56 protein-coding genes and 3 pseudogenes (1 of these 59 cut by a window edge) are annotated in these 54,793 nt (G+C 70.5%); 33 read left to right on the forward strand and 26 right to left on the reverse strand.

The features are described 5' to 3' along the window. A partial coding sequence (locus C2L59_RS30495; protein WP_103352988.1) for a hypothetical protein occupies positions 1–2,431 on the reverse strand: 2,431 nt, incomplete at its 3' end. A gap of 223 nt (positions 2,432–2,654) precedes the next feature. On the opposite strand from C2L59_RS30495, the gene C2L59_RS30500 reads away from it, so the two are divergent. Both C2L59_RS30500 and C2L59_RS30505 read left to right on the forward strand, forming a co-directional pair. Next, positions 2,655–3,512, forward strand: a complete 858-nt coding sequence (locus C2L59_RS30500; RefSeq protein WP_103353146.1) for a bifunctional methylenetetrahydrofolate dehydrogenase/methenyltetrahydrofolate cyclohydrolase — start codon at positions 2,655–2,657, stop codon at positions 3,510–3,512. After that, entirely contained in the window at positions 3,509–3,826 is a 318-nt protein-coding gene (locus C2L59_RS30505) for a DUF3017 domain-containing protein (RefSeq protein WP_103352989.1), read from the forward strand. Before C2L59_RS30500 ends, C2L59_RS30505 begins: the two co-directional genes overlap by 4 nt. 51 nt (positions 3,827–3,877) lie before the next feature. Here C2L59_RS30505 and C2L59_RS30510 read toward each other — a convergent pair whose 3' ends face one another. Both C2L59_RS30510 and C2L59_RS30515 read right to left on the reverse strand, forming a co-directional pair. Then, positions 3,878–5,062: an MFS transporter gene (locus C2L59_RS30510; protein ID WP_103352990.1), complete on the reverse strand. Its 1,185-nt coding sequence runs from the start codon at positions 5,060–5,062 to the stop codon at positions 3,878–3,880. Between the two features lie 185 nt (positions 5,063–5,247). Beyond that, a complete protein-coding gene (locus tag C2L59_RS30515) occupies positions 5,248–5,571 on the reverse strand; it encodes a helix-turn-helix transcriptional regulator (protein WP_103352991.1) in 324 nt (107 codons plus the stop codon). 108 nt (positions 5,572–5,679) lie between these two features. Here C2L59_RS30515 and C2L59_RS30520 point away from each other — a divergent pair, with 108 nt between their 5' ends. Further along, positions 5,680–6,855, forward strand: coding sequence for an MFS transporter (locus C2L59_RS30520; RefSeq protein ID WP_103352992.1), 1,176 nt, complete (start codon positions 5,680–5,682; stop codon positions 6,853–6,855). Here the strand turns inward: C2L59_RS30520 and C2L59_RS30525 are convergent. After that, the gene (locus C2L59_RS30525) at positions 6,852–7,040 is read right to left on the reverse strand and encodes a DUF1918 domain-containing protein (protein ID WP_033261422.1); all 189 of its coding nucleotides are present in this window, start codon (positions 7,038–7,040) and stop codon (positions 6,852–6,854) included. The genes C2L59_RS30520 and C2L59_RS30525 overlap by 4 nt on opposite strands. Positions 7,041–7,521: 481 nt before the next feature. Between C2L59_RS30525 and C2L59_RS49375 the strand changes: the two genes are divergently transcribed. Further along, positions 7,522–7,671 (forward strand): TrmH family RNA methyltransferase, encoded by a 150-nt coding sequence (locus C2L59_RS49375; RefSeq protein ID WP_233223779.1) that lies wholly within the window; start codon positions 7,522–7,524, stop codon positions 7,669–7,671. Beyond that, positions 7,671–8,228: a hypothetical protein gene (locus C2L59_RS30535; protein ID WP_103352993.1), complete on the forward strand. Its 558-nt coding sequence runs from the start codon at positions 7,671–7,673 to the stop codon at positions 8,226–8,228. The genes C2L59_RS49375 and C2L59_RS30535 overlap by 1 nt, the downstream gene beginning before the upstream one ends. Here the strand turns inward: C2L59_RS30535 and C2L59_RS30540 are convergent. Next, complete coding sequence (locus tag C2L59_RS30540) at positions 8,225–8,806, reverse strand: HhH-GPD-type base excision DNA repair protein (RefSeq protein WP_103352994.1); 582 nt, start codon at positions 8,804–8,806, stop codon at positions 8,225–8,227. The genes C2L59_RS30535 and C2L59_RS30540 overlap by 4 nt on opposite strands. A gap of 224 nt (positions 8,807–9,030) precedes the next feature. Then, positions 9,031–9,807 carry an AraC family transcriptional regulator gene (locus tag C2L59_RS30545; RefSeq protein WP_103352995.1) on the reverse strand — a complete coding sequence of 259 codons (777 nt, stop codon included), beginning with the start codon at positions 9,805–9,807 and terminating at the stop codon, positions 9,031–9,033. A gap of 50 nt (positions 9,808–9,857) precedes the next feature. Between C2L59_RS30545 and C2L59_RS30550 the strand changes: the two genes are divergently transcribed. After that, positions 9,858–10,271: a DUF2000 domain-containing protein gene (locus C2L59_RS30550; protein WP_103353147.1), complete on the forward strand. Its 414-nt coding sequence runs from the start codon at positions 9,858–9,860 to the stop codon at positions 10,269–10,271. Between the two features lie 143 nt (positions 10,272–10,414). Here the strand turns inward: C2L59_RS30550 and C2L59_RS30555 are convergent, their stop codons facing one another. The 3 genes from C2L59_RS30555 to C2L59_RS30565 are packed head-to-tail and all read right to left on the reverse strand — an operon-like array spanning position 10,415 to position 11,963. Then, entirely contained in the window at positions 10,415–11,026 is a 612-nt protein-coding gene (locus tag C2L59_RS30555) for a class I SAM-dependent methyltransferase (protein ID WP_103352996.1), read from the reverse strand. 9 nt (positions 11,027–11,035) lie between these two features. Then, complete coding sequence (locus C2L59_RS30560; protein ID WP_103352997.1) at positions 11,036–11,416, reverse strand: DUF2203 domain-containing protein; 381 nt, start codon at positions 11,414–11,416, stop codon at positions 11,036–11,038. Positions 11,417–11,441: 25 nt separating this feature from the next. Further along, the gene (locus tag C2L59_RS30565) at positions 11,442–11,963 is read right to left on the reverse strand and encodes a hypothetical protein (RefSeq protein WP_103353148.1); all 522 of its coding nucleotides are present in this window, start codon (positions 11,961–11,963) and stop codon (positions 11,442–11,444) included. A gap of 255 nt (positions 11,964–12,218) precedes the next feature. Between C2L59_RS30565 and C2L59_RS30570 the strand changes: the two genes are divergently transcribed. Together C2L59_RS30570 and C2L59_RS30575 are read left to right on the forward strand one after the other, a co-directional pair. Further along, on the forward strand, positions 12,219–13,442 hold the full coding sequence (locus C2L59_RS30570) for an NADP-dependent isocitrate dehydrogenase (RefSeq protein ID WP_103352998.1): 1,224 nt from the start codon (positions 12,219–12,221) through the stop codon (positions 13,440–13,442). Positions 13,443–13,625: 183 nt separating this feature from the next. Then, positions 13,626–13,922, forward strand: a complete 297-nt coding sequence (locus C2L59_RS30575) for a hypothetical protein (RefSeq protein ID WP_103352999.1) — start codon at positions 13,626–13,628, stop codon at positions 13,920–13,922. A gap of 5 nt (positions 13,923–13,927) precedes the next feature. On the opposite strand, the gene C2L59_RS30580 is transcribed toward C2L59_RS30575, so the two are convergent. From C2L59_RS30580 to C2L59_RS30590, 3 genes are all read right to left on the reverse strand, one after another. After that, positions 13,928–14,476 (reverse strand): permease, encoded by a 549-nt coding sequence (locus C2L59_RS30580; protein ID WP_103353000.1) that lies wholly within the window; start codon positions 14,474–14,476, stop codon positions 13,928–13,930. Between the two features lie 79 nt (positions 14,477–14,555). Then, entirely contained in the window at positions 14,556–15,131 is a 576-nt protein-coding gene (locus tag C2L59_RS30585; protein WP_103353001.1) for a TetR/AcrR family transcriptional regulator, read from the reverse strand. Between the two features lie 479 nt (positions 15,132–15,610). Further along, a complete protein-coding gene (locus C2L59_RS30590) occupies positions 15,611–16,369 on the reverse strand; it encodes an MBL fold metallo-hydrolase (RefSeq protein ID WP_103353002.1) in 759 nt (252 codons plus the stop codon). A gap of 80 nt (positions 16,370–16,449) precedes the next feature. Here C2L59_RS30590 and C2L59_RS30595 point away from each other — a divergent pair, with 80 nt between their 5' ends. The 6 genes from C2L59_RS30595 to C2L59_RS30620 all read left to right on the forward strand — a co-directional run bounded on the left by C2L59_RS30595 (position 16,450) and on the right by C2L59_RS30620 (position 21,701). After that, entirely contained in the window at positions 16,450–17,250 is an 801-nt protein-coding gene (locus C2L59_RS30595; protein WP_370444797.1) for an exodeoxyribonuclease III, read from the forward strand. 342 nt (positions 17,251–17,592) lie between these two features. Then, on the forward strand, positions 17,593–17,946 hold the full coding sequence (locus C2L59_RS30600) for a hypothetical protein (protein WP_199199326.1): 354 nt from the start codon (positions 17,593–17,595) through the stop codon (positions 17,944–17,946). A gap of 46 nt (positions 17,947–17,992) precedes the next feature. Beyond that, a complete protein-coding gene (gene trpS / locus C2L59_RS30605) occupies positions 17,993–19,027 on the forward strand; it encodes a tryptophan--tRNA ligase (protein WP_103353005.1) in 1,035 nt (344 codons plus the stop codon). A 62-nt stretch (positions 19,028–19,089) separates the two neighbouring features. Continuing rightward, positions 19,090–20,100 (forward strand): inner membrane protein YhjD, encoded by a 1,011-nt coding sequence (gene yhjD, locus C2L59_RS30610; protein ID WP_103353006.1) that lies wholly within the window; start codon positions 19,090–19,092, stop codon positions 20,098–20,100. A 57-nt stretch (positions 20,101–20,157) separates the two neighbouring features. Next, positions 20,158–21,267: an acyl-CoA dehydrogenase family protein gene (locus C2L59_RS30615; protein WP_103353007.1), complete on the forward strand. Its 1,110-nt coding sequence runs from the start codon at positions 20,158–20,160 to the stop codon at positions 21,265–21,267. Further along, positions 21,264–21,701 carry a helix-turn-helix domain-containing protein gene (locus C2L59_RS30620; RefSeq protein ID WP_103353008.1) on the forward strand — a complete coding sequence of 146 codons (438 nt, stop codon included), beginning with the start codon at positions 21,264–21,266 and terminating at the stop codon, positions 21,699–21,701. Before C2L59_RS30615 ends, C2L59_RS30620 begins: the two co-directional genes overlap by 4 nt. Here the strand turns inward: C2L59_RS30620 and C2L59_RS30625 are convergent. Beyond that, positions 21,698–22,942, reverse strand: coding sequence for a D-alanyl-D-alanine carboxypeptidase family protein (locus C2L59_RS30625; protein ID WP_103353009.1), 1,245 nt, complete (start codon positions 22,940–22,942; stop codon positions 21,698–21,700). The two genes, C2L59_RS30620 and C2L59_RS30625, sit on opposite strands and share 4 nt — an antisense overlap. Before the next feature lie 43 nt (positions 22,943–22,985). Here C2L59_RS30625 and C2L59_RS30630 point away from each other — a divergent pair, with 43 nt between their 5' ends. After that, entirely contained in the window at positions 22,986–23,225 is a 240-nt protein-coding gene (locus tag C2L59_RS30630) for an SCO4848 family membrane protein (protein ID WP_103353010.1), read from the forward strand. 63 nt (positions 23,226–23,288) lie between these two features. After that, entirely contained in the window at positions 23,289–24,686 is a 1,398-nt protein-coding gene (locus C2L59_RS30635) for a S8 family serine peptidase (protein WP_199199327.1), read from the forward strand. Between the two features lie 285 nt (positions 24,687–24,971). Here C2L59_RS30635 and C2L59_RS30640 read toward each other — a convergent pair whose 3' ends face one another. From C2L59_RS30640 to sdhC, 4 genes are read right to left on the reverse strand one after another with little or no spacing between them, the layout of a single operon-like run. Beyond that, positions 24,972–25,742 carry a succinate dehydrogenase iron-sulfur subunit gene (locus tag C2L59_RS30640; protein ID WP_103353012.1) on the reverse strand — a complete coding sequence of 257 codons (771 nt, stop codon included), beginning with the start codon at positions 25,740–25,742 and terminating at the stop codon, positions 24,972–24,974. Further along, positions 25,742–27,496 (reverse strand): succinate dehydrogenase flavoprotein subunit, encoded by a 1,755-nt coding sequence (gene sdhA / locus C2L59_RS30645; protein WP_103353013.1) that lies wholly within the window; start codon positions 27,494–27,496, stop codon positions 25,742–25,744. The genes C2L59_RS30640 and sdhA overlap by 1 nt, the downstream gene beginning before the upstream one ends. Positions 27,497–27,515: 19 nt before the next feature. Next, complete coding sequence (locus C2L59_RS30650; RefSeq protein WP_103353014.1) at positions 27,516–27,932, reverse strand: succinate dehydrogenase hydrophobic membrane anchor subunit; 417 nt, start codon at positions 27,930–27,932, stop codon at positions 27,516–27,518. 1 nt (position 27,933) lies between these two features. After that, positions 27,934–28,377, reverse strand: coding sequence for a succinate dehydrogenase, cytochrome b556 subunit (sdhC, locus tag C2L59_RS30655; RefSeq protein ID WP_103353015.1), 444 nt, complete (start codon positions 28,375–28,377; stop codon positions 27,934–27,936). Between the two features lie 395 nt (positions 28,378–28,772). Here sdhC and C2L59_RS30660 point away from each other — a divergent pair, with 395 nt between their 5' ends. From C2L59_RS30660 to C2L59_RS30690, 7 genes are all read left to right on the forward strand, one after another. Beyond that, positions 28,773–30,764: an NPCBM/NEW2 domain-containing protein gene (locus C2L59_RS30660; RefSeq protein ID WP_103353016.1), complete on the forward strand. Its 1,992-nt coding sequence runs from the start codon at positions 28,773–28,775 to the stop codon at positions 30,762–30,764. A gap of 322 nt (positions 30,765–31,086) precedes the next feature. After that, positions 31,087–32,229 carry a BMP family protein gene (locus C2L59_RS30665; protein WP_103353017.1) on the forward strand — a complete coding sequence of 381 codons (1,143 nt, stop codon included), beginning with the start codon at positions 31,087–31,089 and terminating at the stop codon, positions 32,227–32,229. Between the two features lie 80 nt (positions 32,230–32,309). Beyond that, the gene (locus tag C2L59_RS30670) at positions 32,310–33,881 is read left to right on the forward strand and encodes an ABC transporter ATP-binding protein (protein ID WP_103353018.1); all 1,572 of its coding nucleotides are present in this window, start codon (positions 32,310–32,312) and stop codon (positions 33,879–33,881) included. Beyond that, on the forward strand, positions 33,878–34,969 hold the full coding sequence (locus tag C2L59_RS30675; protein WP_103353019.1) for an ABC transporter permease: 1,092 nt from the start codon (positions 33,878–33,880) through the stop codon (positions 34,967–34,969). The genes C2L59_RS30670 and C2L59_RS30675 overlap by 4 nt, the downstream gene beginning before the upstream one ends. 32 nt (positions 34,970–35,001) lie before the next feature. Then, a complete protein-coding gene (locus C2L59_RS30680) occupies positions 35,002–36,231 on the forward strand; it encodes an ABC transporter permease (protein ID WP_103353149.1) in 1,230 nt (409 codons plus the stop codon). Continuing rightward, entirely contained in the window at positions 36,232–36,621 is a 390-nt protein-coding gene (locus C2L59_RS30685) for a cytidine deaminase (protein WP_103353020.1), read from the forward strand. A gap of 20 nt (positions 36,622–36,641) precedes the next feature. Next, a complete protein-coding gene (locus C2L59_RS30690) occupies positions 36,642–37,925 on the forward strand; it encodes a thymidine phosphorylase (protein ID WP_103353021.1) in 1,284 nt (427 codons plus the stop codon). Here the strand turns inward: C2L59_RS30690 and C2L59_RS30695 are convergent. Beyond that, positions 37,922–38,437 carry a hypothetical protein gene (locus C2L59_RS30695; protein WP_103353022.1) on the reverse strand — a complete coding sequence of 172 codons (516 nt, stop codon included), beginning with the start codon at positions 38,435–38,437 and terminating at the stop codon, positions 37,922–37,924. The genes C2L59_RS30690 and C2L59_RS30695 overlap by 4 nt on opposite strands. Before the next feature lie 276 nt (positions 38,438–38,713). Further along, a complete protein-coding gene (locus tag C2L59_RS30700) occupies positions 38,714–39,835 on the reverse strand; it encodes a PA containing protein (RefSeq protein WP_103353023.1) in 1,122 nt (373 codons plus the stop codon). A gap of 213 nt (positions 39,836–40,048) precedes the next feature. On the opposite strand from C2L59_RS30700, the gene C2L59_RS30705 reads away from it, so the two are divergent. Together C2L59_RS30705 and C2L59_RS30710 are read left to right on the forward strand one after the other, a co-directional pair. Then, positions 40,049–41,143 carry an adenosine deaminase gene (locus C2L59_RS30705; protein WP_103353024.1) on the forward strand — a complete coding sequence of 365 codons (1,095 nt, stop codon included), beginning with the start codon at positions 40,049–40,051 and terminating at the stop codon, positions 41,141–41,143. Positions 41,144–41,244: 101 nt separating this feature from the next. Then, the gene (locus C2L59_RS30710) at positions 41,245–42,444 is read left to right on the forward strand and encodes an MFS transporter (RefSeq protein WP_103353150.1); all 1,200 of its coding nucleotides are present in this window, start codon (positions 41,245–41,247) and stop codon (positions 42,442–42,444) included. A gap of 87 nt (positions 42,445–42,531) precedes the next feature. On the opposite strand, the gene C2L59_RS30715 is transcribed toward C2L59_RS30710, so the two are convergent. Next, on the reverse strand, positions 42,532–43,800 hold the full coding sequence (locus C2L59_RS30715) for a primosomal protein (protein WP_103353025.1): 1,269 nt from the start codon (positions 43,798–43,800) through the stop codon (positions 42,532–42,534). A 151-nt stretch (positions 43,801–43,951) separates the two neighbouring features. Here C2L59_RS30715 and C2L59_RS30720 point away from each other — a divergent pair, with 151 nt between their 5' ends. Continuing rightward, on the forward strand, positions 43,952–46,456 hold the full coding sequence (locus C2L59_RS30720; RefSeq protein ID WP_103353026.1) for an RNA helicase: 2,505 nt from the start codon (positions 43,952–43,954) through the stop codon (positions 46,454–46,456). Positions 46,457–46,494: 38 nt separating this feature from the next. Continuing rightward, on the forward strand, positions 46,495–47,532 hold the full coding sequence (locus tag C2L59_RS30725) for a C45 family peptidase (RefSeq protein WP_103353027.1): 1,038 nt from the start codon (positions 46,495–46,497) through the stop codon (positions 47,530–47,532). Positions 47,533–47,555: 23 nt separating this feature from the next. Here the strand turns inward: C2L59_RS30725 and C2L59_RS30730 are convergent. Then, a pseudogene (locus C2L59_RS30730) lies at positions 47,556–48,135 on the reverse strand (NADPH-dependent F420 reductase). Positions 48,136–48,203: 68 nt separating this feature from the next. On the opposite strand from C2L59_RS30730, the gene C2L59_RS30735 reads away from it, so the two are divergent. Next, positions 48,204–48,530, forward strand: a complete 327-nt coding sequence (locus C2L59_RS30735; RefSeq protein ID WP_103353028.1) for a helix-turn-helix domain-containing protein — start codon at positions 48,204–48,206, stop codon at positions 48,528–48,530. Here C2L59_RS30735 and C2L59_RS30740 read toward each other — a convergent pair. Beyond that, positions 48,418–49,071 (reverse strand): hypothetical protein, encoded by a 654-nt coding sequence (locus tag C2L59_RS30740; protein WP_233223780.1) that lies wholly within the window; start codon positions 49,069–49,071, stop codon positions 48,418–48,420. The two genes, C2L59_RS30735 and C2L59_RS30740, sit on opposite strands and share 113 nt — an antisense overlap. On the opposite strand from C2L59_RS30740, the gene C2L59_RS49905 reads away from it, so the two are divergent. Continuing rightward, positions 49,070–49,201: a hypothetical protein gene (locus C2L59_RS49905; RefSeq protein ID WP_255410315.1), complete on the forward strand. Its 132-nt coding sequence runs from the start codon at positions 49,070–49,072 to the stop codon at positions 49,199–49,201. The genes C2L59_RS30740 and C2L59_RS49905 overlap by 2 nt on opposite strands. 88 nt (positions 49,202–49,289) lie before the next feature. Here C2L59_RS49905 and C2L59_RS30745 read toward each other — a convergent pair. Continuing rightward, positions 49,290–49,658 (reverse strand): annotated as a pseudogene (locus C2L59_RS30745) (sugar-binding domain-containing protein); the annotation flags it as partial. Between C2L59_RS30745 and C2L59_RS30750 the strand changes: the two are divergent. Further along, positions 49,600–49,964: pseudogene (locus C2L59_RS30750) on the forward strand (carbohydrate ABC transporter permease); the annotation flags it as partial. The pseudogenes C2L59_RS30745 and C2L59_RS30750 overlap by 59 nt on opposite strands. A gap of 45 nt (positions 49,965–50,009) precedes the next feature. Here C2L59_RS30750 and C2L59_RS30755 read toward each other — a convergent pair. The 3 genes from C2L59_RS30755 to C2L59_RS30765 are packed head-to-tail and all read right to left on the reverse strand — an operon-like array spanning position 50,010 to position 52,671. Beyond that, positions 50,010–50,204, reverse strand: a complete 195-nt coding sequence (locus C2L59_RS30755) for a ferredoxin (protein WP_103353029.1) — start codon at positions 50,202–50,204, stop codon at positions 50,010–50,012. A 36-nt stretch (positions 50,205–50,240) separates the two neighbouring features. Further along, positions 50,241–51,440 carry a cytochrome P450 gene (locus C2L59_RS30760; RefSeq protein ID WP_103353030.1) on the reverse strand — a complete coding sequence of 400 codons (1,200 nt, stop codon included), beginning with the start codon at positions 51,438–51,440 and terminating at the stop codon, positions 50,241–50,243. A 10-nt stretch (positions 51,441–51,450) separates the two neighbouring features. Next, positions 51,451–52,671, reverse strand: a complete 1,221-nt coding sequence (locus C2L59_RS30765; RefSeq protein WP_103353031.1) for a cytochrome P450 — start codon at positions 52,669–52,671, stop codon at positions 51,451–51,453. A gap of 179 nt (positions 52,672–52,850) precedes the next feature. Between C2L59_RS30765 and C2L59_RS30770 the strand changes: the two genes are divergently transcribed. From C2L59_RS30770 to C2L59_RS30780, 3 genes are all read left to right on the forward strand, one after another. Then, a complete protein-coding gene (locus tag C2L59_RS30770) occupies positions 52,851–53,489 on the forward strand; it encodes a TetR/AcrR family transcriptional regulator (protein WP_103353032.1) in 639 nt (212 codons plus the stop codon). 244 nt (positions 53,490–53,733) lie between these two features. Continuing rightward, positions 53,734–54,432, forward strand: coding sequence for a hypothetical protein (locus C2L59_RS30775; protein ID WP_233223781.1), 699 nt, complete (start codon positions 53,734–53,736; stop codon positions 54,430–54,432). A 25-nt stretch (positions 54,433–54,457) separates the two neighbouring features. Then, on the forward strand, positions 54,458–54,793 hold the 5' portion of the coding sequence (locus C2L59_RS30780) for a VOC family protein (RefSeq protein WP_103353034.1). It continues 102 nt past the right edge of the window; the window shows 336 of its 438 coding nt (coding positions 1–336); its start codon is at positions 54,458–54,460; the stop codon falls past the right edge of the window.

Below are 54,793 nucleotides of genomic sequence, written 5' to 3' on the forward strand. Positions count from 1 at the left end.
GCGGGCCGGCCTGCTGGCGGTCCACCGGCGGCGGCCCGGCCGGGACCGGCGCGGGCTGGCGCGGGGGCGCCGGCGGCTCGTCGTCCTCGAGGTCGCCGAACAGCTCTTCGGCGCTGGTGAACGCCGTCTGCTCCTGCGGCGGGACCGGCGGCTCGGGCTTGCGGACGGCGTACGAACCGGTCGCGACCTCGGGCGACAGCGTCGCGACGACCCGCTGCGGCGCCGGTTCCGGCTCGGGCTCGGGTTCCGGTTCGGGCTCCGGCGCGGGCGGCTCCTCGGCGGGGACGTGCCCCTCCGGGTTGAGCAGCAGCTTGCCGAGCATGAACGCGGCCGCGTCCTCGGCGTCGCCGAACACCGCGGGGTTGCTGAGCTGGCCGTCGTACCAGCCGACGCGCCAGCCGTCCTCGACCTCCTCGACGCTCCACCCGTGCTCGGCGGGTTCGCCCAGCTTGTAGCCGCTTTCGGGGACGTCGAGCTCGTCCAGCTTGGCCTGCAGCCCGGCGAGCACCGGGTGGTCCGGCGTCTCGCGGCGCAGCGCCCGGCGGCCCGGACGCGGGGCGGCGAGCGGCTCGCCCTGGGCGGCGGGCTGGGCCGGTGACTGGGGGGCCGGCGGCTCCGGCACGGGCAGCACGCCGGGGACGTCGGGCTGGGTGATCATGGTCGGCGGCCCGGGGTCGAACGCGGGCTGGTCGCTCCGCCGCGGCGGCTGGAAGGCGTGCGACGGCTCGTCGTCGTGCCGCTGGGGCTGGAACGGCTCGTCGTCGTGATCCTGAGGGTGGCCGGGTCCCGCGAACGGCTCGTCGTCGTGCTGCGGCGGCTGGAACGCGTGCGACGGCTCGTCGTCGTGCCGCTGCGGCTGGCCGGGCGCCTGGAACGCCTGCGGAGCGTCGTCCGGCCGCGGTGGCTGGCCCGGGGCCTGGAACGCGTGCGACGGGTCCTCGTCGTGCTGCGGCTGGAAGGCGTGCGGCGCCTCGTCCTCGTCCTCGTGCGGCTGACCCGCCGGGAACGCGTGGGCCGCCTCCTCGCCGTGCGGCCCGGCCGGCTCCTCGTCGTGCTGCTCGGGCGCGAAGGCGTGCTCGTCCTCGTGCGGCGGCTGGAACGCGGCGTGCTCGTCGTCGTGACGCGGGAAGGGCTCGCCGTCGCGCGGGGCCTCCGGTTCGTGCCCGATCGGCTGGTCGGGGACGTATTCCGCGGTCTCTTCGAGGTCGGGCACCCGGCCCGGCTCCGGCGAGCTGCCGTTCGTCCCCGGTGCGTGCTCCGCCTGCTGGTCGTAGTCCTCTTCGCCGTAGTGCTCGTCTTCCGCGGCGAAGCGGTCGTCGAACTCCTGGTCGTAACCCTCTTGGGCGTATTCGTGCTCTTCGGCGGGGGCCTCCGGCTCGGCGGGGGCGTGCGCCGCGAGGGGCGGCTCCACCGGCGCGGGGGGCCCCTGGTGCTGCTGCGGCGGCGCGACGGGCGCGGCACCGGGCGGCGGCCCCACGGGCGCCTGCTGCTGCGGCGGCATCGGCGGCGGACCCTGCGGGGGCGGACCCTGCATCGGCGGGCCCTGGGGCGGCATGCCCTGCGGGGGCGGTCCGACCGGGCGCTGCTGCTGCGGCGGGGGCTGGCTGCCCCGGGTCAGGTACCCGGCCGCGGCCTGCAGCGTCGGCTCGTCGACCGGCGGCAGCGAGAAGCCGACCGCGCGGACGTGCTCGACCAGGTCGGGTTCGGGCGAAACGCCGTACTTGTGCAGGTAGAAGTTGACGGCGGCGGGCCAGATCCACTGCCCGTCGCTGTGGAAGGCGACCGGGACGGTGGCCTCGGGCGCCGCGGCCAGCCGGTCGATGTCGTAGCCGCGCTCGGGCACCACCAGCGGCGCGTGCTCCAGGTACTCCAGCAGCCGGTCCTGCTCGTCGACCTCGAGGTCCGGACGGTTGATGACCGGGCGGCCCGCCGGGCCGACGGTGTCGAAGATCCGGGCGATCCGGAAGTGCGGGCCGGGCTGCTCCGGGCCGAGCCCGGACATCCGCCGGATCAGCCATTCGGGCACGTTCTCCTCGGAGCGCGGGAACATCCGCAGCTCGTCGGAGTAGGCCTGCGGCGGCGGCGCGAGGTTCCACACCGGCTCGTCGCGGTTGTACTCGAGGTTGTAACTGGACGGGTGATCCAGCTGGTAGCGCGCGTTGAACCACGTTCCGCGACCGTCTCGGTACATGCCGCCGCGGAGCCGGCCGAACAGGGTCGCGATGTCGTGGGTCGCGAGCCAGTCGTGCGCCGTGCCGTCCTCGGTGACGATCTCGCCGGTCAGCTCGTGGTACCTCCCGACGGCTCGGTACTCCGCGGTGACCTTGCGCCAGTCGCGCGGAGCGGCACGGAGCAGGGCAAGTCCGATCTGCTTGACCAGGGTGTCCTGCTCGGTCGCGTTCAGCTGCGTCGTCGGTTGTGCCACCCGCACATTTTGACTGCTCGCGCGCGCGAGTGCACCCCGCATGTGGTTTTTGCCGCCCGGTCACCCGATGGCACCGCGCCTGACCTCGAACGATGCGACGTGCGGTAGATCACAGCTTGATCGCGGGCAGCGTCGCGAATGGACCGTGTGGGGTAGCGATCACTCTACGGGCTGCGACCAGCCGCGCCTGGAAGCGACGCGCGGGGGTCGCTTTGCCAGAATGGGGGCCGTGACGGCGAAGATTCTCGACGGCAAGGCCACCAAGAACGCCATTTTCGCGGAGCTCGAGCCCCGCGTCGCGGCCCTCGCCGCGAAGGGGGTGACGCCGGGTCTGGGCACGGTCCTGGTCGGCGACGACCCGGGGTCGCACTCGTACGTGCGGATGAAGCACGCCGACAGCGGCAAGATCGGGATCAACTCCATCCGCCGCGACCTGCCGGCCGACATCACCCAGGAGAAGCTCGAAGCCGTCATCGACGAGCTGAACGCCGACCCGGCCTGCCACGGCTACATCGTCCAGCTGCCGCTGCCGAAGCACCTCGACGCGAACCGCGTGCTCGAGCGGATCGACCCGGAGAAGGACGCCGACGGCCTCGCGCCGGTCAGCCTCGGCCGGCTCGTGCTGGGCCAGCAGGGGGCGCTGCCGTGCACGCCGTACGGGATCATCGAGCTGCTCAAGCGCCACGGCGTCGAGCTGAACGGCGCGCGCGTCACCGTGGTCGGCCGCGGCATCACCGTCGGCCGGACGCTGGGCCTGCTGCTGACCCGCCGCAGCGAGAACGCCACCGTGACGCTGTGCCACACCGGCACCCGCGACCTGGCCGCCGAGGTCCGCCGCGCCGACGTCGTGGTCGCCGCGGCCGGCGTGCCGGGGATCATCACGCCGGACATGGTGGCGCCGGGCGCCGCGGTGCTCGACGTCGGCGTGTCCCACGTGGACGGCAAGCTCACCGGCGACGTCCACCCGGGAGTGGCCGAGGTCGCCGCCTGGATTTCCCCCAACCCGGGCGGGGTCGGCCCGATGACCCGGGCGATGCTGGTGAGCAACGTCGTCGAAGCGGCGGAGCGCTCGGTCGCGGGCCGATGACGATGACGGAGGACCGGCGGGAGGTGTCCGCCCACCGGCCGTCCCGGTTCACCCAGCTCCCGTTCGCGGCGGTGCTGCTGGTGGTGGCGGTCGCGGCCCTGCGGATCTTCCAGTACCACTGGCGGGAGGGCGCGGCGCTGATCGGCGTCGCGCTCCTCCTCGCCGCGGTCCTGCGCGGGGTGCTCCCGACGGCCCGGGCGGGCCTGCTGGCGATCCGCGGCAAGCTCGTCGACGTGGTGACGTTCACCGCCCTGGCGGCGGCGGTGCTGTACGTCGCCCTGACGATCATCGGCGGCCCGCTCGGCTCCGCCTGAACGCCAAAAGCGCAACTTTCCCTATGGAAGTGGCGCTTTTGGCAGTGACTGTCAGGAAGCGAGGGCGAGTTGGCGGCGTTCGGCGCGGGCCTCGCGGCGGTCGAGAGTGCCGGAGACGATCGCGAGGGTGAGTCCGAAGACGGCCAGGAGGGCGCCGACCCAGTTCGGGGCGACCAGGCCGAGGCCGCCGGCGATGACCAGGCCGCCGAGGTAGGCGCCGATCGAATTGGCGATGTTGAACGCCGACTGCACCGCGGCCGACACCAGGGACGGAGTGCCGCCCGCCTTCTCCATGATCCGCGCCTGCATCATCGGGCCGATCATGAAGCCGGCGACGCCGACGAAGAAGATCGTGATCGCCGCGCCGACCTTGCCTTGGGCCGTGATCGTGAAGATGCCCAGCACTGACGCCAGCGCCAGCAGCGCAATGTACAGGCTCGGCATCAGCGCGCGGTCGGCCAGGCGGCCGCCGAGCAGGTTGCCGATCGTCATGCCGACGCCGGCCAGGGACAGCAGCAGGGTGACGTTCGACGGCGAGTAGCCGGCGACGTCGGTCAGCATCGGCGTGATGTACGACAGGCAGGCGAACACCCCGCCCAGGCCGAACGTGACGATCGCCAGCGCCAGGTGCACCTGCGGCCGCTTGAACGCGCCGAGTTCGTTGCGCAGCGACGCCTCGGCGGCGGGCTTGCCCTGGTGCGGGACGAGCTTCGCGATGGCCGCGATGGCGACCAGCCCGATCACGGCGACGACGCCGAAGGTGGCGCGCCAGCCGACCTGCTGGCCGAGCAGCGTGCCCAGCGGCACGCCGATGACGTTGGCCAGGGTCAGGCCGAGGAACATCATCGACACGGCCTTGGCGCGCTGGCCCTGGCCGACGAGGCTGGAGGCGACCACGGCGCCGGCGCCGAAGAAGGCGCCGTGGGGCAGGCCGGCGAGGAACCGGAACGCGATGCCGAACTCCTGGTTGGGCGACAGCGCGAAGAGGGCGTTGCCCACCGTGAACAGGCCCATCATGGCCAGCAGCATGGTCTTGCGCGGCAGCCGGACGGCGACCGCGGTGAGCAGGGGGGCGCCGACGACGACGCCGAGGGCGTAGGCGGAGATGAGGTGGCCGGCGGTCGGGATGTCGACGCCGAAGTCGGCGGCCGCCTGGGGCAGCACGCCCATCATGACGAACTCGGTGGTCCCGATGCCGAAAGCTCCGATGGCGAGCGCGAGCAGCGCGACGGGCACGGCACTCCTTCCAGGGTGGGTAAACGATTACTGAGCCTAGGTTTCTGGATCGGTTCAGTAGGAGGGCAAAAATAAAGACAGCCGATCGGCCCCAGCGCCGTGAGCTGCCTACACCCAGTCCAACAAGCGAAGGGGCCGGTTGTCATCCCGATATCGGGTGACGATCCGCACTCCGGGCGCGGTGATCAGCGCGCGGCGGCCAGAACGCCGTTCAGCAGGCCCGGGAACAGGGCGTCGAGGTCGTTGCGGCGCAACGAGTTGAACCGGGTGGTGCCTTCCTGGCGGCCGGCCACGACGCCGGCCTGACGCAGGATGCTCAGGTGGTGGGTCAGTGTGGACTTGGTCACCGGGACGGTGAGCCCGCCGCAGGCGATCTCCTGATCGGTGCCCGCGAGCTGCCGGACGATGGCCAGCCGCACCGGGTCGGCGAGGGCGCGGAGCACGCCTTCGACGGTGATCTCCGCCCGGGCCGGGTGGGCGATCGGGGGCAGCGTGTCGGTCTTGGCCATGAGCTCATTGTACGACGCCGGTCGAAATTGTGGCAGCGGCGTAGTACGGTGACTGTCGAACTACGACGTTCGTCGAACCAATCCCTGCTTCGCTTGGGGGCTCAACCCATGTCCGCACCTGCTCCTTCGAGGATTTCGGTCCTCGCGTTCGGCGCCTTCGGCGTCGGGACCAGCGGCTACATCGTCGCCGGGCTGCTGCCCGCGCTGACCGGCGAGCTGCACGTCTCGGCGACGGCCGCCGCCCAGCTCGTGACCGCCTTCGCCATCGCATACGCGGTCGGCTCGCCGCTGTTCGCCGCCGCCACCGGCACCTGGGAACGCCGGACGCTGCTGGTCGCCGCCCTCGTCGTCACCGGCGCCGGCAACCTGTTCGCCGCGCTCGCGCCCGGCTACGGCTCGCTCCTGGTCGCCCGGGTGGTGACCGCGGTCGGCGCCGCGGTGTTCACGCCGGCGGCGAGCGCCGTGGCGGCCGAGCTGACCGCCCCCGAACGCCGGGGCCGCGCCGTCGCCATGGTGTTCGGGGGACTGACGGTCGCGCTCATCTTCGGCGTCCCGCTCGGCGGCCTGATTTCGCAGCACCTCGGCTACCGGACGGCGTTCGCGCTGGTCGCCGCGTTCTCGCTGGCGAGCGCGCTGGCCGTGCGGTTCGCGCTGCCGAGGGTCGCCGCGCCGCCGCGGGTCGGCCTCGCCGAGCGGTTCGCCCCCGGCCGTGACCCGCGGGTGCTCGTCATGCTGGCCACGACGGTGCTCGCCTGCCTCGCCGCGTTCATGGTCTACACGTTCGTGTCACCGCTGCTGGCCGCGACCGCCGGCGTGCACGGCACGACCGTGACGGTGCTGCTCTTCTGCTACGGCGTCGGCGGCGCGATCGGCAACTTCGCGGGCGGCCGGGCGACCGACCGCTGGGGCTCGCGAACGCCGCTGCTCGTCGTCACCGTGGCCATCACCGCCGTGATGGCGCTGCTGCCGCTGACGACGGTGACGCCGGTGGCGGCCGGGATCTCGCTGTTCGTCTGGGGACTGGCGACGTGGTCGTTCAACCCGCCGGTGCAGCACCGACTGATCGAGCTGTCGCCGGGCCACGCCGGCCTGGTGCTCTCGCTCAACGCGTCCGCGATCTACCTGGGTGTCGGCCTGTCCGGCGTGGTCGGGGGAGCAGTGCTCGCTTCGGGCGGGCCGCTGCTGCTGCCCGAGGTCGCGGCCGCGCTGACCCTGGCGGCCCTGCTGCTGGTGGGCTCGGCGTGGGGGCGGGTCCGCGAGCCTCGGGAACAGGTCGCCGTCTAGTCCGCGTGGGTTTGGACTTCGCAGTCCGGCCCGGGGTAGACGAGCCCCTCGTGCCCGTCGGCGAACCGCACCAGATAGGGCGGGGCGCCGTCGGGCCCGCGGACTTCGAGGATCTCGCCGCGCTGCTCGGCCGATCCGACCGTCCGGCCGTGCACCTGGATCTCGTCTCCTACTCCTGCGTGCATGGGCTTCACCTCCGTGTCCAGGGTAGGAGCGGAATCCGGTCCCGTGGACCCCGCGAACGGGTTAGACTCCGGAGCATGATCAGCGAATTCGGAGGCGCCGCGCCTCGGCGCCGGTGAGCCCTTCGGTCCGGGTCCGCACGCCACGGGAGCTGCGGAAGACCCGGCGGAGCACCGCACATTCCTGTTGGGGTCACCTGGTGGCCGCCCCGCTGTGGCCGTTGCACGGCGCGAACCTCGGCACCCTGCTGCGCACCTGCGACGCCGTCGGCGCGTGCCTCGCCGTGCCGCGGTTCCCGTGGGTGCCCGAAGCCCTGCGGAGGGGGAACACGTTACGGCGTCCGGCTTGCGTGCACTGGGTGCACGACCCACCGGGCTGGCTGGCGCGCGAACGGGCGGCGGGCACCCGGGTGGTCGGCGTCGAACTGGCCGAGGAAGCCGTCCGGCTGGCCGACCTGCCGCCGCGCGCGGCCGCACGATCGCCGTGCTCGGCCACGAGCAGACCGGAATCCCGCCCGAGGCGCTCGACCTGCTCGACAGCGTCGTCGAAATCCCGATGGTCGGCATCGGCGCCAGCCTGAACGTGGCCGTGGCGGGGAGTCTCGTGCTGTACAAGCTCGCGGGCCTGCTGTGATGAGTCTCGAATGGACGGTCGCGGAGAACGCCGCGTGGTGCGATCTGGTGTGCGGCGGGCGGTTCGGCCCGCGGGCGTGGACCACGCCTTCCCGCCCACCGCGATACTACCCGGACGCGGTGACGCTGACTCCGGACGCCACCGCCGCCGACATCCTCCCGTTCGTCGACGGTTCCGCGGGGTGTTCGGTCAAGGACAGCTTCGCGACCCTGGACCTCCCGGGGTTCTCGGTGTTGTTCGAAGCGACGTGGATCGCGTGCGGGCCGGGCGTTCCCGAGCCGGGCTGGCGGCGCGTCACCGGGCACGCCTACCCGGCCGACCCGTCGGTGGCGGTGCTGTCCCGCGGCCCGGCGGCGGTCGTCGCCCACCGCGGCGACGGCGTGGTGGGGCTGTCCAACTTCTCGGGACCGGCCCGGGCGTGGCCCGGCGCGGTGGCGGCGGTGGCCGCGGCGTTCCCGGGCGTCCCGGTGGTCGGCTACGAACACGGCGACGCGCTGCGGACGGCGCTGGACCACGGCGCCGGAGCGTTGGGGCCGCTGCGCGTCTGGGTGCGCTAGCCGGGGTTGGCCGCGGCCTTGGCGGCCTTCTTGAACGCGCGCACCTCGGCGAGGGTTTCGGCGCTGGTGACGTCGGCGATCGACCGGCGCGAGCCGCGGTCGCCGTACGCGCCGGCCACCTCGCGCCAGCCCTTCGGCTGGACACCGCGCTGCTTTCCCAGCATGGCCAGGAAGATCTTGGCCTTCTGCTCGCCGAACCCGGGCAGCGCCCGCAGCCGCTTGAGGACCTCCGCGCCGTCGGGCTTGGGCCGCCCGTCGAGCCAGATGCCCTCGGTACGGCCGTCGTAGGTCTCGAGGATGTGCTGGGCGAGCGCGTGGACGCGGCGGGCCATCGAGCCGCCGTAGCGGTGAATGGCGGGCGGCACCACACACATCTCGACGAAGGTCTCGACGTCGGTGGCGGCGATCTTCGCGATGTCGAACCCGGCCATCCGGTCCGCGATCTTCCGCGGCCCGGCGAAGGCGTGCTCCATGGGGTACTGCTGGTCCAGAAGCATCCCGACGAGCAGGGCGAACGGGTCGTCGTTCAGCAGCTTGTCGGCGGCCGGGTCGCCGGTCAGGTGCAGTTCGCGCAGCATGGGGTCATCTTGACACAGGGGACCGTCTTCCTACGTGCGCTCCTTCGCGGGGAGGTGGGCGATGACCAGCGCCGCGGTGGCGATCAGGAAGGTCTGCAGCGCGGGCCGCAGCCCGCCGGAGCACCCGCGGATCCACGCTGCGAACGTGCTTGAGCGCGGTCAGCCGGACGACGGTGACCGCGAGCGCCGGCCGCCGGTTCTGGCGCGAAAACCCGTACCACTCGTCACCGGGTTCTCGGGTAGCGCGACGGCGTCGTGCCCAGGTAGCGCTTGAAGTGCCGGGTCAAGTGAGCCTGGTCCGTGAACCCCGCCGCAGCCGCGACCTCAGCAGCCCGTGCCCCGTCGAGCAGCAGGCGGCGGGCGCGGTCGACTCGGCGGCCCGTCAGGTACCGGTGCGGGGGCAAGCCGAACCTCGCGCCGAAACAGCGGACCAGGTACGCCGGGTGGGCGCCCAGGGTTTTGGCCGCTTCGGCGAGCGTCAACGCCTCCGGCAGCCGGGCGTCCAGGAGGTCGCGGAGGTCGTCGGCGAGTCCTCGCTTCGGCGGGTGTGACACCGGGCGGCCCAGGTGGGTCTGCAGGCGGTCGGCCACCAGGACCAGGCGGCTCTCCGCCTCGAGCGCGTCGCCCGGCTCGGTCAGGGCCTCGTGCAGCTGGTGGATGCGGGTGCGCAGGACGCCGTCGGCGACGCTCGGGCGGTCGACCGCTGCGCCGATGAGGTCCTCGCCCAAGACCGAGGTGTCCAGGTAGAGCACGCGCTTGCGGAAGCCGTGGCTGGTTGCCGCGCGGCCGTCGTGGGCGACGTTCGGGGGCAGCAGCGTCACCGCCGGGCCGAGGGCGCCGTGGTGGTGGCGGTCGAGGTCGTAGCGGATGACGCCGTCGTCGACGATCAGGAGCGTCCACGTGTCGTGCGTGTGCAGCGGGTACGCGTGCGTGGTGAAGCGCGCGTGGAAGACCTCGGCGATCCCCGGGACCGCCGGTCGCCAGGCTTCGACGTCCGCCATGTCAAGAACGTACAAGACGCCGGCGTCGCGCTCGGGCGATCGTGACCGGCATGAGTTCCTTCGACACGAAGATCGCCGTCCTGCTCCGCGACGACCTGGCGTCCTGGCAGCGGCTGAACGTCACCGCCTTTCTGGTGAGCGGGATCGCCCACGTGACCCCCGAGCTGATGGGCGAGCCCTACGCCGACGCCGACGGCACGCAGTACCTGCCGATGTTCGGCCAGCCCGTGCTGGTCTTCTCCGGGACCGCGGACGTCCTGACCGCCGCGCACGGCCGCGCGCTGGGCCGCGGCCTGCGGTTCTCGATCTTCACCGACGAGCTGTTCCACACCGGCAACGACGCCGACAACCGGGCGGCGGTGCGCGCGGTGCCGGGGGAGAAGCTGGCGCTCGCCGGCCTGGCGGTGCACGGGCCGAAGAACGCCGTCGACAAGATCCTCAAGGGCGCGTCCCTGCACCGCTGAGGTCGCGACGCGCGGACTTCACGGCCGGAGCCGCTCGACCGGCGGCAGGGAACCAGCCCTCGGGATCCGCGGACGTGCCCGCTCAACCTGGCTGCCGTCCGTCGTGATCGCTGTCAGGTGGCCGTCGGCGAACCGCTCCAGGTTCACGGGGCCGTGGCGTGTACCAGGAAGACGCTGCGGATCCGGTCGCCGCCGTCGACGGTGAACGTGCGCGCCGACACGTCTATGAAGCCGTGCGCCAGCGCTGCCGCCTCGGTCTCGTCGGTCGGGAACGACAGGTCACCCGGCACGAACTCCGCGAACGGCCCGCCCGGCTTGAACCGCGTCCCCGACACGATCGAGAACGCCAGCCGGCCGCCCGGCTTCAGGACGCGCCGCCAGTCCGCGAACGCGACGGCGCCCAGGAAGTGCAGCGAGGACGCGCACAGCACCACGTCGGCCGACCCGTCGGGCGCCGGCATCGGCACGGCCGGTCCGACCCGCCACGTGATCACGCCGGAAGGATCCTGCGCGGCCGCCTTGGCCTCGGCCCGCGCGACCATGGCCGGCGACACGTCGACAGCCAGCACCCGCGCCGGCTTCAGCCGCAGCGCCGCGTACGCCGCGAAGCCCGTTCCGGTGGCGACGTCGAGCACGAGTTCCGGCCCGGCCGGCAGCGGCGACACCAGGGCTTCCGCCACGGAGGCGTGGAACGTGTCGTCGTCGTAGTGCTCGGCTGTGCCGTCGAAGAAGGCGGCCCGGGTGTCGTCGCTCACCAACCCAACCTAGCCGGGGCCACCAGCGGTTTTCAGCGGGCGGCGGCCGGCGAAGCCGAGGTCGGTGCGGTGGTACCAGCCCAGGTCGCGGTCGCCTTCGAGCCAGCACAGCAGCACGTCGGTGCCGTCGAGTTCGGCCGGGAAGTCGACCAGCAGCGGCGCGAACCCCTTGAGCTCGGCGCCGGTGCGCTGGACCGTCGTCATCAGGTCGTCGAGGCGGGCCTGGGCGGCCTTCCACTCCGGCAGCCCGCCCAGCTCGGTGGCCCGCCCGCCCGGGCGCAGCGACGCCGCGAGCTCGGCCGCGTCGGCGCGGACGCGCACGAGTTCGTCGAGGACCGGCCGCAGGCGCGTCAGTTCGGCGCGTGCCTCCTCGACGGTGAACAGTCCCATCCGCCGATGATGCCACCGGCGTTCGTCACCCTTCGCGCCGCCGCCGGACCAGCGCGTTGGCCAGCCCACTGCCCATCAGCAGGAACCCCACGCCGAGCAGGCCGCCGATGAAGAGGAAGTCCATGACGCCGTAGGCGATGTCGCTCTTCGGCATCAGGTTGACCAGCCGGAACCCCCATTCGGGCACGGCCATCGCGGCGACGCCCGGCAGCACGCCGTAGATCAGGCCGCCGAGGATCGGGCCGGTCGCCGACAGCGCGCCGAGCGCGGCGACGACCAGCAGCAGGATCGCCCCGCCGGCCAGCAGCGCGATGCCCAGCGGTTCGCGGTTGGTGCTCAGCGTGGCCTGCACCAGCTGCTGCTGGCGCAGCCCGCCCCAGCTCAGCAGGCCCAGCGCGACCGGGGTGAGGACGAGCCCGCCGAGCGCGCTGACCACGTGCGCGGCGCCCCGGCGCGGCCGCTCGTCGAGCGCGTCGGTGGGGTCGTCCTGCTCCTCGTAGTCGTTTTCGTAGTCGAGTTCGTAGTCGGCGTACCGATGGGTCGACATGGCCGTCACCTCCCACTTGGAGTCACGGGTGGCATCGTGCCCCGGTTCACCCCCGAATGCGACGACCGCTCGGCGAACGGTCGAATCGGTGGTCCGGCGGCCGTCCTGCCCGGTGATCCGTGCCACAACGGCCGGGTGGAGACTTGATACCGGCCACTACTGGAACCATCCAGCTCGGTCAAGCAGTACGCTTGTACCGCTACCGGCAAGACTTAAAGAAGAACGCGAAGATCCGCGGAAGGAGCACCGCTGCTCATGGCCAAGATCAAGGTCCAGGGCACCGTCGTCGAACTCGACGGCGATGAGATGACCCGCATCATCTGGCAGTTCATCAAGGACAAGCTGATCCACCCGTACCTGGACGTGAACCTGGACTACTACGACCTGGGTATCGAGGAGCGGGACCGCACCGACGACCAGGTCACGGTCGACTCCGCGAACGCGATCAAGAAGCACGGCGTCGGCGTCAAGTGCGCCACGATCACCCCGGACGAGGCCCGCGTCGAAGAGTTCGGCCTCAAGAAGATGTGGCTGTCCCCGAACGGGACGATCCGCAACATCCTCGGCGGCGTGATCTTCCGCGAGCCGATCGTCATCCAGAACATCCCGCGGCTGGTGCCGACGTGGACCAAGCCGATCATCATCGGCCGCCACGCCCACGGTGACCAGTACAAGGCGACCAACTTCAAGGTCCCCGGCCCGGGCAAGCTGACCGTCAGCTACACCCCGGACGACGGCTCCGAGCCGATGGAGTTCCAGGTCGCGCAGTTCCCCGAGGGCGGCGGCGTCGCGATGGGGATGTACAACTTCAAGAAGTCCATCGAGGACTTCGCGCGCGCCTCGCTGCAGTACGGCCTCGACCGTGGCCTGCCGGTCTACCTCTCCACCAAGAACACCATCCTCAAGGCCTACGACGGCCAGTTCAAGGACGTGTTCGAGGAGATCTTCCAGAACGAGTTCAAGGCCGACTTCGACGCCAAGGGCATCTCCTACGAGCACCGCCTGATCGACGACATGGTCGCCGCGGCGATGAAGTGGGAGGGCGGCTACGTCTGGGCGTGCAAGAACTACGACGGTGACGTCCAGTCCGACACGGTCGCGCAGGGCTTCGGCTCGCTGGGCCTGATGACGTCGGTGCTGCGCACGCCGGACGGCCGGACCGTCGAGGCCGAGGCCGCGCACGGCACGGTGACCCGGCACTACCGCCAGCACCAGCAGGGCAAGCCGACCTCGACGAACCCGATCGCGTCGATCTACGCCTGGACGCGCGGCCTCGAGCACCGCGGCAAGCTGGACGGCAACCAGGAGCTGATCGGCTTCGCGAACAAGCTGGAGCAGGTCGTCGTCGAGACCGTCGAGAGCGGCCAGATGACGAAGGACCTCGCGCTGCTCATCAGCAAGGACCAGCCGTACCAGACGACCGAGGAGTTCCTCGCGACGCTGGACGACAACCTGGCGAAGAAGATCGCCCAGGGCTGAGTTCGCGCATTCGGAAACCCCCTTCCCGGTTCGCCGGGGAGGGGGTTTCTTTTGTGCACTGTGCGTTACTTCGCGAGACCTTGACTGGCGCCTCCGGGTGGTTGCTGCGTCCGGCGCTGTCGGTCCGGGTAAAGGATTGCCTACCCTTGGCGTGGGGACGGGGCTTGCGGGTTGGAGGAAGGCATGTCGAAGAAGACTCTGCTCATCTTGGGCGCGCTCGTCCTGGTCGTCATCGTGTACGCCATGAACACGGGCAAGCAGGCGTCGGGCGCTTCGGCCACCGGTTGCAAGGTGACGGTGACCGCGGACGTCCTGAACGCCCGCGAGTCGGCGGACGGCAACGCCAAGATCGTCGGCAAGTACCTGCGCGACGCGCAGTTCGACGCGATCCCGGGCGTCCAGAACGGCTTCCGCAAGGTGGCCGACGACAAGTGGGTGGCCGCGGCATTCACCGAGCCGGTCGCCGGTTCCGCCTGTTGAGTTTCCTAGACGCCGATCAGGTCGGCCGCGAGCGTGATGACGCCGAAGGCCGCGGCCGACAGGCCGAGCGTCCGGGCGCGTTTCGGGTCGCGTTTCGCGGCGGCGCGCCAGTAGAGGCCGATGCCGACCGCCAGCACCAGCAGTTCGACGACGGCCGAGACGGCGGCCAGCCGCCAGAGCCCGAAGCCGAAGGTCGGCAGGTCGCCGGCGTTGCCGGGCAGGATCGGCAGGTCGGCGCGGTGCACGACGAGGTCGAGCAGCCAGTGCGAGAACACGACGCCGCCGAGCACGAGCCCGGCTTCGCGGCCGAGCCACCTGCTCGCGACGGCACCGAAGAGCGCGGCGAGCACGAGCGCGCCGACGAGGGAGTGCGTGTAGTCGGCGTGGATGACGCCCCCGCCGTAGCCTTCGCCGTCGACGGTTTCGATGCCGCTCAGGTAGAGCGGCACGAAGACGACGTCGAGCCAGGCGGTGGCCAGCATGAGCGTCCAGACGGGAACGGCGGGCCGGCCGGCCTTGACGGCGGCGGCGAGCCCGAAGTGCCCGGCGATCACCTGCGGGCCTCCGTCCAGGGGAAGCGGGCGTCGAGCACGCCGAGCCCGACGGTGAAGAGGAGTACGGCGAGAAGGAAGCTCATTGCTGCTCCGAGTAGGTCGTGAGGCCTTGGACGAGCATGGTTTTGAGGACTTCGAAGCTCTGGCCGACGTCTTCGGGGCGCCCGAAGCCGCCGGACGCTTCGAGCCCGGCGAAGCCGTGAACGGCGGCGCGGAGGCACCGGGTCGCGTGCACGGCTTGACCGTGGTCGAAGCCGAAGGGCCGCAGGACGGCGAAGACGACCTCGGCGACGGCGTGGGTGGCGTTGCTGAGCTCGGCGTCCCCCTGGTCGGGGGCGACGGTCAGGGCGCCGGTGCGGTGGGGGTGCCGCCGGAGGTAGTCGCGGTAGGCGTCGGCGATGGCGGCGACGGCGTCCCCGCGTTCCCGCCCGGTGGCGGCGGCGCGAAGGGCGTCGGCCATTTCCCGGACGACTCGCAGGTCGATCAGCCGTCGCAGGTCGGCGAGGCTTCTGACGTGCTTGTAGAGGGAGGGGGCGGCGACCCCGGCGCGTTCGGCGACTTTGGCGAGGGTGAGGTCGCCGGGGCCGGTTTCGTCGACCACGGAGATGGCGATGGTGACCACGGCGTCGGTGGTCAGGCCGGCTCTAGGGGACATGGTGGCTACTTGGCATAGCTTTTAAGCTAATGGTCGTAGCTTTGTGGGTCAAGGACGGTTTTTTGTCGGTGGTGGGTGCTAGAACTGATCACGTCGAAAACCGCAGGTGGCGGCGTGGGTCGCCGGGAGGAGGTGGCGGGCGACAACTGAATGCGGCAGGGCTGGATGTGGCGGGTCCGCGGGGTCTCCAGGGGGAGTCTCGCGGGCTGGGCCGGGGCCTCGGCTGGGGTTGTGCCTGGGGACTGCGCTCGGACGGGGGTCGGGGCGCGGGTCCTTCGGTGGCTGCTGGGTGGCTTCGGGCTGGGGAGCCCGGAGCTGCCGGCCTGGGGAGGCTGCAGCCGGGAGCCGGGAGCCGGGAGCCGGGAGCCGGGAGCCGGGAGCCGGGAGCCGGGAGCCGGGAGCGCTGCCTGGCCGGGGAAGCCAGGCGTGAGCAGCCGCGGCTGCCGGACTTGGGGAGTCCGGCAGTCGCGGCCGAAGCCTCAGAGGTCGAGGACGAGGTCCTCCTCCGCGACCAGCACCTCGCCGCCGAACTCAGCCCGAGCCTGCTCGGCCGCCTCGGTGCGGTTGGTGCCTGGCCAGAAGTGGGTCAGCAGGAGCCGAGGTGCTCCGGCTTCGGCTGCCCATTGGCCTGCCTCCGCGGCCGTCATCAGGTAGCGGGGCTCGCCCTCCGGGGGTGGGGTGCGGAGGGTGGCGTCGCAGATGAACAGGTCCGCGTCGCGGCCCAGCTCGGCCAGGCGCGGGGACGGGCCCGTGTCGCCCGTGTAGGCGACCGTGAGCCCGGGCGCGCTCAGGCGTACGCCGAAGTTCGGCTGGTGGTGCGGGAGCGGGTACGGCGTCAGGCGGAACGGTCCGACGTCGGCCGGGTTGCCGAGGTCGTGCACGTCGAACAGCGTGGCCGGATGTGGCCGCGGCTCCATCGCTTCCAGGCGGCGGATGGTGCCGGGCGTGCAGTGCAGCGGCAGGCGCGCCGAGGGGTCGTCGGCTTGGACGGTGTAGTGCCACGCCCTTCCGAGCGCGGTGACATCGGCGCAGTGGTCGGGGTGCTCGTGCGTCACGACCACCGCGCCGGGCAGCCGGTCGCGGCAGTGCGCGAACAGGCGCGAGGCCGTGCCGTACCCGAGGTCGAGCACCACGCCGAAACCGTTGTGCTCCAGCAAGAACCCGGCGCACGCGCGCCCGGGCTCTGGCCAGGCACCACAACTGCCCAGCACGGTCATCCGGCTCACCGCATCGCCCATGCGCGGCAGTCTGGCAGACCGCCCGTGGCAGCCGGCCCCGCTGACCGGCGGCCGCCGTGACAGGAGGTAGCGTGCTCTGCGTGCTGACCGTCTCCACCGTGAACGTCAACGGGCTTCGTGCCGCCGCCAAAAAGGGCTTCGTCGAATGGCTCGCCGCCACCGATGCCGATGTCGTTGCCTGCCAAGAGGTGCGCGCCGAGGCCAGTCAGCTTCCCGCCTCCGTTGTCGAGCCCGAGGGGTGGTTCTCCTTCCACGCCCCCTCCGCCTCCAAGGGGCGCAACGGCGTTGCCGTCTACAGCCGCGTCGAGCCCGAAGAAGTGCGAGTCGGCTTCGGGGAACCCGAATTCGAAAACAGCGGCCGGTACCTCGAAGTCCACCTGCCGAACGTCGTCGTCGGCAGTCTCTACCTGCCCAGCGGGGACGTCGGCACCGAACGGCAGGACGAAAAAGAACGCTTCATGGCCGCGTTCCTGCCCTACCTCGTGGAACTGCGGGCGAAGGCCGCCGCCGCGGGGCGGGAAGCCGTTGTCGTCGGGGACTGGAACATCGCCTACGACACCGTCGACCTCAAGAACTGGCGGGGGAACCGGAAGAACTCCGGCTTCCTGCCCGAGGAACGCGAGTGGCTCGGCCGCGTCTACACCGAGGCCGGCTTCACCGACGTCCAGCGCCGGCTCGACCCCGCCGGCCCCGGGCCCTACACCTGGTGGTCCTACCGCGGGCAGGCCTTCGACAACGACTCCGGCTGGCGCATCGACTGCCAGCTGGCGACCCCCGGCCTCGCCGAAAAGGTCGTCGACGTCGTGGTGGAACGGGCGGCCGCCTACGACCAGCGGTGGTCCGACCACGCGCCCGTCACTGCCACCTACGACATCGACTGAGAGCTCACCCGAACGGCGGACCACGATCGGAGCAGCCCGCGCCCGCGGCAGGGTGGGCGAACCGGGAAGGGCGGGTGACACCCGATCGGTCACGCTCCGGGTAGGGTCTACTTCGAGTAGTAGTGCTATCACCCGGCCGAGTGGTCGGAGTGAACCCTGGGGGTGCCCAGCGCGTATTACCCCTTGAGCGCTACCCTCGCTTCCGAGTTGATCAGTATCGACAGGTCTTGACACGCTCGGTAGTTTTCTGACCAGTAGCATGCAGCGTCTCACTCGGATGGGTGAGCGTTTCGCTCGTCACTCGCGGGAGGCACTCCGGTGCGCAACCCAGGTCGAACCCTGTTGCGGTCCACCCTGCGCGGTTTCCGCGCGGTCGTGGTGCTCGCGCTCGTCCCGGCCGGCCTGCTCCTGGCCGGCGGCGGCAGCGCGTTCGCCGCGGTCACGACGACCGCGCAGGCCGACACCAACGCGGAGACCTTCGGCCTGCTCGGCCCGGTCGGCCTGGTCGCCGTCGCGCTCGGCATCGTCGGCATGACGCTCGGTGTGGTGCGCCAGCGCCGCAAGGCCCGGATCGCCGAAGCGGCTCCCGCCCTGCCGGAGGAGAAGGATCCGGTCACCGCGATGGCCGAAGCCGTCCTCGGCGAGCCCGAGGCCTCGCCGACCCGGCCGTTCCTCACCCCGCGTCCGCACGCCTGAGGGCCCTCGGCGCCCGCCGGTCAGCCCGGCCTGGAAGAATCCCGGCGTGGCCGAAGAGCAGAACGTCGCAGCAGAGCGCCGCCCGCGGGTCCTGTCCGGGATCCAGCCGACCGCCGACTCGTTCCACCTCGGCAACTACCTCGGCGCCCTGCGCCAGTGGGTGAAGCTGCAGGACACGCACGAGACGTTCTACTCGGTGGTCGACCTGCACGCGATCACCGTCGAGCAGGACCCGAAGGTGCTGCGCCAGCGCACCCGCGTCTCGGCCGCGCAGCTGCTCGCCATCGGCATCGACCCGCAGCGCAGCGCCCTGTTCGTGCAGAGCCACGTGCCGGAGCACGCCCAGCTGAGCTGGGTCCTCGAATGCCAGACCGGGTTCGGCGAGGCCGGCCGGATGACGCAGTTCAAGGACAAGTCCGCGAAGCAGGGCTCCGACCGCTCCAGCGTCGGTCTGTTCACCTACCCGGTCCTGCAGGCCGCGGACATCCTGCTCTACCAGGCCGACGCGGTCCCGGTCGGCGAGGACCAGCGCCAGCACCTGGAGCTGACCCGCGACCTCGCGCAGCGCTTCAACAACCGGCTGGGCAAGACGTTCGTGGTGCCCGAGCCGTACATCATCAAGGACACCGCGAAGATCTACGACCTGCAGGAACCGACGGCGAAGATGAGCAAGTCGGCGGCGAACGTCAACGGCATCATCGAGCTGCTCGAGGACCCGAAGCGCTCGGCGAAGAAGATCCGCTCGGCGGTCACCGACACCGGCCGCGAGGTCCGGTTCGACGTCGGGAACAAGGCGGGCGTGTCGAACCTGCTGACCATCTACTCGGCGCTGACCGACCGCACGATCCCGGACCTCGAGGCGGCGTACGAGGGCAAGGGCTACGGCGACCTGAAGAAGGACCTCGGCGAGGTGTTCCTCGAGTGGGTCACCCCGATCCAGGACCGCGCCAAGTCCTATTTGGACGACACGGCGGAGCTGGACAAGGTCCTCGCCGCGGGCGCCGAACGCGCGCGCGAGGTGGCGGCCAAGACGCTGGCTCGGACCTACCAGCGGATCGGGTTCCTGCCGCCGGTGCGCTGACCGCCTCCCTCACGCGAGCCGCTCGCGTTGCGGGGGGCACATCCCGTGGTTAGCGTTTCACGGTGGCGAACGAAGAGAAGGAAAAGCTGCTTCCGCGGATGCGGCGGAAGTACCCGTGGCTCGACCACCTGATCCGGGCCAACGACGCCTTCACGGAGCGGTACGGCAACCACTACGCCGCCGCCATCACCTACTTCAGCGTGCTGTCGGTCATCCCGATCCTGATGGTCGCCTTCGCCGTGGTCGGGCTGGCCGTCAACAACGACCCGGCGATCATCAAGCAGATCTCCGACAGCATCAAGCAGTCGGTGCCGGCCGGCCTGCAGACGCTGGTGACCGGCATCGTCGACGCCGCGCTGAAGTCCGGCAGCGGGGTCGGAATCTTCGGTCTGCTCATCGCCCTCTACTCCGGCATCGGCTGGATGGCCAACCTCCGCGACGCGCTCACCGCGCAGTGGGGGCAGGAGAAGCAGGCGCAGCCGTTCGTGAAGCAGACGGCCAAGGACCTCGTCGCGCTGGTCGGGCTCGGCCTCGCCCTCATCGTGTCGTTCGCGCTGACCGCGGTCGGCGGCGGCGTGGGGCGCTTCCTGCTCAAGCTGGTCGACCTCGACCAGGCCGCCTGGGCGAACTTCCTGCTGCGGGTGGCGACGATCGTGCTCGGCCTGCTCGCCAACACGCTCGTCTTCCTCTGGGTGATCGCGCGCCTGCCCCGCGAGCAAGTCGCGCTGCGCAGCGCCGTGAAGGGGGCCGTGTTCGCCTCCGTCGGGTTCGTCATCCTGCAGCAGGCGGCCACCTTCTACCTCGCCAGCGTGACGAACTCACCCGCGTTCGCGCTGTTCGGGCCGGTCATCGGCCTGCTGGTGTTCGCCAACCTCGTCTCCCGCTTCCTGCTGCTCGTCACCGCGTGGACGGCGACGGCGAAGGAGAACCAGCGCAAGGTCGTCGCGCCCCCGCCGCCGGTTCGGCTCGAGCAGAGCGTCACCGTGCAGCGCGGACCCGGGTTCGGGGCCGTCGCCGGTGCCTTCAGCGCCGGCGCGCTGCTGGCGTGGCTGGGCGGCCGCCGCAAGCCTTGACAGCCGCGGTGGCGGTAAAGAAACTGAACCGGTAAGCATGCTGAACCGGAGGGTTTCGTGCTGCTGGACGCCGCCCGCGAGTGTGCAGACCTCGCCAAGACGCTCGCACCGGTCACCGAGCGGGAACGCGCGTTGCCCGCGGAGCTCGTCGCGAAGCTCGTCGACGCCCAGCTGCTCCGCACGGGCGTCCCCGGCTACCTCGGCGGCCCCGAAGCGCCGCCCGCCGTCAGCCTCGCGACCGCCGAGACGATCGCGCGCGGGGACGCCTCGGCCGGTTGGTGCGTCTCGATCGCCGTGACGAGCAGCCTGCTGTCGGCCTACGCGCCGCGGAAGTGCGCCGACGAGGTGTTCGGCGACCCGCGTACGGTCGCCGCCGGTGTCTGGGCGCCGCGCGGCACCGGACGCCGGGTCGACGGCGGGTACGTCGTGAGCGGCCGCTGGGCGTTCTGCAGCGGCATCCCGCACGCGGACTGGCTCTTCGCCGGGTTCGTGCACGAAAGCGCGCTGTACGTCGCCGCGCTGCCGAAGGCCGAACTCGAGGTGCTCGACACCTGGCACACCACCGGGCTGCGCGGCACCGGCAGCCACGACTGCGTCGCCGGCGAGCTGTTCGTCCCCGAGCACCGCGTCTTCTCGGTCATGGGCGGGCCGCCGCCGGAAGCCGTTGCTCTGCACCGGTTCCCGCTCTTCGGCTTCTTCGCGCTGTCGGTCGCGGCGGCCGCGCTGGGCAACGCGCGCGGCGCGATCGACGACCTCGTCGAGCTCGCGGCGACGCGCAAGCCGCTCGGCTCGCGCCGGTCGCTGGCCGAACGGTCCCAGACCCAGGCCGCCGTCGCGGAGGCCGAAGCCGCCCTGCGCGCGGCCCGCCTGCTCTTCTACACGAGCATCGACGACGCCTGGCAGGCCGCGCAGGGCACCGAACCGGTGCCGGACGCGCTCAAGCTCGGCCTCCGGCTGGCCGCCACGCACGTCACGCGCACCGCCGCGAAGGTCGCCGAAAGCATGTACGACCTAGGCGGCGGCGCCGCGATCTACGAGACTTCGCCGCTGCAGCGCCGGTTCCGCGACGCGCACACGGCGACCGCGCACTTCCAGGTGAACCCGGCCAGCTACGAGCTGTCCGGCAAGCTGCTGCTCGGCGTCCCGGCCCGCACGGACCAGCTGTGACCGACCTGGCGCACCGGTTCACCGCGGACTCGGTCGGGCGCGCGCTCGACCTGGTCGGCGAGCGGTGGAGCCTGCTGATCCTGCGGGAGTCGTTCTTCGGCGTGCGCCGCTACGGCGAGTTCGCGCGCAACCTCTCGATCCCGCGCCCGACGCTCTCCGCCCGGCTCAAGACCCTCGTCGACGCTCGTGTGCTCGACCGCGTCGACCCCGTGCCCGAGTACGTGCTGACGCCGGCCGGGCGCGACCTCTTCGGCGCGGTCGTCACCCTCATGCGGTGGGGCGACCGGCACCTGGCCGGGCCCGAGGGACCGCCGATCCTGCTGCGGCACCAGGACTGCGGCGAGGTCGCCGACGTCGTCGTGGCCTGCCGGCACTGCGGTGGCGAGATCACCACCGATCGGGTGACGCCGGAGCCGGGGCCCGGCTTCCGTTAGCCCGCGGCGCGCTTGCGCTGGTGCCCGACGACGAACCCGCCGACGATGATCAGGAACACCACCAGCGTGATGATCCAGCCGGTGACGCCGAACGGGTCCTCCTTCGCCGCCGAAGCGGCCGCGGACGTGCCGCCGTTGCCGGTGCCGCCGTCGGCGAGCACGGACGGGTCGCCGTTCTCCGAGGTGGTGGCGGGCGCCTGGTAGGTGATCTGGCCGACCGGCGTCGCGCGGTCGTCCTCCAGCGCGAAGCCGTAGTCGAGCAGTTTCGCCGCCTGGTCGACCACCTTCGTCGGCTTCTGCTCGGCACGCAGCATGACGACGGCCAGCCGCTTGCCCTTGCGCTGCGCCGCGCCGACGTAGGTGTGGCGGGCGTCGTCGGTGAAACCGGTTTTGCCGCCGAGGAAACCGGGGTAGACGCCGAGCAGCTTGTTGTCGTTGAAGAGGGGGATGGGCGGCTTGCCGCCGGCCGCCGGGATCTCGAAGTTCTTCGTCGCGACGACACTCGCGAACTCCGGCTGCTTCATCGCGTAGTGGAAGATCAGGCTCAAGTCGTAGGCCGAGGCCGACATGCCCGGCCCGTCCAGGCCCGACGGCGTCGCGGCGCGCGTGTCGAGCGCGCCGATCTTCGCGGCCAGGGCGTTCATCTTCGCCACCGTCGGGTCGACCCCGCCGAGCGCCGTGGCGAACGCGTGCGCGACGTCGTTGCCCGAGTGCATCAGCAGGCCGTGCAGCAGCTGGTCGACGGTGTACTGGCCGCCGGCGACGAGACCGACGCAGGTGCACTCCTGCTCGGCGTCCTCCTTCGTCGCCACGATCGTCTGCTGCGGCTGCAGCTGGGTCACGACGACCAGCGCGAGCAGCGTCTTGATCAGCGACGCGGGCCGCTGGCGGGCGTGCGGGTCCTTGGCCGCGACGATCGCGCCGCTGTCGAGGTCCTGCACCACCCACGACGCCGCGGTGTTGCCGTCCGGCGGGTTGAGGGCGCCGTCCGGGGTGATCAGGCCGCATTCGGCCATCCGCGGGCCGCCGACCGGGACGGCGGGCACGGCCAGCGGCGGCGGGGCCTGCTTGCCCGGCGCCGGCTTCTCCGACGTGTCGACCGGCGGCGGCGGGGCCTGGGTGTTCGCGCACTGGCCCGCCGGCGGCGCCGCGGCCGCAAGGGCGGGCACGCTCAGGGCCAGGAGGGCGGCGGCGAGCGTCGTCGTGAAAACCTTGAGCGACCGGGAGACAACGGAGTGCACCCACGCAATCTAGCGCCGCGGCCGGCATCGCATACTCAGGGGCATGCGCATTTCGCGAGGCACCTCGCTGTTCCTGCTGGCCTTCGGCGGGTGGTCGTGGATCATCTGGATCACCTTCGCCAAGAACCTGTGGGACAGCGACCGGGCCTGGCCCCCCGACGGCTCGCCCACCGCCTATTTCGTCGTGCACGCCGTGCTGACGGTCGTTTCGTTCCTGCTCGGCACGGCCATCGGCGTGCTGGGCTGGCGCGGGGTGCGGGCCACTTCGCGGGTTTCCTCCTGACTTTGGTCGGTGGCGCGGCCCGAGGGGCCGGTTTAGGTTGACGCCACTGACCCTGGAGGTGGAATGTCCCGTATACGCCGAATGGCGGCCCCGCTCGTGCTGGCCGTGGGCGGCGGCCTGTTCGCGGCGGCGCCGGCGGCCGAGGCCGCGCCGGTCGCCTGCGACACGACAAGCACGCCGTACACCTACGTCGTGACGTACCAGCCGGGCACCCGCGCGTCGGCCGTCGACAAGGAACTGGCGGCCAAGTGCGGCACGAAGGTCGCGTACTACGCCGAGATCGGCGTCGCCATCGCCAGCTCGCGCAACGCGGACTTCCAGCAGAAGATCGGCGTCTACCGGGCCTATTCGGGCGGCAAGGACGTGGATTCTGCGTCCGGTGCCGCGGCTCGTTCCCTCGGTGCGGTGAAGACGCTGGAGGACACGCGTTCGACGGCGGCCGCGGGTGACCTGTCGGCCCAGCAGTGGGACATGAAGGCGATCCACGCGCCGGAAGCCAACAAGATCTACCAGGGCAGCCGTTCGGTGACGGTCGGCGTGCTGGACTCGGGCATCGACGCAACGCACCCGGCGCTGCGCAACGCGGTCGACGCCCGCTCGTCGGCGGGCTGCGTGACGGGCGCGCCGGACCTCACCCCGGCGTCCTGGGCACCGACGACGTCGGACCACGGCACGCACGTGGCGGGCACGATCGCGGGCAAGGACCCGGCGGCGGGCTTCACGGGTGTCGCCCCGGGCGTGCGCCTGGCCTCGGTGAAGGTGGTCAACGACGCGGGTTACATCTTCCCGGAGTCGGCGGTCTGCGGCTTCGTCTGGGCGGCGAAGCACGGCTTCCCGGTGACCAACAACAGCTACTACATCGACCCGGGCATGTTCTTCTGCTCCCACGAAGCAGGCGACGCGGCGGCGTACGAAGCGGTCCGCCGGGCGATCGAGTTCTCCACCCGCCACGGAGTCCTCAACGTGGCGGCGGCGGGCAACTCGGGCTTCGACACGACGAAGCAGACAACGGACCCGAACCGCCCCCACCCGGTGGACTCGTCGTGCGGCATCCTCCCGAAGTCGATCGACGGCGTGGTGAACGTGTCATCGGTGGGCTACGCGGGCACGAAGTCGTCGTTCAGCAACTACGGCGAAATAGACGTGACGGCCCCAGGCGGCGACTTCGCACAGACCCCACCCCCCGAAGCGGGGCCGGCGTGCCCCCTGTCATCGACGGTGTTCGGCGGCCAGTACGGCTCGAAGTGCGGAACGTCGATGGCCTCACCGCACGTGGCGGGCGTAGCGGCCCTGCTGGCTTCGCGGTTCCGGGGGCTCCCACCGTGGGCGTTGTCGCGCATCTTGGAGGGCGAGGCAGACGTGGTGAAGTGCACGGCAACGGAGCCGGAGTGCACAGGCCCGGCAAAGAACAACTCCTACTACGGCCACGGCCTGGTGGACGCCCTGGACGCGGTGCGCTGACGCAAGGGGCGCACGCCCCATAGAAGGAGCGGGATGACCACCCTGCGGCCCATCTCCTCGACGGGAGATGGCAGCGGGTCGGGATGGTCATCCCAGAGCCTGCCCGTCCGGCGAGGACATGCTTTCGATTCTGCCGCGGGTGAATTCTCTGCCGCGGCTCAACCCTGCCGCGGCAGAGCAGGTCTGGTGACGTCCTTGTCCTCTTGCGCTGCCGGCCGCCCCTTCGTGGGATGAAAAAGGCCCTCCGGTTGGGGGACCGGAGGGCCTTTCCGTTGCTGCAGTAGGTCAGACGCGCTTGAACAGCAGCGCGCGCTTCACTTCCTGGATTGCCTTGGTCACCTGGATGCCTCGGGGGCAGGCGTCCGTGCAGTTGAACGTTGTGCGGCAGCGCCAGACACCTTCGCCGTCGTTCAGGATGTCCAGGCGTTCCTCTGCTCCCTCGTCGCGGGAGTCGAAGATGAACCTGTGGGCGTTCACGATCGCTGCCGGGCCGAAGTACGAGCCGTCGTTCCAGTACACCGGGCACGATGATGTGCAGCAGGCGCAGAGGATGCACTTCGTCGTGTCGTCGAACCGGTCGCGGTCCGCCTGGGACTGGATGCGTTCGCGCGTTGGCTCGTTGCCGTAGGTGATCAGGTACGGCTTGATTGCCCGGTATGCCTCGAAGAACGGGTCCATGTCGACGTAGAGGTCCTTCAACGTCGTCAGGCCCTTGATCGGGGCAATCGTGATCGTCGTCTTCTTGCCGTCCTTGGCCAGGAGGTCCTTCATCAGGACCTTGCAGGCCAGGCGGTTGATGCCGTTGATCTGCATCGCGTCGGACCCGCACACGCCGTGGGCGCACGAGCGGCGGAACGCGAACGTTCCGTCGATGTAGTCCTTCACGTAGAACAGCAGGTTGAGGAGGCGGTCGGTGCGCTGGGCCGGGACGTCGTAGGACTCCCAGTGGGGCTCCGTGTCGACCTCCGGGTTGAAGCGGAGGATCTTCAGCGTGACGGTGATCGGGGTGTGCTCGTCGGAAGCGGCGACATCCGACTCGGCAGTAGCGGTGGTCATCAGTACTTCCGCTCCATCGGTTCGTAGCGGGTGAAGGTCACGGGCTTGTAGTCGAGCCGGATGTCCGAGGACAGCCCCGCGCCCTCCTTGTAGGCCATGGTGTGGCGCATGAAGTTCGTGTCGTCGCGGGTCGGGTAGTCCTCGCGGGCGTGGCCGCCGCGGGACTCCTTGCGGGCCAGCGCGCCCACGACCAGTACCTCGGCCAGCTCCAGGAGGAAGCCCAGCTCGACGGCCTCGAGCAGGTCGGTGTTGTACCGCTTGCCCTTGTCCGACACCGTGATCCGCTGGTAGCGCGCCTTCAGCGCCTGGACGTCGGTCAGCGCTTGCTTCAGCGTGTCCTCGGTCCGGTACACCGACGCGTGCGAGTCCATCGTCTGCTGCATTTCCTTGCGGATGTCGGCGACGCGCTCGTCGCCGTGCTCCGACAGCAGGCCCGCCAGCTGCTCTTCGACCAGCTTGGTGGGCTCCTCGGGCAGCTCGACGTGCTCGTGCGCCAGCGCGTACTCCGCGGCCGCGATGCCGGCGCGGCGGCCGAACACGTTGATGTCGAGCAGCGAGTTCGTGCCCAGGCGGTTCGAACCGTGCACGGACACGCAGGCGACCTCGCCCGCCGCGTAGAGACCCGGGATGACGTTCTCGTTGTCCCGCAACGCCTCGCCGTGCACGTTGGTCGGGATCCCGCCCATCACGTAGTGGCAGGTCGGGAACACCGGCACCGGCTCCTTCACCGGGTCGACACCCAGGTAGGTCCGGGAGAACTCGGTGATGTCCGGCAGCTTGGTCTCGAGGACCTCGACCGGCAGGTGCGTGACGTCCAGGACGACGTAGTCCTTGTTCGGGCCGCAACCCCGGCCCTGCAGCACTTCCTGCACCATCGAGCGCGCCACGATGTCCCGCGGCGCGAGGTCCTTGATGGTGGGGGCGTAGCGCTCCATGAACCGCTCGCCGTCGGCGTTGCGCAGGATCCCGCCCTCGCCGCGGACGGCTTCGGAAATGAGGATGCCCAGGCCCGCGAGGCCGGTCGGGTGGAACTGGAAGAACTCCATGTCCTCCAGCGGCAGGCCCTTGCGGAAGATGATGCCGAGGCCGTCACCGGTGAGGGTGTGCGCGTTCGACGTCGTCTTGAAGATCTTGCCCGCGCCGCCGGTGGCGAACACGATCGACTTCGCCTGGAAGACGTGCAGCTCGCCGGTGGCCAGCTCGTAGGCGACGACGCCGGAGGCGACCGGATTGCCGCTCTCGTCCTCGGACAGGATCAGGTCGAGCACGTAGAACTCGTTGAAGAACTCCGTGCCGTACTTGACGCAGTTTTGGTAGAGCGTCTGGAGGATCATGTGGCCGGTGCGGTCGGCGGCGTAGCAGGCGCGGCGGACCGCGGCCTTGCCGTGGTCACGCGTGTGACCGCCGAACCGGCGCTGGTCGATCTTGCCCTCGGGCGTCCGGTTGAACGGCAGGCCCATCTTCTCCAGGTCGAGCACCGCGTCGATGGCCTCCTTGGCCATGATCTCCGCGGCGTCCTGGTCGACGAGGTAGTCGCCGCCCTTGACCGTGTCGAAGGTGTGCCACTCCCAGTTGTCCTCTTCGACGTTCGCCAGCGCGGCGCACATGCCGCCCTGGGCCGCGCCGGTGTGGGACCGGGTCGGGTAGAGCTTGGTGAGGACCGCGGTGCGGGCGCGCTGGCCGGATTCGATGGCCGCGCGCATGCCGGCGCCACCGGCGCCGACGATCACCACGTCGTACTTGTGGAACTGCATGAAAAAGTCTCCGTGGCTGTCAGTTCGCGGGCATGTTCGGGTCGAACGTGAAGATCACCATCGTGCCGACGGCCAGGATCAGCACCATCGAGACGTAGAGCAGGATCTTCAGCCAGAACCGCGTGCTGTCCTTGCGGGCGTAGTCGTCGATGATGACCCGCAGGCCGTTGCCGCCGTGGATCTCGGCGAGCCAGAGCATGGCCAGGTCCCAGAACTGCCAGAACGGCGAGGCCCAGCGGCCGGCGACGAAGCCCCAGTTGATCCGGTGCACGCCGCCGTCGAGGATGTTCATGATCAGCAGGTGGCCGAGCACCAGGATGACCAGCGCCATCCCGGAGATCCGCATGAACAGCCAGCTGTAGAGCTCGAAGTTGCTCCGGCGCGCGGCGGGGCGCTTCGGCGAGCGCGGCTTGTCGAGGGCGAGCGACTCGGCCATGTCAGTTACCCCCGAAGAGCGTTTCGACGGTGCGCTTCAGCATGAAGAACGCACCGGGAACCATCACGACGACCCAGACGACGCCGATGACCCACAGCATCGCCTTCTGCAGCTTCGGGCCCTTCGACCAGAAGTCGACCAGCATGACGCGGATGCCGTTCAGCGCGTGGAAGAGCACCGCGCCGACCAGGCCGACCTCCAGGAGGTTGACGATCGGCGTCTTGTAGGTCTCGATGACCTGGTCGTAGGTGTTCGGCGACACGCGCACCAGCGCGGTGTCGAGCACGTGCACGAACAGGAAGAAGAATGTGAGCACGCCGGTGATGCGGTGCAGCACCCAGGACCACATGCCGGGGTCGCCCCGGTAGAAGGTCCCCTGCCGGCGTGAGGCACCCGCCCGATCGCTCGCCCCTGCCGCTGTGGCAGTGCTCGCCGTGGTGGACATCGGTGAACGGCCTCCAACGTCTGACTGTGCGCCCGGTGGCCGGTGAGGTCCGCAGTCGCTGCCGGAGCGGCGGCTATGCCGAAGTCAACGTCATCGAGCCTGGATGAATCGGATGCTAGACCCGCACCCGGAATGCGGCTCACCTCCGGGTTCCCCTCTGTGATGGACCAGACACCGGTACTCCCGCACCGCCACCCGGCGGTGTGGCGCAGCGCACTCGGTGGCGCCGTGACCCGCGGTGTCCCGGTCAGTGGAGATCAGACGTCTGTAAAATCTAATATCTGATGCGCTACGCCGAACGGCTGGTGATCGCGGCGTGTCATTGACCGTCTACGACGTCGTCCCTAGTGTCCCTCGGACAAACATCGGATCTCTCACGATGGGGTGACGTCCTGGTGCGACGACTCGGCTTGGTGATTGCCGTCGCGGCCCTGGTGCCCGTGGTGTCGGTCACGCCCGCGCAGGCACTGCCCGACGGCCTGGCACTTACGCCGCCGATGGGCTTCAACAACTGGAACACCACCGGCTGCGCCGTGGACGAGCGGATCATCCGCGACACCGCCGACATCTTCGTCGACAAAGGACTCAAGGCGGCCGGGTACGAGTACGTCAACGTCGACGACTGCTGGGCCGAGCCGGAGCGCGACGCCGACGGGCGCATGCAGGCGAACAAGGCCCGCTTCCCGGGCGGCATCAAGGCGCTGGCCGACTACGTCCACGCGAAGGGCCTGAAGTTCGGCATCTACACCAGCGCGGGCACGCTGACCTGCGCGAAGACCCAGCCGGGCGCGCTCGACCACGAAGACGTCGACGCGCAGACGTTCGCCGGCTGGGGTGTCGACTACCTCAAGTACGACAACTGCAACAACCAGGGCCGCCCCGCGCTCGAGCGCTACACGAAGATGCGCGACGCGCTGAAGAAGACCGGTCGCCCGATCGTGTACTCGCTCTGCGAATGGGGCGAGAACAAGCCTTGGGAGTGGGGTGCGGACGTCGGGCACCTGTGGCGCACCACCGGCGACATCAAGGACAACTGGGCCAAGATGCTCCAGATCCTCAAGGCGAACGCGCCACTGGCGCCGTACGCCGGGCCGGGGCACTGGAACGATCCCGACATGCTCGAGGTCGGCAACGGCGGGATGACGACCGAGGAGTACCGCTCGCACTTCTCGCTGTGGGCGATGATGGCCGCCCCGCTGCTCATCGGCGCCGACCTGCGCAAGGTGTCGCCGGCCAACTTCGACGTCCTGCGCAACGCCGAGGTCATCGCCCTCGACCAGGACCGCCGCGGCGTCCAGGCGCGGGTGCTGTCCAACCAGGACGGACACTGGGTGTTCGCCAAGCCGCTGGCCAACGGTGACGTGGCGATCGCGCTGTTCAACGAGACGACGTCGGGCGCGGCGATCGGCACCACCGCGGCGGCCGCCGGGCTGCCGAAGGCCGCCGGGTACACCGCGCGCGACCTCTGGGCCCACCGCGACCTCCAGACCGCGGGCCGGATCTCCGCGGTCGTCCCGCCGCACGCGACGGTCGTCTACCGCGTCCACGCGGGCGGCTCGTGGTGGCGGGACGCGCCGCTGGTCAGCACGGGCATCGAGCTCGCTGCCCCGGTGCCGGGTGTCCCGGGCGAGCTCACGCCCGCCGGGAAGCCGTTCGAGGTGACGGTGTCCGCGACCGACGAGGCCCGCGTCCCGGTGTTCGACCCGCGCGTCACGCTGACCGCGCCCGCGGGCTGGCGCGTCGAACAGCTGACCCGGCCGCGGACCGTCGTGCTCGGGACCGGCGAGACCGCGGCCGGCCGCTGGCGGGTGACCCCGCCGGCCGGGACCGAGGGCACGACGGCGGTGCTGCGCGGCGGCGTCACCTACCGCACGCTCGGGTTCGGGCCGGTCACCTGGTCCGGTGAACAACTGCTGACCGTCCCGGCGGGCCCGCCCACGGCGTCCGCGTGGGCCAGTGATCTGCGCTGGGCCGCGGAGAAGAACGGCTACGGCCCGGTCGAACGGGACATGTCCAACGGCAGCATCCCGGCCGGCGACGGCAAGCCGCTGACCATCAACGGCGTCGGCTACCCCAAGGGCCTCGGGGCGCACGCGCCGAGCGAAGTCGTCTTCTACCTGGGCGGCCGCTGCACGGCGTTTACCGCGGACGTCGGCGTGGACGACGAGCGCGAGGCGACGAACAAGCAGGGCTCGGCGACGTTCGAGGTGCACGCGGACGGCGCGACGGTGGCTTCGACCGGCGTGCGGACGTGGCAGGACCCGGCGCTGCCGCTCACCGCGGACCTGCACGGCGCGCAGTACCTGCGGCTCGTCGTCACCGACGGCGGTGACGGCAACGCCTACGACCGCAGCGACTGGGCCGCCGCCCGGCTCACCTGCGGCTGATTCGGCGTCGTCTCACAGAGTGACCGGGCTGGCCCAACCCGCGGGCAGTCCGGCACACTGAGTGACACGGAACGGCATTTCGGCCGTCCCAAACGGACGCAGCCCGCAAAAAGTAGCTCTCCGCGGGCCGGATGATCACTTTCGGTGTTCAGTTCGTCGCGCGCGCGACTCGTGAGTAAACGTTTGTGTTACGTAGCGTGCCTTTCCTATGGCGCATTCCTGTCCGCCGGGTACGGTCTGGCGGGTCGACCCGGCAGTAGGGCCGGGCCGTGCCCTTGACCATCCGCTGGATCAGCGGGGAGGGAGAAACACGTTGCGTCGCATGCGTGGAACCGCGCTGGCCGCCGCGGCCATGGCCGGGGTGCTCGCCCTGGCCGGGTGCGCCAAGGATTCCGGCGGTGGTAACAGCTCGAACAACACCGCGGCCTCGACGGGCGGTTCCGACTGCGTCACCGCGCAGAAGCCGCCCGCCGCGCCCGCCGCGTCGAGCAGCACGGCCGCCGCCGGTGGCAAGGTCGACGGCAGCCAGCTCAAGATCGGCCTGGCCTTCGACGTCGGCGGCCGGGGTGACGCGTCGTTCAACGACGCCGCCGCCGCGGGCACCGACAAGGCGAAGTCCGACCTCGGCGTGACGACGGTCAGCGAGAGCACCGCGTCGGCCAGCGAGGCCGAGTCGGCCAAGCAGCAGCGCCTCGACCAGATGGCTTCGCAGGGCCTGAACCCGATCGTCGCGGTCGGCTTCGCCTACGCGGACTCGGTCAAGGCCGTCGCCGCCAAGTACCCGAACACCAAGTTCGCGATCGTCGACGACGACTCGATCCAGCTGCCGAACGTGACGCCGCTGGTGTTCGCCGAGGAGCAGGGCTCGTTCCTGGCCGGCGTCGCTGCCGCGTACAAGAGCAAGAGCTGCCACATCGGCTTCGTCGGCGGTGTGAACACCCCGCTGATCCAGAAGTTCGAGGCCGGCTTCCTGCAGGGCGCGAAGACGGTTTCGTCCAAGATCAAGATCGAGGACGAGTACCTGACCCCGGCCGGTGACTTCTCCGGGTTCCAGGACCCGCCGAAGGGCAACGCGAAGGCCGCGGCCGAGATCGCCAAGGGCGCGGACGTCATCTACCACGCCGCGGGCGCCTCGGGTAAGGGCGTCTTCGACGCCGCCAAGGCCGGGAACGCGCTGGCCATCGGCGTCGACTCCGACCAGTACAACCAGAAGACCGTCGCGGCCGACAAGGACGTCATCATCACGTCCATGCTCAAGCGCGTCGACGTCGCGGTGTTCGACTACATCCAGGCCGTCGCCAAGGGTGACCTGACGACCCTGCCGAAGCGCTTCGACCTCAAGGTCGACGGCGTCGGCTACGCCACCTCCGGCGGCAAGGTCGACGACATCAAGGACGTCCTCGACGGGTATAAGGCCCAGATCATCTCGGGCGCCATCACCGTTTCGGACAAGCCGCAGAAGTAACTCAGTGCGCGTCGGGGCTCGGAGGATTTTCTCCTCCGGGCCCCTCACGCGTTTACACGAGAGATGGAATTCTCCCGCCCATGAGCACAGCCGAGGCCCCGGCCGAGGCCGTCCCCGACCGGGGCGCCCCCGCCGTCCAGCTGACCGGGATCACCAAGCGCTTTCCCGGCGTGGTGGCCAACTCCGACGTCAACCTCACCGTCGCCGCCGGCGAGGTGCACGCCATCTGTGGCGAGAACGGCGCCGGCAAGTCCACCCTGATGAAGATCCTGTACGGCATGCAGCCGCCGGACGAGGGCACCATCGCGATCAACGGCGAAGAGGTGAAACTGCGCAACCCGCAGGACGCCATCCGCGCCGGCATCGGCATGGTGCACCAGCACTTCATGCTCGCCGACAACCTGACCGTCGGCGAGAACGTCTTCCTCGGCGCCGAGGGCCTGCACGGCATCGGCCGCGCCGCCCGCGCGCGGCTGGCCGAGCTCGCCGAGCGGACCGGCCTGCACGCCAAGCCGGAGACGCTGCTGGAGGAGCTCGGCGTCGCCGACCGCCAGCGTGTCGAGATCGTCAAGGTGCTCTACCGCGGGGCGAAGATCATCATCCTGGACGAGCCGACCGCGGTGCTCGTGCCGCAGGAGGTCGACGCGCTCTTCGAGACCGTGCGGGAGATGAAGGACGGCGGCTACACCTTCCTCTTCATCTCGCACAAGCTCGACGAGGTCCGGGCGATCGCCGACACCGTCACGGTGATCCGGCGCGGCACGACCGTCGGCACGGCCGACCCGAAGACCATCACCTCCCGCCAGCTCGCGGAGATGATGGTCGGGTCCGAGCTGCCCAGCCCGGAGACCCGCGAGTCCACCGTCACCGACCGCGCCGTGCTGCGCCTGACCGGGTTGACGCTGGGCGCCGAGGGCTCCGGCCGCAACGCGCTCGACGACGTCACGTTCACCGTGCGCGCGGGTGAGGTGCTCGGCATCGCCGGCGTCGAGGGCAACGGCCAGACCGAGCTCGTCGAGACGATCATGGGCATGCGCAAGGCGACCGGCGGCACGATCGAGCTGGTCGACGCCGACGGCAAGGCGCGCGATCTGACCAAGGCGGGCACGCTGGCCCGGCGCGAAGCCGGCATCGGCTACATCGCCGAAGACCGCACCCGGCACAGCCTGCTGCTCACGCAACCGTTGTGGGTCAACCGGATCCTCGGCTACCAGACCCGCGAACCGGTCTCCAAAGGACAGTTGCTCGACATCGCCGGCGCCCGCGCCGACACCGAGCGGATCGTCCGCGACTACGACGTCCGGACGCCGGGCATCGACGTCCCGGCCGCCGCGCTCTCGGGCGGCAACCAGCAGAAGCTGATCGTCGGGCGCGAGCTGTCCGGCGACCCGGTGCTGCTGGTGGCCTCGCACCCGACCCGCGGCGTCGACGTCGGCGCGCAGGCGCTGATCTGGGAGCAGATCCGCCAGGCCCGCGCCGCCGGGCTCGCGGTGCTGCTGATCTCCGCCGACCTCGACGAGCTGATCGGCCTGTCCGACACGATCCGGGTCATGCTGCGCGGGCGCCTCGTGAGCGAGGCCGATCCCGCGACGGTGACCCCGCAGGAACTGGGTTCGGCGATGACCGGCGCCGGAGAGGGTGACGACGAATGACCTCCTGGCGCACGAAACTGCTGCCGCCGCTGCTGGCGATCGTGTTCGCCGTGCTGCTGTCGGCGATCGCGCTGATCATCTCGGGCGCGGACCCGCTGCAGGCGTACGGCACGATGATCGGCCAGATGTTCAAGGGCTCGACCGCGGTCGACACGGTGAACCTGGGATGCGTCTACTACCTGTCCGGGCTCGCGGTGGCCATCGGCTTCCAGATGAACCTGTTCAACATCGGTGTCGAAGGCCAATACCGCTTCGCCGCCGTCATCGCGGCCATCGCCGGCGGCGCCATGAAGCTGCCGCCGGTCATCCACGTCATCGCGATCCTGGTGGTCGCGGTCGTCGCGGGCATGGCCTACGCCGCGGTCCCGGCGATCCTCAAGGTGACCCGCGGGGTCAGCGAGGTCATCTCGACGATCATGCTCAACGCGATCGTCGCCGGGATCATCGCGTTCCTCATCAACGCCGACCAGTTCGGCGTGCAGCGGGGCAACAACATCGGCACCCGCGTGATCGAGCCGTCCGGCCGGATCCCGGGCATCCCGCTCGGCTCGGGCACGTTGTTCGGGTTCGTCGTCATCGCCGCGCTCATCGGCGGCGCCTACTGGTTCATGCTCAACCGCACGCGGTTCGGCTTCGAGCTCAAGGCGTCCGGCGAATCGACCACCGCCGCGGCCGCGGGCGGTGTCAGCGCCAAGAAGATGACGCTGATCGCGATGCTGCTTTCCGGTGGCGTGGCCGGCCTGGTCGCCATGCCGGAACTGCTCGGCCGCGACTACAGCTACGGCATCACCGCGACCCAGATGTACGGCTTCACCGGCATCGCGGTCGCGCTGCTGGGCCGCAACCACCCCGGCGGCATCGCGCTCGGCGCGCTGCTGTGGGCGTTCCTCGACACCTCCGCGGTGTCGCTGGAGCAGATCAACGTGTCCAAGGAGATCGCGACGATCATGCAGGGCATCATCGTGCTGTCGGTCGTCGTGGCGTACGAGATCGTGCGCCGGGCCGACCTGGCGGCCGAACAACGCAGAGTCGGGCGCGCACTCGCCGGCCGCAAGGGTTCCTCGGTCACCGAAGGGGGTGCGGTGTGATCACCGACGTCGCTCCCGAATCCGGCTCGACCATGCCGGTGCAGCGCAAGCGGGGCCGGATCCCCGGCTGGCTGCGCGGGGTCATCTGGGCCGTGATCGCCATCGCCGTCGTCTCGACGGCGTCCTACTCCACCGGCGTCGCCGCGCTGACGTCGTCGAACACCGCGCAGACGGCGTTGCGCCTGGCGCTGCCGATCCTGCTGTGCGGGCTGGGCGGCCTGTGGGCCGAACGCGCGGGCGTAGTCAACATCGGTCTCGAGGGCATGATGATCCTCGGCACCTGGGGCGCCGCCTGGGGTTCGTACTACGGCGGCGTGTGGTCCGGCCTGCTGGCCGCGCTGCTGTTCGGTGCGCTGGGCGGGCTGCTGCACGCGGTGGCGACGGTGACGTTCAACGTCAACCACATCGTCTCCGGTGTCGCGATCAACCTGCTCGGCCTGGGTGTCACGAAGTACCTGGCGAACCTGATCTTCGCGCCGATCTCCGGCAACCCGCGGCAGTCGCCGGTGGTGCCGAAGTTCGACACCTACTCGGCCAGCGGTCTCTCGGACTGGCTCGGTGACCTGGAGAAGGAGCAGCGCGTCGGCATCTCCGACGTCGCCGGCATCCTGCGTGGCCTGGTCACCGAGGTGGCGCCGCTGACGATGATCGCGATCATCCTGGTGCCGGTGAGCTTCTGGGTGCTCTGGCGCACCCGGTTCGGCCTGCGGCTGCGTTCCTGCGGCGAGAACCCGGTCGCGGCCGAGTCCCTCGGCGTGAACGTCTACCTGCACAAGTACGTCGCCGTGATCATCTCGGGCGCGTTCGCCGGCATGGGTGGCGCTTCGCTGGTGCTGCTGCGCGGCGGCGCGGACTACCTGGAGAACCAGACGAACGGCCGCGGGTACATCGGCCTGGCGGCGATGATCTTCGGCAACTGGCGCCCGGGCGGCCTGCTCGGCGGCGCGGCGCTGTTCGGCTACGCGGACGGCCTGCAGCTCGCCGGCGGCGGCGAAGCGGTGCTCGCGCTGCTGTACGGCGCGGTGATCCTGGTCGCCGTGATCGTCGTCGTGCAACTGTTCCGGAAGCAGTGGATCGCGGCGGGGCTTGGCGTCGTCGGCGCGGGCGTGCTGTACGCGATCTACTGGGCCAACGACACGCTGCCGTCGGACCTGATCCCGTACACCGCGCACTTCGTGACGCTGATCGTGCTGGCCGTGGCTTCGCAGCGGCTGCGGCCGCCGAAGGCCGACGGACAGCCGTACCGACGGGGTGAGGACTGAGTGTCTACTGTGGATTGGGACGCTCTGCGTTCCCAGGCGATCGAAGCGGCTTCCCATGCGTACGCGCCTTATTCGGGCTTGCACGTCGGGGTGGCCGGGATCGTCGACGACGGCCGGGTCGTGACCGGGTGCAACGTCGAGAACGCGTCCTACGGGCTCGGGTTGTGCGCCGAGTGCACGATGGCCGGGCAGCTGCGGCTGTCCGGCGGGGGCCGCCTGGTCGCCGTCGCCTGTCGCTCCGGTGCCGGTGACCTGCTGATGCCGTGCGGGCGCTGCCGGCAGATCCTGTTCGAGCTGGGCGGGTCTGCGTGCCTGGTGGACACGCCCAGCGGGATCCTGCCGATGTCCGACGTCCTGCCGGACGCCTTCGGCCCGGACGACCTGCCGTGAACGAGCCTGCGAGTGAACCATTGACACAGCGCGCGTTCGCCGCAGTGGACGTGATCCGGGTGAAGCGGGACGGCGGCACGCTTTCCGACGAGCAGATCGACTGGGTCGTCGACGCGTACACGCGCGGGGTCGTGGCCGAAGAGCAGATGTCGGCGCTGGCCATGGCGATCTTCCTGAACGGGATGTCCCCGGCGGAGATCTCGCGGTGGACGCACGCGATGATCGCGTCGGGGGAGCGGCTTTCGCTTTCGGTGTCCCGCCCGACGGTGGACAAGCACTCGACGGGCGGGGTCGGCGACAAGATCACGCTGCCGCTGGCGCCGCTGGTGGCGGCGTGCGGCGCGGCGGTACCGCAGCTGTCCGGGCGCGGCCTCGGCCACACCGGCGGGACGCTCGACAAGCTGGAGTCGATCCCGGGCTGGCGGGCCGCACTGTCCACTTCGGAGATCCAGGCGCAGCTGGAAGACGTCGGCGCGGTGGTCTGCGCGGCGACGTCCGGGCTGGCGCCGGCGGACAAGAAGCTCTACGCGCTGCGCGATGTGACGTCCACTGTGGAGTCGATCCCGCTGATCGCCAGCTCGATCATGAGCAAGAAGATCGCGGAAGGCGCGTCCGGGCTGGTCCTGGACGTGAAGTTCGGGTCGGGCGCGTTCATGAAGTCCCTCGACCAGGCGCGTTCGCTGGCTGGTGCGTTGACCTCGATCGGCGCGGACCACGGCGTCCCGACGACGGCGTTGCTGACCGACATGAACGTCCCGCTGGGCCGGGCGGTCGGGAACGCGGTGGAGGTCGCGGAGTCGGTCGCGGTGCTGCAGGGCGGCGGCCCGTCGGACGTGGTGGCGCTGACTCTCGCTTTGGCCCGGGAGATGCTGGCCCTCGCCGGTCTCGACGTCGACCCGGCGGCGGTGCTGGCTTCGGGCGAGGCGTACGAGGTCTGGTGCCGGATGATCTCGGCCCAGGGCGGCGACCCTTCGGCGCCGCTGCCCACGCCCTCCCACGTGCACACGGTCGTCGCGCCGGCTTCAGGCGTGCTGGCTTCGCTGGACGCGTACGCGGTGGGCGTCGCGGCATGGCGGCTCGGCGCGGGCCGGGCCCGCAAGGAGGACCCGGTCCAGGCGGCAGCGGGCATCCTGTGCCTGGCCAAGCCGGGGGAGGCGGTGTCGGAGGGTGAGCCGTTGCTGGAGCTGCACACGGACACCCCGGACGCGGTCCCGGCGGCCTTGGCGGCGCTCGAAGGCGGGTTCTCGATCGCCGCTTCGGCCCCGGAGCCGGGACCGATCGTCGTGGAGACGATCCGGGGTTAGGACACCTGGATGGTGGCGGCGACCGGCTTGGCGCCGCTGCCACCGCAGGCGATGATGAAGGTGCCGGTGCTGTAGTAGAGGAAGTAGCTGCTCGTCGCCAAGGTGACCGGCCCGGCGGTGGGCAGCGTGACCTGGCCGGTGCCGCCGGTCAGCCGGAAGCTCGTGCCGGGCTCGATGACGGGGTTCGTCAGCCCGGTGGCGTCGGCCCGCCCCGAGGTGGCGCCGCCGACGTCGAGCACGACGGTGCCGGTGTACTTCCCGGCGGGTTCGGTCCCGCCGCCCCAAGCCGGCGCGACCTGCGTGACGTCGGCGTGCACGGTGACGGTCTGCCCGGCGGTGGCCGTGGCGGGCGCGGTCACGGTGATCTCGAAGGTCTTGGTCCCGGCGGGGCCGCCGATGGACCCGCACCCCCAGGTGACGGAGACGGTCCCGGCCTCGGCCGCGACCGGAACGGCCAGCGCGAGCCCGGCCGTGACGGCGGTGATCGTCGCGAGTCTCTTGAGCGCCTTCATGGTGAGTCCCCTCGTTGGTCGGACTCCGAGGGTCGCGAAGATCACCGGCGGGGGACGTCTCCCGAAATGCCGCGGTGGTCCGGTTCGCTGGGACGAGCGTCACGCAGATGATCACCCGGTCGAGTGAACGCCGGCGCCGAGGGAGCTGCCGCAGCCGCCCGAAACCGTCGGTGGTACTCGGTACGCTGGAAAACGGGGGCCGGAGGCCTGAGCCCGCGTCACCCGGACACGAAGAAGGCCCCCGCCGGATCCCGGCGGGGGCCTTCTCGCAGGTGCTTACTCCGTGGCTTCTTCCGCGCCTTCGGTCTTCGCCTTGCCGTCGGCCGGCTTGGGCGCGCGGCCGTTGCGGGAGCTGCGGCGCGGCTGGCGCGGGGCCGGCGGGGGCGGGGCGATCTGCTGGACCGCCGGGCCGCCGCCGAGCATCAGCTCCGCGAACGTCGCCATCGCCTCGTCGAGCTGGCCGCCGATGCGGCGGACGCTCTCGTCGTTGCTCCGGCGGACCAGCGAGTCCACCGAGTCGGTGTCCGGCTGCTTCGACAGCGTGCCCTCGACCTTCGACAGCCCCGCCTTGAGCGCGCCGTCGAGGTCGCCGATGCCGGACAGGAAGCCGTCCTCCACCTTGTCGAGGCGGCCGGCCAGGTCGTCGAGGCGGGTGGTGACCGTTTCGAGCCGGTTGCCCAGGTTCTCCAGCCGGTCGGACGCGTCGATCATCTCGCCGGTCTCGGTCAGCGCGACCTTGAGCGCCTCGGTGTTGGCGTCGATCCGCTCGTGGGTCGTGCGGCCCAGCTCGCCGACGCGCTCCTGCGTGACGCGGCTCAGCTCGTCGACCTTGCCCCGCAGCTCGTGGTCGGCGTGGTCGACGCGCTCGCGCAGCGCCGCCTCGGCCTGCTCGATCCGCTCGCGGACCGGGCCGTGCACCGACTGCGGCAGCGACTCGAGCTTCGCGTCCTGCTTGTCCAGGTGGCCGCCCAGCTCGTCGAGCCGGCGGTGGATGTTCTGGAGCTTGTCCTCGAGCCCGTCCATCCGGCCCGCGACGCCCTCGAAGCGCGCGGCGACACCGTCGAGCCGGCCGTCGAGCTGCGCGAAGGGCTTGGCGAGCTTGTCGACGATGCTCTCGACGGCGCGGGTCAGCGCGGCGATCGCGTTGTCCTGGGCTTCGAGGCGGGACATCGTCTCGTCGAGGCGCTCGGCCAGGACGCTGACCTCGGTGCGGTCGGGCATCTCGGAGAGCCGCTTGCGGACCGCGCCCAGCGAGTCCACCGGCGCGAGGCGGGCGTAGATGTCGTCGAGCGCGTCGAAGATCTGCTGCTGCTCGCTCTCACGCACTTCGGCCGCGCGCACCAGCATGTTGCGCATCCGGTCGAAGGACGGGGCGGCAATGTGGTTGTCAGTGGTCACTGCTGTGTGTCCTTCGTCGGCGGGGAAATGGAGGGACGTGCCACGAAGCTTATCGATTGCAAAAATTGCTGTCTGTATGGCCCCCGTGAAGAGGCTATTGCGGAGGCTGCCCCCGGATGGCCGATTCGGGACATGATCCTCGACGCTGAGGGTTAGCCCGAGCCTGAGAGTCACGGCCATGTAGGGGAATGACAACGAGGTTACCGTTGGGGGATGCCTGACGAAAGCCCTGTTCTGCCCACCGAGACACTCCGCCGCGCGCCCAAGGTGCTGCTGCACGACCACCTCGACGGCGGCCTGCGCCCGGCCACCGTCGCCGAGCTCGCCGAAGCGACCGGCTATGCCGGTCTGCCCACCACCGACCCGGCCGAGCTGGGCAGCTGGTTCCGCCGAGCGGCGGACTCCGGCTCACTCGTTTCCTACCTGGAGACCTTCGCGCACACCTGCGGGGTGATGCAGACGGAGGAAGCGCTGGTCAGGGTGGCCGCGGAGGCGGTGGAGGACCTGGCCGCCGACGGCGTCGTCTACGCCGAGGTGCGCTACGCACCGGAGTTGTTCGTCGAACGCGGTCTGTCACTCGATGCGGTGGTCGAGGCCGTCCAGGCGGGGTTCACGGAGGGCACCCGGCGGGTGGCCGCGAACGGCGGCAGCATCCGCATCGGGACGTTGCTCTGCGCGATGCGCCAGCACGCCCGCGCCCTCGAGATCGCGAACCTCGCCGTCCGCTACCGCGACGCCGGTGTGGCCGGGTTCGACATCGCCGGTCCCGAGGACGGATTCCCCCCGACCCGCAATCTCGACGCCTTCGACTATTTGCGCCAGAACAATGCACATTTCACCATTCACGCCGGTGAGGCATTCGGTTTGCCGTCCATTTGGGAGGCGATTCAGCACTGCGGCGCCGAGCGGCTCGGGCACGGCGTGCGCATCGCCGAGGACATCAAGACCGACACCGGCGGCACGGTCCACCTTGGACGGTTGGCCGCGTACGTCCGCGACCGCCGCATCCCCCTGGAGATCTGCCCGACGTCGAACGTCCAAACAGGCACGGTCCGCTCGATCGCCGACCACCCGATCGGCCTGCTCGCCAAGCTGCGGTTCCGGGTGACCGTGAACACGGACAACCGGCTGATGAGCGGATGCACGATGACCAGCGAATTCGCCGCGCTGCACGAGACCTTCGGCTATGGTATCGACGACTTCCGGTGGTTCACGATCAACGCGATGAAATCCGCGTTCATCGATTTCGACGCCCGGATCGCGCTCATCGACGACGTCATCAAGCCCGGCTACGCCGCGCTGGCCTGACCCGCTCCGCTTCGGACCGCAACTCGGTTGCGGTCCTTAGCCATGCCAACTATCGTTCACTATGTAGGAACAAAATCTCATAGTTTGAGACGGTGGCGAAGATGGCGCAGGTCGCGAGCGGTGCGAGTGAGCAGGTTTCGGCGAATTCACGGCGATGGCTCATCCTCGCGCTCGGCCTCGCGGCGCAGACGGCGAGCTGTTCCTTCCTGTACGGCATCCCGTTCCTGGTCCCGGCCATGCGCGCCGCCGAGGGGCTGACCCTGGCCGAGGCCGGCACGGTCGTCGCGGCGCCGAGCATCGGTCTCCTGTTCACCCTGATCGTGTGGGGCGCGGCTGCGGACCGTTACGGAGAGCGCCTCATCATGGCGCTCGGCCTGGGCGCTTCGGGGTTACTCCTGGTGTACGCCGGGGTGGGAAGCCACCCGGTCGGGCTCCTCTTTGGGGTGTTTTTGGCGGCCGGCGCTTGCACGGCTTCGGTGAACGCGGCGAGCGGTCGCGTGGTGATGGGCTGGTTCGCGAAGTCCGAGCGCGGCGTGGCGATGGGGATCCGCCAGACGGCCCAGCCGCTGGGCGTCGGCGTCGCGGCCTTGGGCTTGCCCCCGCTGGCGGCGCACTTCGGCTTCCGGGCGGCGGTGCTGCTGCCGGCGGGGCTGGCGATCGCCGTGGCGCTGCTGGTGGCGTGGCTGGTGACGGACCCACCGCGCCCGCCTCGCGCACCTCACTCGGCGGGCGCTTCGCCGTACCGGGAGGCGACGCTGTGGCGGGTGCACGGGGCGAGCGCGCTGCTGGTGGTGCCGCAGTTCGCGGTGTCGGCGTTCGCGCCGGTGTACCTGGTGGCGGTGCAGCACTGGAGCCCGTTGTCGGCGGGCTGGTACCTGGCGGTGGTCCAGGTCCTGGGCGCGCTGGGCCGGCTGGGGTCGGGCTGGTGGTCGGACCGGGTGGGGAGCCGGCTGCGGCCGATGCGGGTGTTGGCGGTGCTGAGCTGCTTGGTCATGCTCCTGGTCGCCTTGGGCGACGCCTCGTGGCCGTGGCTGGTGCTGCTGGCGCTGGCCCTGGCGGGGGTGATCACGGTGGCGGACAACGGCCTCGGCTTCACGGCCTCGGCGGAGCTGGCGGGCCTGGCGTGGTCGGGCCGCGCGATGGGCACGCAGAACACGGCCCAGAACGTCGCGGCCTCCCTGACCCCGCCGCTGCTGGGCCTGGTGATCGGCGACAGCAGGTACGCACTGGCGTTCTGCGTGGCGGCGGTGTTCCCGGCGCTGGCGGTGGCGGTGGTCCCGGTGCGAGCCGAACACGACTGACGTGTCGACCCCCCGATCACGCGTGATTGGAGAGTCGACACGACGAAGGCCGCCCCCCGAGGGAGGCGGCCTTCGCGGAACTCGAGATCAAGCCACCGTGAGGCGGTTCTCGAACGTCTCCACCAGCTTCCGCCAAGCGCTCTGCTCCGCGTCGAACGGCGCCGACGGCTCGAGGCGCGTCGGGTCCGGGCGGAGGACGAACGAGACCAGCCAGCCCAGGCTTTCGTTCGACGCCAGGGCCGTCTCGGCCGAGTCGTCGTCGGCCCAGTCCGCCGCGTCGGTGATCAGCTCGACCGCCAGCTCCAGCTGCGTCGGGTCGAGGGCTTCCGGGCCCTCCGCGATGTCCGCGTCCAGGCCCGTCAGGACGTACGTGTTCTCCGGGTCGACCTCGATCTCGAGCTCGCCCGCCGTCGCCTTGGCCAGGACCTCGTCCCACGTGGACACGTCCGCGAGGTCCGTGTCGGCCAGGTCCTTGCCGTCCGCCAGGGCGCGGGCGAGCGCGCCCGGCGACGTGAACACGTCGATCTCGCCCTCGCTGCCGAGGAACACCGGCTCGTCCTCGAGGTAGCAGCGCAGCGTGTAGTACTCCGCGCCGGAGGTGATGATCTTGATCGGGTCGATGCCGACCTCGGCCCAGAAGCCGACCGGACCCTCTTCTTCCTCGTCCGAGTCGTCCTCGGCGGCGGAGCCGAGCGGCTCGATGGCTTCGAGGTCCTCTTCGCCCTCGGCGCCGGCTTCGGCCTCCGCGGACTCCTCGTGGAACGCGGCCAGCTCCTCGGCCGTCTGCTCCAGCACCTTCTCGTCGACCTCCGGCTGGGTCACCAGGCCGTCGATCGCGTCGAGCACGGTGTCCCACTTCTGCGACACCGTCTCGGACAGGTCGTTCCACACCTGCACCCCGACGCTTCCGGTGAACGGCAGCGTGCCCTGGTCGAGCAGCGAGAAGCCCTCGGTCGAGTCGAGGATCTCGTGGACCTCCTCGAGGTCGCAGACGTCGGCGAGCGACCGCACGATGCCGACGATCTCCGCCAGCTCCGCGATGTGCCAGACGTCCGGCTCCTCGGCGACGAGCTCCGGGACGCCGACGAGGTCGTACGTGTGGTCCTCGTCCGGGATCAGCTCGGGCACGTTCAGCGACGGCACCGCGTCCCACGCCGGGTGGTCGAGCAGGTCGTGCCGCTCCGACGTGCGGACGAAAGCGGCCAGGTGAGCGGCGTCGGGGAAGGCGTACAGGTCGTCTTCGTCGCCGAGGAACGCTTCCCACTCCTCGCCGTCTTCCCGCCAGCGCGGCGCCCACAGGGTGACTACGTCGCCCTGCGGCAGGCCGAGTTCGATCGGGATGATGTCCTGTGCCATTCCTAAGCCCTCCGGATTACCGCCCGTGTGCGCGCGAGACCGGAAGTATGCTCCAGTCCATGCGCGGTACCGCGAAGCCTACGGGTTTCGCAGTCGCGATGCGATCGCCCCTGCCGACTTTGCGCTGAGCGGATGAGACGATGGGGGCCTGATGACTCTCACCGACCTCCTGCCCGCGGACCCCGACCCCGACGCGCTCTTCGAAGCCTTCTCCACCTGGACGGCCGAACGGGGCCTCGAGCTGTACCCGGCGCAGGAGGAGGCGGTGATCGAGGTCGTCTCCGGGGCGAACGTCATCCTGTCGACGCCGACCGGGTCCGGGAAGAGCCTCGTCGCCGTCGGCGCGCACTTCACCGCGCTCGCCCAGGGCCGCCGCAGCTACTACACCGCGCCCATCAAGGCCCTCGTCTCGGAGAAGTTCTTCCAGCTCATCGACATCTTCGGCGCCGAGAACGTCGGGATGATGACCGGCGACTCCAGCGTCAACCCGGATGCCCCGATCATCTGCTGCACAGCTGAAATCCTGGCGAACATCGCGTTGCGGTTCGGGGCGGACGCCCCGGTCGGGCAGGTCGTGGCCGACGAGTTCCACTTCTACTCCGAGCCCGACCGCGGCTGGGCGTGGCAGGTGCCGCTCCTGGAGCTGCCGAACGCCCAGTTCATCCTGATGTCGGCCACCCTCGGCGACGTCTCCTTCTTCGAGAAGGACCTCACCCGCCGCACCGGCAAGCCGACCGCGGTCGTCACGTCGGCGCAGCGCCCGGTGCCGCTGACCTTCCGGTACGCGCTGACGCCGTTGCACGAGACCATGTCCGAGCTCTTGAACGGTGGTCAAGCGCCGGTCTACGTCGTGCACTTCTCGCAGGCCGCGGCCATCGAGCGGGCGCAGACGCTGATGAGCATCAACGTCACGACGAAGGCCGAGAAGGAGGCCATCGCCGAGCTGATCGGCGACTTCCGGTTCTCCGCCGGCTTCGGCAAGACGCTCTCGCGGCTGGTCCGCCACGGCATCGGCGTCCACCACGCCGGGATGCTGCCGAAGTACCGCCGATTGGTCGAGACCCTCGCCCAGTCCGGGCTGCTCAAGGTGATCTGCGGGACCGACACGCTCGGCGTCGGCATCAACGTGCCGATCCGGACGGTCGTGTTCTCGGCGCTGACGAAGTACGACGGCGTGCGCCAGCGGCACCTCAAGGCGCGCGAATTCCACCAGATCGCCGGCCGCGCCGGGCGCGCGGGCTACGACACCGACGGCTACGTCGTGGTGCAGGCGCCCGACCACGTCGTCGAGAACGCGAAGGCGCTGGAGAAGGCGGGCGACGACCCGAAGAAGAAAAAGAAGATCGTCCGGAAGAAGGCGCCCGAGGGGTTCGTCAACTGGACCGAGAGCACGTTCGACCGGCTCATCGCGGCCGACCCCGAGCCACTGACGTCCAGCTTCAAGGTGACGCACTCGATGCTGCTGAACGTGATTTCGCGGCCGGGCAACGCGTTCGACTCGATGCGCCACCTCCTGGAGGACAACCACGAGGACCGGCCGGCGCAGCGCAAGCTCATCCTGCGCGCCATCGCGATCTACCGCGCGCTGCTCGCCGCCGGCGTCGTCGAACGACTGTCCGAACCGGACGAACAGGGCCGGATCATCCGGCTCACCGTCGACCTGCAGTTCGACTTCGCGCTCAACCAGCCGCTTTCGCCGTTCGCGCTGGCCGCCATCGAGCTGTTCGACCTCGAATCGCCGAGCTACGCGCTCGACGTCGTGTCCGTTGTGGAATCCACAGTGGACAACCCGCGCCCGGTGCTGTCGCAGCAGCAGTTCAAGGCGCGCGGCGAGGCCGTGAACGCGATGAAGGCCGAGGGCATCGAGTACGACGAGCGGATGGAGCTGCTCGAGAACGTCACGTACCCGAAGCCGCTGGAAGAGCTGCTGCAGGGCGCGTTCCACAGCTACCGGCAGGGCCACCCGTGGGTCGCCGACTACGAGCTCTCGCCGAAGTCCGTGGTGCGCGACATGTACGAGCGCGCGATGAACTTCGTGGAATACGTCGGGTTCTACCAGCTCGCCCGGTCGGAAGGGCTGGTGCTGCGCTACCTCGCGGACGTCTACGACGCCCTGCGCCACACGGTGCCGGACGAGGCGAAGACCGAGCCGCTGCAGGACCTCATCGAGTGGCTCGGCGAGCTGGTCCGGCAGGTCGACTCGAGCCTGCTGGACGAGTGGGAGGCGCTGCGCCACCCGACGGAGGAGGGCCCGGTTTCCACGCGGCCGCCGTCCGAGCCGCCGGCCGTCACGCGCAACGAGCGCGCGTTCCGCGTCCTGGTGCGCAACGAGCTGTTCCGCCGGGTCGAGCTGTTCGCGCGGCGCGCGTGGTTCCCGCTCGGCGAGCTCGACGCGGCGTCGGGCTGGGACGCCGAGGCGTGGCAGGAAGCGATCGAGGGCTACTTCGAGGAGTACGACGAGCTCGGCACCGGCCCGGACGCGCGCGGGCCGGCGCTCCTGCTGATCGAGCAGCAGCCGGACGTCTGGAAGGTGCGGCAGATCTTCGACGACCCGGCCGGCGACCACGACTGGGGCATCAGCGCCGAAGTCGACCTGGCCGCCTCGGACGAGGCCGGGATGGCGGTCGTCCACGTGACCGGCGTGGGCGCGCACTGATTGTTGCGGATTCCTGACTGGTCAGTCATCGTGAGCGCATGGTGGCGACAGTGCGGGAGCACCGGATCGGCGACGTGCGCTGGACGGTCGTCAAGGGTCCCCGGGAAGCCGCTTTCCGCGCACTGGGCGAGCACGCCGCGGCGGACATCCGGACGGTCCTGACGGGCCTGCCGTCGTGGCCGGTCACGGCCCGGGCGCGGCGCTCGCCGGTGCTGTTCCGGGCGATCGAATCGGCGTCCCAGGTGGAGCACCCGGAGGCGTACGCGGAGCTGACGGCGCTGGCCGCGGGCGCGGGCGTGCCGTTCGACGACCTGCTGCTGGCCAACCTCCGCGGCGACCTGGGAGCGGGCGACGGAACGGGCTGCACGGACCTGGCGTGGGCGCCGTCGCTGCTCGGCCACAACGAGGACGGCGCCCCGGTGTTCGACGGAATCGGCCGCCTGCTGACGCTCCTGATCGACGGCGAGCCGGGGGTGTGCGTGTGGTGGTACCCGGGGTTCGTCCCGGCCAACACGTTCACCCTGACGACGAACGGCCTGGTGTGGGGGATAGACAGCGTCAACGTGGTAGCGCCTTTGCCGTGCGCGGGCCGGCACTTCGTGGCCCGGACGGCGCAACGAGCTGCTTCACTCACGGCGGCGGTGTCGGTGTTGCGCACGCACGCTTCGGCGGGCGGGTTCGCGTACACGATGGGCCAGGTCGGATCGCCGGGGGTGACGGTGGTCGAGAAGGCGGGGCAGGAGACGGCTGTTTCCGTTGTGGAGAGTGGGTTTTCCTGGCACACGAACCACTTCCGGCGGTTGTCGCCTTCGCTGGACGCGGCTTCGGAGGAGAGCTTGAGGCGGGCGGAGGTGTGCGCGCACCTGGCGCCGTCGTCCCCGGACGCGAAGTGGCTGGTAGCGGCGTTGACGAACGGCGTTTACCGAGACGCGTCGGACGGCGATGAGCTGATGACGTTGAGCACGGTGGTGACGGATCTGGCGTCGGGGATGGTGACGCTGGTGCCGCGGGGAGGGGAGCCGCTGTGCGCCTTGGCGGCGGATCTGGCGTCGGGCAACGTCGCCGCGGTGAGCTGAGCCGGCCGGCCCCCTCTGGGGGCTCACCCCGCCGGCGCCAGGATCGCCTGGGCGTCTTGCCCGGCGAACCACAACCCGATCGCGAACGCCGCCGTCGCCTCCAGCAGCGCCGCCCGGGAAAGGTCACCCGCGAACACCGGCCGGGCGCCGATGTCGTGGACCAGGGTGCTCACCGCCTCCACCGCCGCCGGGTCGCCGCACAGGGGGACCGATAGCGGGCCGGCCGTCGAACACCGGTGGCTTCATGCGCCAGATGTCCACGTGGGCCAGGTTGAACGCCTTCACCACCTGTGCCTGTGTGACGATCCGGGACGCCACCGGAGCCCCCGTCAAAGCCGGGTCGTTGGTGCAGTCCACCAGCACCTTCCCCGCCAGCGAGCCCGCCTCCGCCAGCACCTCGCCGATCGCCGACGCCGGCACCGCCAGGAGAAGCACGTCGGCGAACAGCGCCGTCTCGTGCCAGGAACCGGTGGCCGCGCCGAGGCGGGTGGCCAGGGCAGCCGGGGCGGAACGGCCGCTCACCATCAGGTCGTGGCCCGCGCGCGCCCAGTGCGTGCCGAGCGCCTCCGCCATCGCGCCCGTGCCGAAGATCCCGATCCGCATGCGTCCTCCTTGTGCTTGGCTGGTACCAGCACGACGGTAGGCACCCGGGAAGGAACCGAACGGTAACCATGGACTTCCTCGCCGACTGCCGGACGCGGCTCGCGTTCGACCTCATGGCCAACACGTGGAACCCGGTCGTCGTCTGGGCCCTGCGCCACGGCCCGCAGCGGCACGTCGACCTGCGGCGCTCCATCGGCGGCATCAGCGCCAAGGTGCTCACGGAAACCGTGCGGCGCCTGGAGTCCGGCGGGCTCGTCGAGCGGCGCGAAGGCGCGTACGCGCTTACGCCGTTGGGTGAGACGCTGCTCGAGCCGATCGAGGGCTTCGGGCGGTGGGCCGCTGCGCACGGCGACGACGTCGTCGCCGCTCAAAGCCGAGGAGCACGATCAGCATGACCAGCTCCGTCGCGGGCAGCGGGTAGCCGAGGGCGAGCCCGGCGGCGACGTCCACCGCGGGGGCGCCGATCCCGGCCACGAACACCCATGTCGGTGCGGTCGGCGGCTTCGCGGCGGGAGACCACGGCGTCCTGCGGCCCGGTTTCGCGACCGACAGCCAGGCTTGGAACGCGAGTGCGCTCGCCATCAGGGACGCTCCGGCGATCTGCGGCCAGGCGACGGTGCCGGTGTCCGCGGAATCGCGCAGTGCGGGGGACAGCAGGAAGATTCCGGCGTAGAGCTGGATCAGCGTCAGGGCGAACTTGGTGAGCACCCACCAGTGCCGGAAGTAGCCCCACGCGGTCGCGCCGGCGAGCAGGAGGCCGGTGAACGCGGAGACGTTGGCCATCGGCGCGAGCAGGACGGCGTCGAGCCGGTCGGCCATCGCGGGCGCACCCGACGACATCAGCACGACCAGGGCGAGGGCCTGGCTCATCCAGGCGACCGACGAAACGACGTGCAGCCAGACGACGGCCTGCCGCCAGCGGGGAGAAGGCTTCATGGGTTCCAGGCTCGCGAAGACGATCCGCGGGCACATCGGGCCCGACCCGGGTTTCGCCCCGGACCCGCCGGAACCGGGTTTGCGCCCGCCGGGGTACGCCGCGGAGGCGGCCCTACCCCCGGGGGAGTAGGCGCAACCCGGATCTCGCGTGATTGGGCCCGTAACTCGCGTGATTGAGCCCGTAACTCGCGTGATTGGGCCCGGATCTCGCGTGATTGGGCCCGGCCCGTCGACAAGGCGTTGCCCGAAGCGTCGAAGAGGCGGGCCGCGACCTCCGCCGTCGCGCCTCGGGCCGCGATCGCCGCGCGCTCGGTCTCGTCCAGTGCGTCGTACACCGTCGACCCGCCCGGCTGCCACGCGCCGATGCTGACCACGGCCTTCGTCAACAGCCGGAACTGGCCGAACGTCTCCGCGATCCCCGGCTGCCGCCGCAACGTCTCCGTTGTCCGGCGGTCCGGCAGCACCAGCGGGCCGAAGATCGGGTACGCGTCGCCGCCGGACACCGACGTCACGCGGCTGACCGTCTCCACCGTACCCGCCGAAGCTGTTCTCACCCCGACGTTCGAGCAGCTCGGCAACGTCCTGAGCGGCGGGTTTCTGCCGTACCTGTCGAACTCGGCGTTCGTGACGGTCCTGTCGACGGCCTTGGTGCTGCTCTTCGGCGTCCCGGCGGCGTACGCGCTGTTGCTGGCGCCGGGTGCCGCACGAGATGATCGAGGCGGGCCGGATCGACGGCGCGAACCTGCCGACGCTGCTGCGTCCTGGCCGGGTTCATCACCAGCGAGGGGCTGTACCGGGCCCAGCTGTCCGCGGCGGCGCTGCCGGTGATGATCGTGGGGTGGATCGCGCAGAACCACCTGGTCCGCGGCCTGTCGATGGGCGCGGTCAAGTAACGCCGAAGGCCACCTCGAGGAGACCCGAGGTGGCCTTCGCGCGGGTCACTCCTGGAGGGAAAGGGCCTGGCTGGGGCACACGTGCACCGCTTCGCGGGCCTTTTCGACCAGCTCGCCCTCCGGCTGGTCGTCGAGCACGATGACCGTGCCGTCGTCCTCGCTCTGGTCGAACAGAGCGGGCTCGGTGAGTACGCACTGACCGGCGCCGACGCACTTGCCGGTGTCCGCGATGATCTTCATGGTCCTTCTCTCCCTGTGGTGGGTGGCAGTTCGTCTCTACCAGGTCACCGGCAGCCGGTACAGGCCGTAGATGTTCGCGTCGTCCTTGAACGGCAGGTCGTCGACGTCGGCGGCCAGCTGCAACCCGGGGATCCGGCGGAACAGCGTGTCGAAGACGATCTGCAGTTCCATCCGGGCGAGGTTCTGGCCGAGGCACTGGTGCGGCCCGAAGCCGAACGCCACGTGGTGGCGCGCGCCGCGCTCGATGTCGAGGGTGTCCGGGTCGTCGAACGCCCGTGGGTCGCGGTTCGCCGCGTAACCCAGCGCGAGGACGCCTTCGCCGGCGCGGATCAGCTGGCCGCCGACCTCGATGTCCCCGACGCACAGGCGCGCGGTGGCCGCGTCGACGATCGTCCAGTACCGCAGCATCTCTTCGACGGCGTCGAGCGTCTTGCCCGGGTCAGCCTTGATCACCGCGAGCTGCCCGGGGTTGCGGAGGAAGGCGACGGTGGACAGCGAGATCATGTTCGCCGTCGTCTCGTGCCCCGCGACCAGCAGCAGGAACCCCGTCGCGGCCAGCGACTCACGCTCGTAGGTGCCCTCCTCCCGGAGCTTGACGATCTGCCGGCCGAGCAGGTCGTCCGGTGGGTTCGCCTCCTTCTTCGCGATGAGGTCCGCCATGTACCCGCGGATGGTGTCGAACGCCGCCCGCCGCTCTTCGGGCGGGGTCGCGCGCTTGATCAGCTTCGCCGTGTGGGTCTGGAAGAAGTCGTGATCGGTGTACGGGACGCCGAGCATCTCGCAGATGACGAGCGACGGCACCGGCAGCGAAAGCGCCTCGACCAGGTCGGCGGGCTTCGGGCCGGCCAGCAGCGCGTCGATCCGGCCGTCGACGATCTCCTGGATCCGCGGCCGCAGCGTCTCCATCCGGCGCACAGTGAACTCGCCGAGGACGGCCTTGCGGGCCGGGCCGTGCTCGGGCGCGTCCATGGTGATCATGGTGCGCGCGTCGCCCTGGCGCCGGAACCCGCCCTTGACCAGCTGCGGGAAGTCCGGGTGCTGCCGGTCGGCGCTGAACCGCCGGTCGTTCAGCACGGTCCGGACGTCCTCGTGCCGGGTGACCACCCAGGCGTGGCCGCCGTCGGGCAGCCGCACCCGCGAGACGGGCTCACCCTCGCGGAGCTTCTCGTACGCCGGCGGCGGCGCGAACGGGCAGGTGCGGGTCATCGGGAATTCGCGCTCTTCGACGGTCGTCATGGCGTTCCCCTCACCAGGTCACGGGCAGGCAGTAGAGGCCGAAGATCTGCGAATCGTGCTTGAACGGCAGCTGGTCGACCGGCGCGGCCAGCTTCAGGTCCGGGATGCGGCGGAACAGCGTGTCGAAGACGATCTGCAGTTCCATCCGGGCCAGGTTCTGGCCGAGGCACTGGTGCGGACCGAAGCCGAAGGCGACGTGGTGGCGCGCGCCCCGCTCGAGGTCGAGCTTGTCGGCGTCCTCGAACGCCGTTTCGTCGCGGTTGCCGGAGTAGCTCAGGCCCAGCACGCCCTCGCCTTCGCGGATCAGCTGCCCGCCGATCTCGACGTCCGCGGTGGCGACGCGCGAGGTCGCGAACTCCGCGATCGTGAAGTACCGCAGCAGCTCCTCGACGGCGTCGAGGGTCTTGCCCGGGTCCTTCTTGATGATCTCGAGCTGGTCCGGGTTCTCCAGCAGCGCCACGGTGCCGAGCGAGATCATGTTCGCCGTCGTCTCGTGCCCGGCGAGGAGCAGCAGGAACGCCAGCGAGACCAGCGAGTCGTGGTCGACGTCGCCGTGCTCCTCGCGCTGCTTGAGGACCTGGCGGCCGAGCAGGTCATCGGTCGGGTCGGCTTCCTTGGCGGAGACGAGCTTGTCGAGGTAGTCCTGCATCCCTTCGACGGCCTGCATCCGCACCTCCTGCGTGACCTCCCGGTTCAGCAGGGTGGAGCTGCGCGACTGGAAGAACTCGTGGTCGGCGTACGGGACGCCGAGCTGTTCGCAGATGACCAGCGACGGCACCGGCAGGCTCAGTGCCGACACCAGGTCGGCGGGCTTCGGGCCGGCCAGGATGGCGTCGATGTGCTCGTCGACGATCTGCTGGATGCGCGGCTGCAGCGCCTTCATGCGCTTGACGGTGAACTCGCCGACGACCTCGCGGCGGGCGGCGCCGTGCTCCGGGGGGTCCATGTTGATCAGCGAGGCGGTGAACCGGCGGCGCTGCGGGCGCGCGCCCTTCGCCAGGACGGGGAAGCCGGGGTTGAAGCGGTCGGAGCTGAACCGCGGGTCGGTCAGCATCTGCCGGACTTCTTCCAGGCGCGTGATGGCCCAGGCTTCCGAGCCGTCGGGCAGGCTGACGCGCTGGACGGGGCCGGCCTCGCGCAGCTCCTGGTACGCCGGCGGCGGGGCGAACGGGCAGGTGCGAGCCAGTGGGAAGGTGTCGTCCCGCGTCGCGGGCTCGGCCAATTCAGTCATTTCGGACCCCCTAAATCGGACGGAAAGTATGCGGAGGATTACATTCCGGTTCTAGGTCCCAAGGTACCGAAGCGGAAGGACATCGTCCACTAGATGCCGACTACCCATTCGCGTGGGAAGTGGGTGGCCCGCTGACCATGCGAGAATCACCCCGCGCGATTCAGCGGAAGGCGAACGGCATGACGGCAGACCCCGAGACCACCCTGCGGGCGGACGCGCGGCGCAACCGCGACCAGATCCTCGCCGCGGCGAAGAGCATCTTCGCCGTCTCCGGTCCCGAGGTGCCGATGGAGGAGATCGCCCGCGCGGCCGGCGTCGGCGTCGGCACGCTCTACCGGCGGTTCCCGGACCGCGACGCGCTGGTCCGCGCGGTCGCCATGGACAACTTCGAGCGGGTGCTGATCGACGCGCGGGTGATCGCCTCCGAGGAGACGTCGTCGTGGCGCGCGCTGGAGCGGCTGCTGCGGCAGTCGGTCGAGCTGCAGCTGAGCGTGCAGCTGGCGATGGTGTCGCACCGGGCGCTGGTGATCCTCAAGAACGACCCGGAGGTCCGCCGCCTCCGCGACGAGATCCTGGCGGTCCTCGAACGCTTCGTCGCCGGCGCGAAGGCCGAGGGCAAGCTGCGCGACGACGTCGGCGCGGGTGACATCGCGATCCTGTTCGCGACGCTGCTGCGCCAGATGCGCGCGAAGTCCCCGGAGGTGGCCGAGATGGCGGCCCGCCGCTGTGTCGGCATCATGATCGACGGCCTCAGCGCGCGACCGGGTTCGGCCCTGCCCGGCCGGCCGATCACGTCCGGCGACCTCGACCCGGACTGAATCCGCGGATTCTCGTGTTAGGGTTCCGCCTCGTTCTGCCGGAATTGCAGCTGCGGGCGGGAAAATGCGACGAAGAATGCTGGCCGTGTTGTTGGCGATTTCCTTTCCGGTGGTCGCCGGGTGTGGCGGCGCGCCCGTCGACGGCGTGGCGGCGGCTTCGCTGCCTTCCCCTCCTTCGGTGACGCCCTCGGCTGCTCCTTCATCAGCGGCGTCGCCGTCGCCGTCGCTTTCGGCCTCCCGACCTGTGGCTACACCGCCGTCGACGCCGGTGCCGCCGTCGACCATGCCGGTGCGGAGCTGCCGGACCCCGGAGTTCACCACGAGCGACCCGGACGGCGGCTGGTCCGACGGCGGCTACTACGTCCACAACAACATGTGGAACGCCGGGGAAGCGGGCCCGGAAACGCTGCGCGCGTGCGCGTACGACAACTGGTACGTCGATTCCACCCAACCCGATTCGACGTCGGTGAAAACCTATCCGAACGTGCACAAGGACATCAACAACCAGAACGGAAAACCGTTCAACGACTATTCAGTGATCAAATCGACGTTCGCCGGCCGCGGCCCGGGCACGGGGGTGTACGACGTGGCGTACGACCTCTGGCTGAACGGCGTGGGCGACGGCAAGGGCGTCAGCGAGCTGATGGTCTGGACGGAGAACAGCAAGCAGGTCCCCTCGGGCGACAAGCTGTCGACGTACACGGCGGGCGGCTCGACGTACGACGTGTGGGCGGACGACGACGGGTACGTGGCGTTCGTGTCCCGGGCCACGCAGTTTTCGGGGAGCCTGGACCTGAAGGCGATGATCGCGTGGTCGATCGGCAAGGGGCTGATCCCCCCGAACCCGACGGTCAACCAGATCGGCTACGGGATCGAGTTCTGCTCGACCGGCGGCGGGAAGGCGCGGTTCACGCTGTCGGACTTCTCGGTGACGATGAGCTAGCGCCTGTCTCGGTACCATCCGGCGCATGGCCATCAAACTGGAGAACGTCGGCATCGCCGTCCGCGACCTCGAAGCAACGATCGCCTTCTTCACCGACCTGGGTCTCACGGTCGTCGGCCGGGACACGGTCAGTGGCGAATGGACCGAAACCGCCGTCGGCCTCGACGGCAACCACGCGAAGATCGCGATGCTCCGGACGCCGGACGGTCACGGTTGTCTCGAGCTCTTCGAGTACATCCACCCCGAAGCGATCGAGTCGGATCCCACGCGTCCCAATGAGATCGGCATGCACCGCGTCGCCTTCTCCGTCGACGACATCGACGAAGCTCTCGAGACTGCCGCGAGGCACGGCTGCCACCCG

Source organism: Amycolatopsis sp. CA-128772 (genome assembly GCF_002904295.1).
Lineage (GTDB): Bacteria > Actinomycetota > Actinomycetes > Mycobacteriales > Pseudonocardiaceae > Amycolatopsis.

Excerpts from the sequence above, each read along its gene's own strand:
- C2L59_RS30505 (WP_103352989.1), top strand. The coding sequence starts at position 3,509 with ATGACGATGACGGAGGACCGGCGGGAGGTGTCCGCCCACCGGCCGTCC.
- C2L59_RS30515 (WP_103352991.1), bottom strand. The coding sequence starts at position 5,571 with ATGGCCAAGACCGACACGCTGCCCCCGATCGCCCACCCGGCCCGGGCG.
- C2L59_RS30520 (WP_103352992.1), top strand. The coding sequence starts at position 5,680 with ATGTCCGCACCTGCTCCTTCGAGGATTTCGGTCCTCGCGTTCGGCGCC.
- C2L59_RS30525 (WP_033261422.1), bottom strand. The coding sequence starts at position 7,040 with ATGCACGCAGGAGTAGGAGACGAGATCCAGGTGCACGGCCGGACGGTC.
- C2L59_RS30535 (WP_103352993.1), top strand. The coding sequence starts at position 7,671 with ATGAGTCTCGAATGGACGGTCGCGGAGAACGCCGCGTGGTGCGATCTG.
- C2L59_RS30540 (WP_103352994.1), bottom strand. The coding sequence starts at position 8,806 with ATGCTGCGCGAACTGCACCTGACCGGCGACCCGGCCGCCGACAAGCTG.
- C2L59_RS30545 (WP_103352995.1), bottom strand. The coding sequence starts at position 9,807 with ATGGCGGACGTCGAAGCCTGGCGACCGGCGGTCCCGGGGATCGCCGAG.
- C2L59_RS30550 (WP_103353147.1), top strand. The coding sequence starts at position 9,858 with ATGAGTTCCTTCGACACGAAGATCGCCGTCCTGCTCCGCGACGACCTG.
- C2L59_RS30560 (WP_103352997.1), bottom strand. The coding sequence starts at position 11,416 with ATGGGACTGTTCACCGTCGAGGAGGCACGCGCCGAACTGACGCGCCTG.
- C2L59_RS30565 (WP_103353148.1), bottom strand. The coding sequence starts at position 11,963 with ATGTCGACCCATCGGTACGCCGACTACGAACTCGACTACGAAAACGAC.
- C2L59_RS30570 (WP_103352998.1), top strand. The coding sequence starts at position 12,219 with ATGGCCAAGATCAAGGTCCAGGGCACCGTCGTCGAACTCGACGGCGAT.
- C2L59_RS30575 (WP_103352999.1), top strand. The coding sequence starts at position 13,626 with ATGTCGAAGAAGACTCTGCTCATCTTGGGCGCGCTCGTCCTGGTCGTC.
- C2L59_RS30585 (WP_103353001.1), bottom strand. The coding sequence starts at position 15,131 with ATGTCCCCTAGAGCCGGCCTGACCACCGACGCCGTGGTCACCATCGCC.
- C2L59_RS30590 (WP_103353002.1), bottom strand. The coding sequence starts at position 16,369 with ATGGGCGATGCGGTGAGCCGGATGACCGTGCTGGGCAGTTGTGGTGCC.
- C2L59_RS30630 (WP_103353010.1), top strand. The coding sequence starts at position 22,986 with ATGCGCATTTCGCGAGGCACCTCGCTGTTCCTGCTGGCCTTCGGCGGG.
- C2L59_RS30635 (WP_199199327.1), top strand. The coding sequence starts at position 23,289 with ATGTCCCGTATACGCCGAATGGCGGCCCCGCTCGTGCTGGCCGTGGGC.
- C2L59_RS30640 (WP_103353012.1), bottom strand. The coding sequence starts at position 25,742 with ATGACCACCGCTACTGCCGAGTCGGATGTCGCCGCTTCCGACGAGCAC.
- sdhA (WP_103353013.1), bottom strand. The coding sequence starts at position 27,496 with ATGCAGTTCCACAAGTACGACGTGGTGATCGTCGGCGCCGGTGGCGCC.
- C2L59_RS30650 (WP_103353014.1), bottom strand. The coding sequence starts at position 27,932 with ATGGCCGAGTCGCTCGCCCTCGACAAGCCGCGCTCGCCGAAGCGCCCC.
- sdhC (WP_103353015.1), bottom strand. The coding sequence starts at position 28,377 with ATGTCCACCACGGCGAGCACTGCCACAGCGGCAGGGGCGAGCGATCGG.
- C2L59_RS30665 (WP_103353017.1), top strand. The coding sequence starts at position 31,087 with ATGCGTGGAACCGCGCTGGCCGCCGCGGCCATGGCCGGGGTGCTCGCC.
- C2L59_RS30670 (WP_103353018.1), top strand. The coding sequence starts at position 32,310 with ATGAGCACAGCCGAGGCCCCGGCCGAGGCCGTCCCCGACCGGGGCGCC.
- C2L59_RS30675 (WP_103353019.1), top strand. The coding sequence starts at position 33,878 with ATGACCTCCTGGCGCACGAAACTGCTGCCGCCGCTGCTGGCGATCGTG.
- C2L59_RS30680 (WP_103353149.1), top strand. The coding sequence starts at position 35,002 with ATGCCGGTGCAGCGCAAGCGGGGCCGGATCCCCGGCTGGCTGCGCGGG.
- C2L59_RS30695 (WP_103353022.1), bottom strand. The coding sequence starts at position 38,437 with ATGAAGGCGCTCAAGAGACTCGCGACGATCACCGCCGTCACGGCCGGG.
- C2L59_RS30705 (WP_103353024.1), top strand. The coding sequence starts at position 40,049 with ATGCCTGACGAAAGCCCTGTTCTGCCCACCGAGACACTCCGCCGCGCG.
- C2L59_RS30710 (WP_103353150.1), top strand. The coding sequence starts at position 41,245 with ATGGCGCAGGTCGCGAGCGGTGCGAGTGAGCAGGTTTCGGCGAATTCA.
- C2L59_RS30715 (WP_103353025.1), bottom strand. The coding sequence starts at position 43,800 with ATGGCACAGGACATCATCCCGATCGAACTCGGCCTGCCGCAGGGCGAC.
- C2L59_RS30720 (WP_103353026.1), top strand. The coding sequence starts at position 43,952 with ATGACTCTCACCGACCTCCTGCCCGCGGACCCCGACCCCGACGCGCTC.
- C2L59_RS30725 (WP_103353027.1), top strand. The coding sequence starts at position 46,495 with ATGGTGGCGACAGTGCGGGAGCACCGGATCGGCGACGTGCGCTGGACG.
- C2L59_RS30735 (WP_103353028.1), top strand. The coding sequence starts at position 48,204 with ATGGACTTCCTCGCCGACTGCCGGACGCGGCTCGCGTTCGACCTCATG.
- C2L59_RS49905 (WP_255410315.1), top strand. The coding sequence starts at position 49,070 with ATGGGTTCCAGGCTCGCGAAGACGATCCGCGGGCACATCGGGCCCGAC.
- C2L59_RS30740 (WP_233223780.1), bottom strand. The coding sequence starts at position 49,071 with ATGAAGCCTTCTCCCCGCTGGCGGCAGGCCGTCGTCTGGCTGCACGTC.
- C2L59_RS30755 (WP_103353029.1), bottom strand. The coding sequence starts at position 50,204 with ATGAAGATCATCGCGGACACCGGCAAGTGCGTCGGCGCCGGTCAGTGC.
- C2L59_RS30760 (WP_103353030.1), bottom strand. The coding sequence starts at position 51,440 with ATGACGACCGTCGAAGAGCGCGAATTCCCGATGACCCGCACCTGCCCG.
- C2L59_RS30765 (WP_103353031.1), bottom strand. The coding sequence starts at position 52,671 with ATGACTGAATTGGCCGAGCCCGCGACGCGGGACGACACCTTCCCACTG.
- C2L59_RS30770 (WP_103353032.1), top strand. The coding sequence starts at position 52,851 with ATGACGGCAGACCCCGAGACCACCCTGCGGGCGGACGCGCGGCGCAAC.